A 57,671-nucleotide genomic window follows, 5' to 3' on the forward strand; every position below is an offset into this window, starting at 1 on the left:
CGCGGAAGTGTCGGAACTGGCAGACGAGCAAGACTAAGGATCTTGTGCTCATTGCGAGCGTGCGGGTTCAAGTCCCGCCTTCCGCATCCTTTAAAAGAGAGTAACCAAGTAATTGGTTGCTCTTTTTTGTTATACTATCTCTTTAAATAATCATAACCAATTACTGGTTACTATCTTTTAAATGTGCCGAAGAGTCCCTTGAATCCGGGATTCAAGGTCTCCTCGGCACAAGTGCCTTCGTCGGTCGGTTCGGTGGGAAAAAGATTCACTGGATCTTTTTCTATTTCCACCTCACCCCGCCATCCGCGGGATTTTCCCATTGTATAAATAAATTAAAGTCACAATTGGATTTTTGGGTATAATGATGTATGCTTAAATGGACCAGGGGGACGGGGTTAGTGGTCCATTAAACAAATCGGAATTTTTAGAGGCAAATTATATTTCAGTTAAATGCACGATGACAAACGAATCATATCAGCGAGGAATAATAGCTATGAATAAAGAGTGGTCTGAACAGAATAAAAGAATGCAGTCGCTGATTAAAAAGGCAGATACTTTTAATGAGGGTAAGGATGTCCTTTTTGAATTGCGAAACGACCTGATGAATACGATGCTTTCATTTAAGGTTGATCTTGACAGAGAAGACTATGATGCTATGCCTTTTATGAATGCTGACGGTTATCACAGTAAAAATATTGCTTATTCTTTATGGCATATTTTTAGGATAGAGGATATCGTTGCCAACACTCTTGTATGTGGAGATGAAGAAATATTGTTTTCAGGAAAGTATCAGAGCCGGATCAATTCTCCTATAATAACAACCGGAAATGAGCTTGTTAAAGGTCAGATTTCAGATTTTACAAAGCAGTTGGATATCGATGAATTGTATTCGTATATAGCAGATGTAAAAAAGAGTACGGAGAATATTATTCGCAATCTTACATTTAACGATCTTAAAATCAAGGTAATGAATGAACGAAGGGAAGAACTGAAAGCGTTGAGTGTAGTCAGTTCGGATGAGAATGCTGTTTGGTTGATTGATTACTGGTGCAATAAAGATTTACGAGGACTTATACAGATGCCGTTTTCCAGACATTGGATCATGCATACTGAAGCATGTCTGAGAATAAAGAATAAATTGAAATAAATGTATAAAGTATAAGTTTTGAATTTCAGTTTTATAGACGATGACAAATCGGCAGCTTGTAGGGCTCTTTTACTAAAGAAAGAGCTCGATAACTTCCAGTTTGTAGGGGTAATAAAAATGAACTATAAGATAATTGATAAAGAAAAATACTATAGAAAAGGAGTGTTTCGCCATTTCTCGGAAGACTGTAAATGTTCGACTTCAATGACTGCAAGAATTGACGTTACGTATCTCGTTGAGTATTCCAAAAGAAATGGGACAAAGTTTTATATAAATTTCCTTTATATTCTATCAAAAGTTTTGAACTCACGTGAAGATTACAGAATGGGGTATCTTTGGCAGACAGATGAGCTGATTTGCTATGACGTAATAAATCCTACGCAGTATGTTTTTCATGAAGATACGGAAACCTGTACGCCGGTATATACAGAGTATTTTGAGGAATATAAAAAGTTTTACACTGGTGCTTTAAATGATGTTGAGGAAGCGAAGAAGACTCGTGAATATGGTTTAGACATGGCAAATCATCCAAACTGGTTTGATGCATCTTATATATCATGGCTTTCATATGACTCGCTTAATATTGAATTGCCTGATGGACATTTATTCTTTGCTCCTATTATCAATTGGGGGAAATACAGAGAGGAAAACGGTAGACTTGTTATGCCTGTAACTGTTCGACTTAATCACGCAATTGCAGATGGATATTTGGTTGCTAATGTATTTCGTCTTTTGGAGAAGGAAATCAATTCTTTTGTTGAGTCATAATCGCACAAATTTGAATTTGTAGAGCAATTAAATTTCAGCATAATTGACGAGGTGTATCTAAAATGATAATACGAAAATATGAGGGAAAAGACCTCCAGCAGATGATAGACATCTGGAATGAGGTTGTTGAAGCTGGAATAGCTTTCCACAGGAAGACTTTCTTGATCCTGTGTCAGGGAAAGAATTCTTTGAATCACAGAGCTATACCGGTGTAGCAGATGATGATGGTCAGATAGTAGGCTTATATATATTGCATCCTAATAATGTTGGTAGATGTGGGCATATATGTAATGCGAGCTATGCGGTTAATTCTAAGTGTAGAGGACGGCATATCGGAGAAAAACTTGTAAGTGATTGTTTGCTTAAAGCGAAAGATATCGGGTATAGAGTATTACAATTCAATGCTGTGGTAGAAAGCAACATCCATGCAAGGCATCTACATGAGAGACTTGGCTTTGTACAACTTGGAACTATCCCTTGCGGATTTAGGATGAAGGATGGACATTATGAGAATATTTGCCCATACTATCGCACACTTTAACTTCCAGTTTTATGGACGATGACAAATCGCAGTTTATAGGGGGCGGAATATGTTGAAATTAATTAGACCAACCAAAGAACATGAAAAACAAGCTTTAGCTTTTAAAGAAGAGTTCTTTAGTAATGATGAAAAAGTAATAAATGGTAGCGAGTTGCTAGATCAAATGAGTGACTATAGTGAATGGTTAAAATCAGTCACAAATAACATATGTGAAGAAACAGTAAATCCTGATTGGGTTATAACTGATACATTTTTTGCTGTGAATGAATCTAATAAAATAGTTGGTATTATAGATTTGAGACATACACTAAACGACTTCTTAAAAGACTTTGGAAATTGTGGATATAGTGTCAGACCTTCAGAAAGGAAAAAAGGCTACGCCACAGATATGCTAAGGCAGATATTGAAAGTTGCAAAAGAAAGTGGAATGGATGAACTACACTTGTCTGTGGAACGCGATAATGAACCTTCAATTAGGACAATCAAATCAAATGGCGGAATCTATGAAAGAAGCTTTGAATTCGAAAGTCAGATGGCAGACATTTATCGAATAGTTCTATGAATTTTAGGTGGCCCTAGGGGACGGGGTTAGTGGTCCATTATAGGATATAAGGATAAGTAAAATGAAAATTAGATTGTTTAATATTGATGATGATTTTGATGTGATCAAGACATGGATCACAGATGAAAGAACATATATGATGTGGTGCGCTAATCTAGTTCCATATCCCCTTGAAAAAGAAAAACTTAGGAATTTTCTGTCAGAAATAGCAGTAAAATTCGGGGATACTCCTTTCGTTGCAGTAGATGATGAAGGACATGTTGTTGGATTCTATTGCTATTCGCTTAATCACGAGACCCATGAAGGAATGCTTAAGTTTGTTATGGTGGATGCTTCTGTTCGTGGTAAAGGAATCGGAAAAGAGATGATTAAGCTAGCCGTACGCAATGCCTTTTCTAATCCGGAGGTTATTGCGGTACAGCTTAATGTGTTTCCTGAGAATTCAAGAGCCAAGAGATGTTATGAGGGCGTCGGATTTACAGAAAGACAAAATACTCTTGATGCATTCAAGTATAAAGATGAGTCTTGGGGCAGATGTAATATGATTATAAAACGGTAATGGACCAGGGGGGACGGGGTTAGTGGTTCATTAAACAAAGCGGGATTTGGAGGAGGTTTGAAGTGGGTTATACAGACAACAAGGTAAGGGTTACAGTAGTAGAAAGTCATTGTCCAAAGTACAAAGTTGGAGATGTTATTCGTTTTATAGGTAGTGACCTTGATAAAGATAATAGTGATAATGTTTGCATGGTTGCAATGCAGGCAATATATCCGTTCATTTATGCTTTTAGAAGAGGAGGCAATTTAAAAAATGGACCTTATCAATGTACTGATTGCGGTGAGACTGTAGTATTTAATATTGAAATTGAATCATAAAAATCGGTATTTATAGAGGTAAATTGTATTTCAGTTTTAGCGAGGACGGGGAATATGATAAAGTTTTTACATTTGTTCAAGAACTATTACTTGGGAATATCGTTTATAGGTATAGCAGCATTTGTGATACAAGAGATTCCATATATCGTTATGCCATTGATAAAATCTGCATCAAATCCAATCATGAATATGTCGAATGAGATTAAATGGATTGGTACAGTACAGGGTATATTTGGTATTTTGTCTATGATTCTGCTGATGTTGATCGTAAGGGATGATGTTAAACTTATTCCGAAAGAAACAACAAAAGAAAAGATATTCCTTTTTATTATGATGCTGATGATCCTGATCAACTTTATTGGATGGATACTGTACTATATGGGTTACCAGTATGTATGGCTGATCATAATCACTCAGTTTGCCGTTGTTCCGTTGTACTATTTGTTTTTAGGACTTTGGCAGAGAAATTACCTGTTGGCAGGGACGACGGTTCCATTTTTTGTGATTCATACCATCAACGGGATTATGAATTTTGCCGTTAAGAGATAATATCTTACAACATGATTGACCAAGTACAGTGAGGGACACGTAATGGATAAGACCTTTATCGAGATGAAACTCTTTCAGGTAAAACCTGATAAGCTAGAGCAATTTGAAACTAAGATTGAGGAAATGACCACAAAACAGCTTAAATGTGATGGTTGCATATCACTTAAGTATTTCAAGAGATTTTTCACAATAGATGGAATCGAACTTGGCGAGCCTCCGAGGGAGTTAACCAAGATAGTAAAGTGTGTTAAGTATTATTCATACTGGGGATTTGACACTAAAGAAAACTATGGCAAGGCCATAAAAATCTTTTTCGACAATTACAATAAAGAGTTACAAAAATTGCTGATCGCACCATTTGATATCAACTTGGGATATTCGGTGTGATGGTAAGTAATGGACCTAGGGGACGGGGTTAGTGGTCCATTTAACAAAGCGGGATTTGTAAGGGAATTATTATATGGATATTAAATTGTTTTGGAATGACATAATAACTCAAAATAGAGGTTCTTTATCTTCCTATTTCTGTAAAGATGCAGTTATTCGTTGGCATTGTACGAATGAGCAATTTACAGTTGAAGAATATGTTCAAGCTAACTGCGACTATCCTGGTAGATGGCAAGGCGAGATTGAAAGAATTGAAGAGTTCGATTCTCAGGTAATCTTTGTTGGAAGAGTCCAATCTGAAGATGCGAAAATATCATGTCATGTAACAAGCTTTATTAAAATGAAAAACGATAAAATTGTGGAAATGGATGAGTATTGGTCCGATGATGGTGAAGCGCCAGTCTGGAGAAGAGAACTAGGTATAGGAAAAGCTATTCGATAAATCGCAGTTTTTAGGGCAGATAACACGAATGGGAGGATACTATGGATGCTAGAGAGTATTTGGAAATATTGCATGTTGCTGAAAGGTTAAAAGATACGCCAAGGCACTGTACAACTACAAAACGTAGGACAGAAAGTGTGGCTGAACATAGCTGGCGAATTTCGCTGATGGCATTTCTATTAAGGCATGAGTTTACTGATGTAGATATAAATAAGGTGGTTGATATGTGTCTTATTCATGATTTGGGCGAATGTTTTACTGGTGATATTCCTACTTTTATAAAGACAGATTCAGACAGAGCTGTTGAGGATTCACTGTTGCATCAATGGGTTAAGTCTATGCCAGAGGAAATAGCTAGGGATTTTACTGATTTGTATAAAGAAATGGAAGCTCAGGAAACTAAGGAAGCTAAAATATATAAGTCTTTGGATAAGCTTGAGGCGCTGATCCAGCACAATGAATCCCCTCTTGATACCTGGTCTGAAAATGAGTTTGAGCTTAATAAGACCTATGCTTTTGATACGGTAGCGTTTTCCTCTTGGCTTACAGAATTACGAGAAGCTATTTTAGAAGACACTATGAAAAAGATAGAATCGGGGAGTTAAACAAATTCAAATTTGTAGGGAGGATGAAATGATTATTGAAACAGAACGATTGGAAATAACTGAAATGACCTTGGATATGGCCATGGATGTTCATAAGAATTCTTTGGACGAGGATATTCGGAGATTTGTGCCGGATGAAGTTTTTGAAACGGTTGATGATGCCAGGGAGACGATTGAGTTTATCATATCACAGTATGGTTCTACAGATGGTCCATTGATTTATGCTGTTATAGCTAAAGCAGAAAATCGGAATATCGGCTATGTGCAGTTGGTGCCAATCAGCGATGGAAAGTGGGAAATTGGCTATCATATTGCAAAAGCCTATACTAGAAACGGATATGCGACGGAAGCGGTAAAGGCATTTCTTCCGGTGATAACAGAGTATGTTGGCGTGACAGAAGTATATGGTATTTGTCTTCAGGAGAATATTGCATCTGGGCGTGTGCTGGAAAAATGTGGATTTGAAATCTTTTTTACAGGTGAGGGACCTTATCATGACGGTGTATTTGCAATTACTAAAAGTATTTGGAAGAAATTTTGAAGCAAGAACTTCCAAAACTAAATCATTGGAAAAGATAAGCCGGTGTTTGCATTAGGCAATGATTTACAAGACAGTTATTTCGAAAGAGATAGCTGTCCTTTTTTTGTTATTGTTTTGAATTGTATATTTCTTGTTGGATGAGGATTCTGTATAATTGAAGACAGTGAAATTAACAAATCGGAATTTTTAGAGGCAAATTATATTACAGTATAATCGAGGAGAATTATGAGTAATCCGTGGGAAGAAATCAGTTTGAATGATTATGAGAATCATATGAGCCTTGATTTTGTTAAACAACTCCAAATCATGAATTCAATAATGAAGGAGCAGTTTGAAGATTATCCGGTTTCAACGGCTATGGTCCTTGGAGTAGCTGGTGGAAATGGCTTGGAGCATGTAAGCCGGGATAAGTACCGGACTGTTTATGGAGTGGATATCAATGAAGATTATCTTCGAATAGTTTCGGAACGATATGCACATTTGTCTGATGTACTGAAATGCTTGAAGATAAATCTGATCAACGATGCTGATCAGCTTCCTGGAGCGCAGTTGCTGATAGCAAACCTTCTTATAGAGTATATTGGGTATGATGCATTTCAGAGAGTGGTTTGTAAAGTGAATCCTGAATATGTTTCTTGTTTGATTCAGATCAATGTGGATGATAAGCAGTGGGTATCAGATTCTCCCTATTTGCATGCGTTTGACGGACTGGATGAGGTACATCATCAGATGGACGAGGATTCACTTTTAACAAAAATGCAGGAGATAGGATATAAGGACATACTCCAGGCAAGGATCCCACTTCCTAACGGAAAGGCATTTATCAGAATGGATTTTCAAAATGGAAAAATGGGATAGAAAGATAAATTTGAAGTTAATCGCACAACTTCAAATTTGTAGAGGGTAGACAACATGGAGAGACAGACAACAGAAGTAAAGTTTTATGATTCCGTAGAGGATTCACTATTAAAGTTTGCAGTGATTATCGCAAAGAAGGATGGAAAGTGGGTGCTCTGCAAGCATAGAGACCGCAATACATATGAAGTGCCTGGTGGACATAGAGAGCCAGGAGAAACAATTATGGATACAGCTAAGAGAGAATTGTACGAGGAAACAGGTGCTATCAAGTATTCGATAAAGCCGATATGCGTTTATTCTGTAACTGCACCGGACAATTTTGATGGAGTAGAGACTTTTGGCGGGCTTTTCTATGCAGACATTCAGGAACTAGAAACAGAACTGCACAGTGAAATAGAGAAAGTATTTTTGTTCGACGACCTGCCAGATCAGTGGACGTATCCGCTGATTCAACCGAAGCTGTTGGAGGAATTCTATCGAAGAGGAATATAGGTGAAACAAAAGCCGGAATATACATGCGAGTAAAGAGGTAAATATGGATATTTGGGAAAAGTTATATGAAAAAGCAAAGGTGGAATATCATCCAGAGGAGGTATCACCTTTTGTATATGCACATCATGTTGTGTGTGCGATTGAAGCCGAGAATGGCGAGATTTACACAGGTTTCTGCATCGAGAGTTGTAGTGGTGTGATGAATCTATGTGCGGAGCGAGTGGCTGCTCTGAATATGTATTTGAGTAGCGGTCAGACTAGAGTGAAACGACTGATTGCATTTCGCGATAGGGCCCCAAGTGGAGGTGGCAGCGGTATGCCTTGTGGCGCTTGCAGAGAGTTTCTGTATCAGCTGAATGAGGCCAACGAGGATATGGAAATCATGGTTGATTATGAAACAAGAGAGACCATCACCTTGATGGAATTGATGCCGAACTGGTGGGGCAAGGAACGTTACGCAGAAGCAAAGGAATTATAGATTTGGTTTATTAGGGGGAAGAATGAACGCACTTGTTATCAATTGCAGCCCTGTTCGGACAGGCGCAACTGCGGAAATAGTTAAGCTGGTATCGGACCAGTTATCAGTAAAGTACAGTGTAAAAAGTATTTGTATCGATGACTATGCGTTTGCTTTTTGCAGAGGCTGTCGTTCGTGTCACGACACGGCAAAGTGTGTCATGAATGATGCGGCAGTCGTCGAAGAAATCATGCATGAGTATGATGAGGCGGATGTGATTGTCTCTGTGTCACCGTCTTATTGGGCGGATGTACCGGGACAGTTCAAGGCATTCATTGATCGATGTACGCCGTGGTGTAATACCCATGAACCGCATGCAACAATTAAGCCTGGAAAGAAGGGCTATGCGATTGCTTTAAGAACCGGACCGAATATGCCGGAATGTGAGCGAATCATTAGTAGTATCGAGCATTTTTACGGGCATCTAGAAATAGAGCGCGTTGGTCATTTAGGTCTTACATCCATCGAATACAAAGAGAATGTAGAACCGAGGAAGCAGGAGATTATTGATTTTTGTAGCAAGATATAGGTGATAAAACTTGATTAACAAATCGCGGTTTATAAGGGGGATTATTGTTTGACTTTTTGGATAATTGCCACGCTATGTGCTTTTTTTATAAAGGGACTTTGTGGTTTTGCAAATACACTAGTCTTTACATCTATTTTAGGATTTGGAGTGGCAAACGTTAATATATCTCCAGTGGAATTATTACTTGGATACCCGACAAATCTAATATTGACTTGGAATAATCGTAAAAAACTTGATAAAAAAGTCTATATTCCTTTAGCATTGTTGGTTCTAGGTGGTAGTATCCCTGGGGCAATACTTTTAAAGAGTGTTGATGTTAGATATTTAAAAGTGTTCTTTGGAATCGTTGTTATTTTTATTGCTGTTGAAATATTTTTTAGAGAATATCAATGTACAAATGCAAAGGATTCAAATATTATATTGTGCATCATTGGCGTACTATCTGGCATCTTATGTGGATTGTTTGGGATAGGAGCGTTGCTTGCTGCCTATGTTGGGCGAGTGACTACTACAACGGATGAATTTAAAGCCAATATAAGCGCGGTTTTTATTGTTGAAAATACAGTAAGAATTTTTACATATTATTTGCTTGGAGTATTTACGCTTGATTCATTGAAACAAGCAGCAACCCTTATTCCGTTCATGATTATTGGATTGTTTGCTGGAATGGAGAGTTCAAAAGTCTTGGATGAAAGAATTGTAAAAAAGATTGTTATAGTTTTTTTGGTAATATCAGGTTTATTTTTAGTTGGAATGAATTTGTAGTGTTAAAAGATATCGACAACTTCGGATTAGAAGGGTTAATAAGTAATGAATCCATGGAAAAAACTAGTGATGCTTGATTATGAGTGTTTTTTGGAGGAAGAATAGTTATGAATTGTCCTAAGTGCGGAAAAGAAATGAGAACAGGATTTGTCGAGGCAAAGAGTGCAGGAAGTCTTACGCAAGCTTTTACACAGGTTACCTGGTATCCTGAGGAATATAAAGGCAAATTTATTAAGAGGGAACCAGTAACACTTTCATTGCAAGCGGAAGGTCAATATTGTGATGAGTGCATGACTGTGTTTGCAAGTTTTAATCAGAGATGATGACTCCGTCCCGGGGGTTCATTATCTGAACAAATAGAGTGAAATATATTTGAGGAAATTTGCTAAGACTATTTGTCGAGATGAAGCGATAGTGCATTATATTGGAAGTTAATCGCACAACTTCAAATTTGTAGGGAGAATGAAATGATTATTGAAACAGAACGCTTAACAATTCATACAATGTCAGAAAGTGAGATGCGTTGTTTAATTGAAATGCAGACGGATAAAGAGTTAATAAAAGCATATAGTGAAATGTTGCAAGAATCTCTTGATCACCGTGATGCCTGGGAGTGGTATGCAACATGGGCGATAGAGCAAAAAGATGGAACGCATATTGGTGATTTGTGCTTTAAAGGTTTGAATGACGACGGTTCTGTTGAAATCGGTTATGGAATCACAGAAGAAAATCAGGGAAAAGGATATGCGACAGAAGCTGTTGAGGCAGTTATAACTTGGGCATTGAACCAATCAGGAGTTCGCCAAGTGGAAGCCGAAACAGAGAGGGATAATAAGAAGTCACAGAGAGTGCTTGAAAAGTGTGGGTTTTCGCCTTTAGGAATTAATGGTGAAGAAGGACCACGTTTCTACAGAGCAGTTTAATGGTCCTAGGGGACGGGGTTAGTGGTTCATTAGAGAATAAAAAAGGGGGATTTATTTATGGGAAATGTTTATTCGGTTTGTCCGACATTTGAAGATGCTTCATATTTTTTGAGGTTCGTGACAGAAGAGGATGCAAAAGACCTGCTGGAGGTCTATAGCGATAAGCGTGCTTTGCCATTCTTTAACAGCGACAATTGTCACGGTGATAATTTCTATTATCCAACAAAGGAAGCAATGGAAAAGGCTATAGATTTTTGGCTTTATTCCTATAACGAGAAATTTTTTGTTCGCTGGGCGATAATTGACAAGAAGCTTTCTAAAGCTATTGGTACCATTGAACTGTTTCATAGAGAGGCTGAGGATGATTTTAATCACGTGGGCGTTCTTCGCTTAGATTTAAGAAGTGACTATGAGAACGTGGGGGCCATCAAGGAAATACTATCTTTAATAATTCCACCGGCCTTTGATTTATTTGAATGTGATGAAATAATCTCTAAGGTTCCACTGTATGCTATAGACCGTGCACAGGCTTTTTTAGAATATGGTTTTAAAAAATCAGATAGTTTGATGGTAGGAACAATGGACCATTATGCCTATAAAGATTATTGGACTATTCATAGGGGACGGAGTTAGCGGTTCGTTAAAAGCGAGTAACCAAGTAATAGGTTACTCTTTTTTTATATTTATTATTTGACTAAAAATTTTTAAAATAGTTGTAACGAATTATAAGAAAAACGGACTAATCTATTAGAACAAAAGAAAGGAGGATGCCCTAGGTTGAACTTGAAAAAAATATGCGAGGAATTTTACCCGCTAGTACTGGGGTATCTACTCACCTTGACTAATGGAAATAGGGATTTGGCAGAAGACCTTACCCAGGAAACATTTCTTAGGGCTATAAAAAATAGCAAGAACTTTAAGGGAGAATCCAAGGTTTCTACTTGGCTTTGTCAGATTGCTAAATACACTTTTTGGCAACACATTGAAAAGGCTAATAAATACAAACAGGTTCCTATTGATGAGATAATGAATATATCTACAGGTGAGCTGATTGAGGAAATCTACATCAGAGAAGAAACCAATAGAACTTTATACAAGAGTATTGAAAATCTGGATAGCTCCACAAAAGAAGTTATGTTGTTAAGGCTGACTGGTGAGTTGTCATTCAAGGAAATAGGAGAGCTGATGAATAAGACTGAAAATTGGGCTCGAGTGACTTTTTATAGAGGAAAGGCAAAATTAGGAAAGGAGATACGTGATTATGACTAAATTTGAATGTGATTTGGTGACTGATCTTCTACCTAGGTATATAGATAAAAAGACATCGGAGGAATCAAATCGATTTATCGAAGAACATATAAATGAATGTCAAGACTGTAAAGAACTCTACGAGGCGATGGTAGCAGATGTTGCGGTAGATGCCAAACAGTCACCTATTAAAAGGCGCTTTAGATTAAATGGAATAATGAAGATGGCATTGATAGTTCTTGGATATTTTGTGGTGATAATTATCGCATTATTTATTTTTTCATACATTTTATTAAACGGGGTGATTTGATGGAAAAAAACAATATTTCTTGCAAAATCATTGAAGATTTACTTCCGTCATATAAAGATGGAATTTTGACAGATAGTGTTAATGATGCTGTAGAAATCCATTTGAATAATTGTGAAGACTGCAGAAAAAAATTAAATGAACTGGAAACTATGATGGATGATGCTAAGAGTGATTTAGCAAAAAGGGATGCTGCATTTATAAGTGGTATCAGAAGATATAAGCATTATTTGATAGGACTAGCAATAGGAGCAGGCATTCCGATAGGACTATTTTTGATATTTGTATTGTGGATAGTTGGACTTGTGATTATAAACAACTGAGGAGATGAGGATTATGTTGCAGAAAAAAGGGGCCAAAATTACAATAGGAATAGTTGGTGGTGTGATAATAGGTATTATCACAGTGTTAGCGATTTTGTATATTCTGTTGATGTTGTTTTTCTTTGGTGGACCGCCTAAAGTCACCAAAAACGTCAACAAATATGAGAAAACTATGTACAAATACACCGCCGAAGCTGGTAGTAAAAATCCAGTAAGAACAGGATTTTTTATTTTCCCAGAAACTATCCCTGAAAGTGCATTTGAGCAAAAGGAAAAGCCTGATTTTTATTATTCCTATCAGGATACCATTGATGATCCTACCTGTGAAGTATACTTAAAATGCACGTATTCGGAGGATGATTATAATGCCGAATTAGACAGAATTAAGAATGAGTTTAAGAATGACAAGAAGGTTATTTTTGATAATTCCGATAGATTTAATTATCCAACATATATAGCTATAGATCATCATTCCTTTTCCTACGAATATGCCATGGATCTTGGTGATAATAGCATTGTCTATATCTATACTGCATTTAAAAACACATTGGGAAGTCTTAAAAAGATTCCAGATGAATATCTGCCTGATGATTTTGAAGAAAGCTTAAGTCTTGAAAATGGTTCATATTGGGCAGATGGTAACTATGATATCTATCAGATACATAATGGTGGTGAAACAGATTTCACAAGAAACAAATAGGAAAATGGTCCAGGAGGACGGGGTTAGTGGTTCATTTTTGGACTATAAATAAATTCGAGGAAAGACAATGATAGACTATAAGGTATTGATAAACGGTTTGGCAGTGGATGCTTTTTACTCCGAGGAATGTGTCGAGAATATTTTTATTCCATTGCTGAAGAGATTGACTGAGTTACAGCGACAGAAAAATAGAAGAATACTTGTTATGCTAGCTGCACCTCCAGGAGCAGGCAAAAGCACTCTTTGCTCCTTTCTAGAGAAGCTTTCAAAAGAGACGGATGGAGTTACTCCCCTTCAGGCTATTGGCATGGATGGGTTCCATCGCAGACAGGAGTATTTGACCTGCCACACTACCATTAGAGATGGTAAAGAGATTAAGATGGTTGAGATAAAGGGGGCGCCAGAAACCTTTGACCTAGATTTAATGAAAAGCCGCATCCAATCAATTACCAGGGAAGATTCTTTGGGCTGGCCTATATACGATAGGACTCTCCATAATCCAGTGGACAACGCTATTGAGGTAGAATCGGATATTGTACTTCTAGAGGGAAACTATCTATTGCTAAATCAGCCGGGCTGGGATGAGATTTCAAAATATGCTGATTACACTATTTCTATTGTGGCAGATGAAAATCAGCTGAGAAATCGTCTTATTGAAAGAAAGGCTCTCAGCGGTAATTCTATAGAAAAAGCCACAGCCTTTGTAGACTATAGCGACATGGTCAATGTCAAGACATGCCTGAAATATAGCAAAGAAGCTGACCTCACACTACAGGTAAAATCAGACAACACAATAGAGTGTATAGGCAGTAAATAGGGTGCATTTTCGTACAAACCTAGTGCTTAGGGGCTTCCTAAATTTACAATTGTAAATGTTTACAAAACAAATAATCGAACATTGAGCTATCTGACAAATATGATATAAATTGTGAAATTATCTTGCAATTTAATAAAACAAAGCTATAATATACTTAACAGCAGAAAAAATGGTTTCAGAAAGGGAGGTATTGTTCAAGAGAGAGTAGATTATTATTTTTTATTTTAAGTTGGTATTAAAATTCAGAGAATGGAGGTACGGTCCACCAGAGGATTAAATTTTAAAACCAAGTTACAATGTTAAAATCTAGTGATTGGAGGTACAGTCCACCAGAGAATTAACATTAAAAAACACGCGACAATTTCATGATGAGGTCCATCACTGATAAAAAAGCTTTCAAATGGACAGTGACATGAAAAAATAAAACAGAATGTGAGGTATTAGTCCATTGGGATCGATTTTCAGGGGCGGCATCAGCTAGGAATCAAGTGGTTTCGAGTTGGTGTCGCCCGTTTGTTGTGTATATATGGTAGAAAATACAGGAGAAATTATAGGTCGAAACACCTTGACTAAAGGCGCTAAATTCCTTAGAATACTAAATGTTTGCAGGAATGGCGGAATTGGCAGACGCGCAGGCTTCAGGTGCCTGTGGTAGCAATATCGTGTGGGTTCAAGTCCCATTTCCTGCATTTAGCCTAGACACATTTGTGTCTGGGCTTTTTTTGTTTAAACATAAAGTTCCGTCATTTGTAATTGTTAAGGAGAATCTTTACTTTTTGTGGACACATACTGGTGGTATAATTTTTAATATACAAATAGTATTGGCGGTATCTGTTCTTAAATAGATGACTAATTTATAATCGCATTTGTCACAAGGAGCACGAATATGAAAATAACACTTTCTGAGAATATACGAAGATTTAGAAAAGACAGAAAAATGACGCAGGAAAAACTTGCGGAAGCCCTTGGTGTAACAGTAGGTGCTGTATACAAATGGGAATCAGGACTGTCGACACCCGAATTGAGTTTTATTGTTGAAATGGCGGATTTATTTGACACATCGATTGATGTGCTTTTGGGATATAGAGTCAAGGATAAGCGCATTGAAACAATCCTGAATAATATAAGAAATCTGGCAACAACTTTCGATCCAAAGGCTATAAACGAGGCAGAAAAAGCCCTTGTAAAATACCCTAATTCCTTCATGATGGTATATGAATGCGCAGAAATATATAGTGTTTATGGAATGAGTTCTAATAATCGTTCATTAATGAACAAATCTTTAGAGCTCTTTGAAAAAGCCAACATGCTGATTTCGCAAAACACAAATCCTCGTATAAGTACAGTGACCATACAAGGAAATATTGCGTATTTGTATTTTTCACTGGGAGAATTTGAAAAGGGACTGGAAAAACTGAAAGAAAACAATGCGGATTCGATGTATAGCACTGAGATTGGTGCATATTTGTCTATTCAAATGAATAGAACAGATGAAGCTGCACCTTTTTTGTCAGAAGGGATGGTAAAAGCTTTTTCAGAATTAGTGACAGCAATTACCGGATACATTTTTGTTTATTGCTCGAATAAAAACTGGAATAAGGCACTGGAGATAACAAATTATGGAATCGATGTTCTTTCCGGGATGAAATCGGGACCCCAAGGGGATTCTATAGACAGAGCTTACTCAGAGTTACTTGCCGCAATGTCTTTTATAGAAAGAAAAAAAGGAAGGATTAAGGAATCTGACCTCTCGCTTGAAAAAGCTGTTAAGATTGCCAAGAAATTTGATTCCAATCCAAACTACAGCACAAATATACTTCGATATACAGAGGATACTTATTTTTTAATATACGATATGTTCGGAGCCTCTGCTTGTGACAGTATAATAAAAATCCTTGAAAAACTTGGAGACAGAGAGCTTTCCAAAAAATGTAGGGAATTGATAGAACATGAATAACTTAGTTTTGAGATGGTTTCAATAAAGAAAAATGACTATCTTAGATTATGTAAGATATATAAATTTGAGTGGAAAATGCAACAAATATGCAGCCTTTTGGTATGGGCAGGTAGGCTCATTCCGATGGGCTGCTTTTATATTATCCCTGACCCTCTTGGTGATGCGGGAATAGGCCGCTTTATTGTATAAATATTTAAGAAGTGCAGGTTTGAAAATATAAATTTATCTTTAAAGATTTTTTAAGAATTATTTTGTTAACATGTCATCACAATGATAATTTGGAGGATTATTTCGGATGTTTTTCAGGATGTTGAAAAAAGATTTAGCAGATAAAAAGCGGTTGAATATTATCCTTTTAATATTTATGTGCCTTGCATCGGTTTTAACAGTATGTAGCGCAATAATGTTATACACCAATATATTCGGAATAAAGGCTGACAGAGAAAAAGTAAATGCTGCAGATGTAGTGATAATTAATAGCAGGGATTTAGGGGGTATTGAGGAAAAGCAAAAAAAGCTATCTGAGTGGTTTTTAAATAGAGATGGTGTAACTGAGTTAGAGTTAGGCGAAACAATTTCATTTAGACAAAACGCAGTAGATTTCGAGGGATTTGAAGAAGACTCACAGGCTCTTTTGAAAGATGCCAAGTATTTTGCATATGACCTGAATATGAAACACAATCGAGTTACTGATATGAACAGCCAATTCTTTGATTTGGATTATGGCACAATTGCTGTGCCTCAGATTATTCACAAATATGCTGGCGTAAATATTGGTGATACGGTGAGAATTACAACTCAGCTAGGAAATATATATGAGTTTAAGGTCACAGTTATAACTAAAGATCCGGGCATGAATGGACATCTTAGACTTTTTTTTAATGAAGAGGATTATGAAGTACTAAAGAAAGATAGCCCAATAATAGAAGATGTATATATGGTGAAGCTTTTCGAAGGGAATACATATCTAGACCAAAGTAGTTTGGTTAACGATTTTTCTGAGATGAAGGAATCAGAGGCTGAATATATCAGAGGATACAAACTAGATGATTCATATACGGACCAGGAAGTTTCATCAACGCTTACAGCTTTGATGATTGTATTTTCAGTGTTATTAATTCTTATGGTTTTTATGACCATTAGTTTCACTATAAAATCTGCAATAAAAAATGAAGAAAAAGAATTGGGAATGCTAAAAGCTCTGGGAATAGAATCAATGTCCTTTAATTGGCTTTTTGCAGCAAAATATATAGCTATTTCATTATTTTCAAGCATAGTAGGCTTCTTTGGAGGAATTTATTTTTCAAGATATGAAATAAAGTATCTTACATTTGGATACCTAGAACCTGAGCTTGGAACTATGATACCTGTAGCATTAATAACATCGCTAATGTCATTTATTATCATAGTTTTTTTTGTTGCTATTGGTTTAAGGCGAATGAAGCGAATCAGCATAATTGATGTAATTGCAGGTGAGAATAGAGGAGAGCGGTTTGGTAAGCATCCGGGATTGTTTCTCCATAAGATGAAGAAAATTAATGTTCCTTTTTATTTGGCGCTTACTGACTTAACGAATCGAATAAAGCGATATAAATTCCTTATATTTGCATATACCTTTGGAATAGCAATAATTATCACTCTTCTCGAAATATATAATACAGTCTATTCTTCATATTGGATTGAAAGAATGTGGGGACGACCAGAGTTTGATTTTGTGTTAGATATGTCAAGGGAAATGTCTGATGAGTATATTCAACGGGGTGGAAGTCTAGGTGGTGCCATAGATATTGTAAATGAAGAACTAAGAGAGGCCACTATTCCAGCAACAGTTGGCTATTGCAGTTATGTTACTGATATAGAGCTTAAACATAATAATGAAATCCATATGGCCGGCATGTACTTCGACTGCGATTATATATCTGACTTTGAGCTGTATGAGGGAGTGCATCCAAAGTTAAGGAATGAGGTTTTAATGGACGCTATTGATGCAAAAAAAAGTGCCATAGAGGTTGGCGATTCCATAAGTGTAAAGTACTACAAATACAATGATGATGGACTTACTTACAAAGAGGTAGAGGAAGAGTTTATAGTTGTAGGTCTGGTAGATGTTGCGGAGGGACAGCTAAGTATTTACACCAGTGATATGTTTGAAGGAGCTGCCGAGGCAGGACGAATGATTGTTGGATCTAAAATAGATGCCCCTGATAGTATGAAAGATGAATATATAGAACAAATGAGAGAAATGTATGGTCAAAGTAGTATCAGAAATAAGATTGAAGAAATTGACTATTCTCTCAGTGGATATGGTGCTGTGTACTCAACGATTCTTATGTTGTTTATACCAATGATATTGATTTTGATGATTATGGTCACAGTGTTGTATCAATCAGTAAATATGGTAGATGAGACGCCAGATATTGCTTTATTAAAATGTGGTGGTTTTACAAATGGTAACGTTAAAGCTTGGCAGCTGATTAGAAGTACTATGATATCTATTGGTTCATCCATACTAGCCATCTTATTGGTAAACACAGCGATTGCTTTTGGATTAAAAAAATTGTTCTTTAATTTGGGATATATATTGAACTACCATTCAAATCAGGATGTCTTTAGGTTTTATATAGTACTTCCTATTTTGATTACAGTCATTATCGACTTTATCACATATCTAACCCTAAAGAGAGTTGATGATATGGAGATATCAAAAATTCGTGACATTTAATGAAATATAGTTGGAGGAAAAGATGGGTAAAACAGTTTTAGAAGCAAAGGAATTGTGCAAGACATATATTGTTGATAAATACAGTAATAATGTCCTGAGAAATGTGGATTTCAAGCTTAATGAAGGCGAGTTTACAGCTATTATGGGGCCTTCTGGTTCAGGCAAATCAACACTTTTGTACACCTTAAGCGGTATGGATGAAGTTACCTCAGGAAGCGTTTTGTTTGATGGAAAAGACATTTCTATAATGAATCATAAGCAGCTTAGCAACCTACGACTGAATGAAATGGGATTTGTTTTTCAGCAGATGTATATGCTTAAAAAGCTATGCATTTTGGATAATATCATTTTGCCGGGATATCAGACATCTAAAGCAAGTAAAACTGAGGTTAACGACAGAGCAAGAAAGCTTATGCACAATTTGGGTATAGAAAGCATTGCTCAGAATGAAATATTTGAAGTGTCAGGTGGCCAGCTTCAACGGGCTTGTCTGTGCAGAGCTCTAATTAACTCCCCGAAAATTCTGTTTGCAGATGAGCCTACTGGAGCGTTAAATTCAAAAGCGGCTACAGAGGTTATGAAAGAGCTGAGAAAAGCTAACAGTGAAGGTATGACCATTCTAATGGTAACTCACAGTGAAAAGGCGGCAGCTAGTTCAGAAAGAGTGGTTTTTCTGTTAGATGGAAATATAAAAGGGGAGCTATATCTTGGAAAACAAGAGGATGAGAGTGATGGTATGGCAAGAGAAAGAAAGCTCAAAAACTGGCTTGATGAGATGGGATGGTAATATTTATGAAAAGGATAATAGCTATAGCCATAGTAGGCGGTTTGCTTTTGCTGGGTTCGAGAACACCTAAGAGTGACGCTATGGAAGGGCTTGATGGACCGGTAAAGCCGGTGGCAAATTATGATACAAAAGAAACTGCGGTATACACTGAAGACGGCATAGAAGCAGATGTATTATTTGAATACACTACACCAGATGGGATATGTACCATAAAAGTGACAGAGGCATATTTTGATGTTACCTTAGATGAAGAAAATGCTACACCATATCAAGCAGGACTTGCTTATGGGAGGGCTATAAAAGAGGTGTATCCCAGTTATTGCGCTGATTTGGAACCCTATATTCACGAAAATATTAGATATGCTTTTCCGAATGTTAAGGATGATTTTTCTCCTGTAACAAAGCGACTAGAAAGACTTTTTAATTCTATAAATGGTGACTATCAACAGGAAATAAAGGGACTTGCCGATGGACTAGGTCTTAAAAATCAAGGTATCAAAAAGGATGGAATATTGAGTAGGCAGGAGCTTTTGGCAGGTCAGATGCTTCCGGATGCATTGAGGCAGACGGCTTGTTCAGGGCTATCTCTGTGGGGAGAGAAGACCACCACTGGTGATATGTTAGCTGTTAGATGCATAGAGTGGCAATTGGGAAGTGATAATACTATGTGTAAAATTCACTCTGTCCTTCACTTGAAAAATGGAGAAAAAAGTATCGCTTCAATAGGGTTTTTAGGATTGCTTGAGGTGATTTCAGGTATAAATAATGATGGTGTATTTGGAGCTATTTTAGATGTAGATACTGGTCAAGAATATGATTTTGAAGGAAAGACCTGTTATACCTATTCGTTAAGAAAGGCATTGGAGGAATACAATACTGCCAAGGATGTTGGGGAATACATGGTATCTAACAGCGATAGATTCACCTATAGCCACAACATTATGATTACAGATGGAAATGAATCCTACTGTGCAGAAGATGCTGTTTTAAAAATAAAAGAAAAGGGAAAGGGATATTCTGTTTTAAGAGACAACAAAACCCCTATGATGAAGGATGTAAAATGGGAAAGCCCTGATAGTTTCTGCATTATTAATTCCTTTGTGACTGAGAATAACTATGACATTATGTCGGGCTTTTTACCTAATGTGGCTAGATTTGTAAAATACAATGAGTGGGTAAAAAACACCGATAAGTTTGATGTGGTAGAACTTAAGAATACAATGACTCAGGAGCAGGTAGAGACGGATCTTTATGGTTCTCCAGTTATCTATAATGTCCACAAGGATGATTTGACACAGATGATTCTCATAGACTATCATCAGGGTAGCGTACAGGTTGTATTTACTGGGCTTGACGGTGTGGAGGATAAGCCTGTTTTTTATCAGGTGGAGAAGTTTAAATAATGGTGAGGCGCTATGGATATTTTACTTATAGAGGATAATAAAGAGCTGGGACAGCTAATATTCGATTTTATTAGTACTACCGAATACACAGTCTCATGGGTACAATCGGCAGAGGAGGCTTTACAGGAGATTGAAAATACTAATTACAGACTACTTTTATTAGATGTAATGCTTCCAGGCCAGGATGGTTTTAGCGCTCTTGCCTGTATTCGGAAAAATTATAATATGCCGGTGCTTATGATGAGCGCCAGGACTGATGATGAAAGTAAAATTCTTGGAATGGAAACAGGGGCCGATGATTACATCGAAAAGCCCTTTTCCATTCCTGTTCTTTTATCTAAAATTAGGGCTCTCCTTAGACGGTCATACCCTAATCAGGAATCGAATATAATGATTTATAAAAATATCAAAGTTGATATCGGAGCACGAACTGTTATGAAAAGCGGCCAGAGTGTAGATGTTTCAGGAAAAGAATTTGACATTCTTGTGTGCCTTATGAAAAAGCCAGGACAAGTTGTGGATAAAAATGAATTATTTGATGAAGTGTGGGGATATTATAGCGATACTGAAATGAGTTCATTAAATGTATATATCAGATGGCTTAGGGAGAAAATTGAAGATGACCCTAAAGAACCCATTTTTATAAAAACAGTCTGGGGAAAGGGATATAAGTTTGGAGAATAATTTATGAGAAGATATTATAAATATTGGATTTTTCTATTTTTATATTATATCTGCTGGGGACTGATTATTTTTTCTTTATGGAAAAAGTTATCTGTCAGTGAGACTGGAAATCGCATGGCGTTTATGAATAGGATGACCAACCAGATTAGTATAACATCTAACACAGATGTAACTCCTTTGCTGCGGGATTTTTCTGACAAGGACATACCTGAGGAAATAGAAGTCTTTTATGAAAAAGATGGTAATATGAAAAATGTTGGTGGGGAGGATAATACTTATTTGTTTCCACTTAAGGATAAAGATGGAGCGGTTGAAGGCTTTGTAGTTTATAAATACAAATCTACAGTAGCAAAAAATATGCTGTTTTTGGCGGAGATATCAGCTTTTGTTTTCTTTATTCCAATATTTTTAGCAGTGCTTTTGATTAACAAAAAGATTTTGAGGCCATTTAAAGAGTTTTGTGATTATCCAGAAAAGCTTTCAAAGGGGCTGGTGTCCGATGGCTTACCTGAGACAAAAAGCCGATTGTTTGGCAGATATGTTTGGGGCATGAATATGCTTGGCGACAAAATCGATGAGGACAAACGGGAGATTGATAGGCTCCTCTTCGATAGAAAACAGTTCATTTCAACTTTGGCCCATGGAATAAAGACTCCTGTATCTAATATAAAACTATATTCTGAGGCAATAGAAACAGGCTTGTATCGGGATGGTAATCCGGATCCAAAAGACAGCGAGATAGCTGCTAAAATTAAAAAGAATGCTGATGATATAGCAGAACTTGCAGGGAAAATATTAGATGATCCTGGTTCCCTTCAGAGTAAGTATTCTCCTGAAATTGAGAATTTTTATTTAGATGAAATAAGAAACCGTGTTGTAGAAGATTTTCAAAATAGGTGCAATGTGAACAACATTCCATTTGCAATAGAGCTAAGTGGGAATCCTCTTGTAAATAGTGACATTAATTTAGTCATAAAGTGCCTGACTCAGTTTATTGAAAATGCCATTAAGTATGGGGATGGAACAGGCATAAAATTAAAATGCTTTAGACAAGATGATATGATGTTTTACAGTGTGATTAATAACGGAGTAACTATTGATAGTAGGGAGATTCCATACGTTTTCAACTGTTATTATCGAGGTTCCAATTCATATAATCATGAGGGCAGCGGCATTGGTTTATATGAGGCAAAATCAATTGCTAAGGCTCTAGGTGGAGATATAATTATGAAAATAAGGGAAAACACCACAGAAGTTTTGATGTATATTCCTGATAATTAAATAAATTATAAAAAAATTTACGCAGAAAAAAGGATATCCTTTTTTTCTGCGTAATTTGTATTATAGAGGTTCGTGTTAAGCAAAATTTGGAGGCTAAAATGGGCACAATAAGAGAAATGATTGAGCAGATGGAGAGGGAGACTCTTAGTTGTTATGCTACGCTCAATGAGAATTCAAAAGGGCGAGCTAAAGACGAGCCACAGTGTGATATCAGACCTCTTTTTCAGAGAGATAGGGATAGAATCTTACACAGTAAGGCGTTTCGTAGACTTAAAAATAAAACGCAAGTATTTCTTACTCCTCAGGGTGATCACTACAGGACGAGATTATCTCACACATTAGAAGTTTCACAGAATGCAAGGACTATTGCTAAGGCCCTCAGACTTAATGAGGATTTGGTTGAGGCAATTGCTCTTGGTCATGACTTGGGACATACACCTTTTGGTCATGCAGGTGAGGCACAGCTTAATGCCATGTGCTCTACTGGATTTATCCATTCAGAGCAGAGTGTGCGCATTGTTGAGAAATTGGAAAAGGGCGGCCAGGGTCTTAATCTCACATGGGAGGTTATAGATGGTATCAGAAATCATCAGACCAGTGGACATCCAGCTACACCTGAGGGACAGATTGTCAGACTATCTGACAAGATAGCATATGTTAATAGTGATATAGATGATGCCATCAGAGCGCAGATTCTTACAGAGGAGGATATTCCTCTTGAAATCAGAAAGACTCTTGGTATGTCATCAGCAGTTAGACTTGATACACTTATTCATGATGTAATCATTAGCAGCCAGGATAGCCCTGTTATCAAGATGTCGCCTGAGATAGAGGAGGCCATGGCAGAGCTTCGCCGCTTTATGTTTGCCAATGTCTACAAGGATTCAGTGGCAAAGGTAGAAGAGGTCAAGGCTAAGCGTATGATTCGAGAATTATACGAGTATTACACAGTTCATTTTGATGAGCTCCCAGACCGCTATCGCGCTATGGAAGATGAGGGCGAGAGTGAAGAGCGCATCATTTGCGATTATATTTCTGGTATGACAGACCAGTATTGCATTACTAAATTTAACGAATACTTCATGCCGAAGGCATGGGTAGTAGATGGATTTTAATAAATATACGGGAGAATAAATGCCTTATTATTCAGAGGACGTCGTTGAGGAGGTCCGTTCCAGGACTGACATTGTAGACGTCATTTCAAAGTATGTTAACTTACAAAAAAAGGGCAGCCAGTATTTTGGACTATGTCCCTTTCATAATGAGAAGACAGGCTCTTTTTCCGTTAGCCCACAAAAGCAGATGTACTATTGCTTTGGTTGTGGTGCTGGAGGCAATGTTTTTAGTTTCCTTATGAACTACGAGAACATGACCTTCAAGGAAGCAGTTGAGGAGCTTGCAGGTCAATGTGGAGTTACTTTGCCTCAGAGGGAGATGACCTATCAGGAGAGACAGCATGCCGACAAGCGCAGTCGTCTCTTTGAGATTAATAAAGAGGCAGCGGCTTATTATTACAAGCTACTTCGTTCTCCAGCAGGAGAGCAGGCTATGGCCTATTTCACTAAGAGAGGTTTATCTCAGGAGACTCTTCATAAATTTGGCTTAGGCTGTACCAGCAAGTATTCTGATTCCCTTTATAAATATCTGAGGGAAAAGGGATATGATGACAATATCCTTAAGGATTGCGGTCTTATCACCATCGATGAGAAGCGTGGCGGCCATGACAAGTTCTGGAACAGAGCTATGTTTCCTATATTTGATGCCAATGGTAAGGTAGTTGCCTTCGGTGGTCGAGTAATGGGTGATGGTGAGCCTAAATATCTGAACTCTCCAGAGACTGAGATTTTCAACAAATCTCGTACATTGTTTGGATTGTATTTTGCTAGAAAGACTCGCCGTGAGCAGTTTATTTTATGCGAGGGATATATGGATGTTATATCCTTGCACCAGGCTGGATTTGATAATGCAGTAGCATCTCTTGGAACTGCCCTTACAGAGGGCCACGCAGGTATGCTGAAACGCTATGTCAAGGATGTATACTTGAGCTATGACTCCGATGGAGCCGGTCAAAAGGCAGCCCTTAGAGCTATTCCGATTTTGAAGCGAGCAGGTATTTCTTGCCGCATCATAAATATGACTCCTTACAAAGACCCTGATGAGTTTATCAAGGCCCTTGGAGCAGAGGAATATGAAAAGCGTATTTTGAATGCAGAGAACAGCTTTATGTATCAGATACGCATGCTTCAAAACAATTACGATATGACAGACCCTGAGAAGAAATCAGACTTCCAGAAAAAGGCAGCGGAGATGATAGTGCTAGAGTTTCCTACTCAGTTAGAGAGGGAGAATTATACAGATGCTGTAGCTGCTACATTTAACATTCCAAAGGATGCCTTGGCTAAATATATTATTGAGCTGGGAGCATCGGGGATTACAGCCAAGCCTGAAAATCAGGGATTTGAAGGCAGGGCCAAGGCACACAAGGCAAAGGATGATGGGATGAAATTCTCACAGCGTCTGCTTATTACATGGCTGGTTGAGGACCCATCCATTTTCCCTAAGATTCAGCCTTTTGTAGGACCTGATGATTTCGAGGATGGTGTATATAAAAAAGTTGCCGAAGAGGTTTTCAAAAACTGCGAGGACAAGAAATCCGTAGACACTGCTAGAGTGGTGGATATGTTTATGGACGAAGAGGAGCGTAAGACAGTTGCGGCACTTTTTAATACCACTGTAGGGGAACTTACGGACAATGCTGATTTGAGCAAGGCCTTAAAAGAGACGTTGCTTAGAATAAAGAAAAATTCGCTCGCGCTGTTAAAGGCAAACAATGCCGATTTTGCTAGATTCAAACAGACTAATGACAGCTTAAAGAAACTTGAGCGTACCAATATTTCACTATAAGAAAGGAATAACAATGGCAAAGAAGAAAGTTGATGAGTTAATCGAAAACGGAGATTTAAAGGCTGCTGCTGATGAGTTTTTAGCTCAGGCAGAAGCAGAAGAAGTCGATGAGGTAGATGAAGACACAGATGACAAAGATGTAGATTTTGGCGATATCGAGGAGATTTCGGCAGAAGATCTTGAGTTTAATGAGCATGATTTTGACAACATCGATGAGAAGGAAGATGACGATGATGTTGATGAATTCTTAGCTTCAGTAGGAGCAAAGACATCAATGCTCATGGATGACGATGATGACGATGATGATGATGGCGATTCATTCGGTAGTGATGAGCTTGATTCAAAGGTAGCTGAGCTTATCAAGATTGCTAAGGCTCAGAAGAGCATTATCGAGGACTATGAGATTTCAGAGTTCTTAAAGGATTATAAAATAGATGCAAAGCAGATGGAGCGTATCCTTACATACTTAGATAAAAAGGGTATCGATGTTAACTTCTCATCAGGCCCATCTGATGCACTTTTACTTGCAAGCGATGATGAGGATCTTGAAGACATTGATATGTCAGTGCCTGATTCAGTCAGCATTGAAGATCCAGTTCGTATGTACCTTAAGGAGATTGGTAAGGTACCACTTCTTTCAGCTGAGGAAGAGGTCGAGCTTGCTCAGAGAATGGAAGATGGAGATCAGGAGGCTAAGAACAAGCTTGCAGAGGCTAACCTTCGTCTTGTTGTTTCCATTGCTAAGCGTTACGTAGGACGTGGTATGCTTTTCCTTGACCTTATTCAGGAAGGTAACCTTGGTCTTATGAAGGCTGTTGAAAAGTTCGATTATCACAAGGGATACAAGTTCTCTACATATGCTACATGGTGGATTCGTCAGGCTATCACACGTGCTATCGCAGACCAGGCCCGTACAATTCGTATTCCAGTACATATGGTTGAGACTATCAACAAGCTCATCAGAGTTTCTAGACAGTTACTTCAGGAGTACGGCCGTGAGCCTTCTCCAGAAGAAATCGCTACAGCTATGGGCATCACAGTTGACCGTGTACACGAGATTCTTAAGATTTCTCAGGAGCCAGTTTCACTTGAGACTCCAATCGGTGAGGAGGAAGATAGCCACCTTGGAGATTTCCTTCCAGACGAAAATGTTCCTGTACCAGCTGAGGCAGCTACATTTACACTTCTTAAGGAACAGCTCCACGAGGTACTTGATACACTTACAGAGCGTGAGCAGAGAGTACTTATCCTTAGATTTGGTCTTGAGGATGGCAAGGCTCGCACACTTGAGGAAGTAGGTAAGGAATTCAACGTTACTCGTGAGCGTATTCGTCAGATTGAGGCTAAGGCACTTAGAAAGCTTCGTCACCCTAGCCGCAGTAGAAAGTTAAAGGATTATTTAGACCAGTAAATGCATAATATAATCCGAACAATAGTGAAGGATTATGTTATGCTCAAGAACTGCCCATTGCCGAAGGCAATCTTAAATGCAGTTCGTCCTTGGATATTATTACAACAGAGTTAACATATTATAATGATAAAATTGTCACCAAGATTACAAATTGTATACGATATGGTTCCTCGCTGCGGCACTGTGGCTGATGTGGGATGTGATCATGGCTATTTGACTATTTCTCTTTTGGAAAATGGCGTAGCAGATTCTGCCATAGCTATGGATATTAATGCAGGCCCACTTAAAAAGGCTCAGGAGAATATCACTGCAGCAGGACTTTCATCTAGGGCTTCCCTTAGGATTTCTAACGGATTACAGAAGCTTGAAGAAAATGAAGCAGATGTTATATGTATTTGTGGCATGGGTGGCACACTTATTGGTAAAATAATAGTAGCAGAGGAAAGGGTGGCCAAATCGGCCGAGACCCTTATCATCGAGCCTCAGTCCGATTACTATTCCTTAAGAAAGACTCTTATGGAAATGGGGTTTGTAATCATTGATGAGGATTTGACCTGCGAAGAGAACAAGATATATCCTATAATAAAGTTATATTACGAGCCGGATGAGGGCAAGCGTACTCATTTGAGTGAGGAGGAGCTTGAATACGGCCCTGTGATTATAAAAAAGGTGCCTAAGCTTTTGATTAAGCTTTTAGATAAAAATGAGAAGGAATATTCTTCTATCCTTGAGTCTTTGGAAGCTAAAAAGACCGGCAAAAGCGATGCAATTTTATCTAGAATGCAGCAACTAAGACATGAGCTTGATTTGATTGCTCAGGTGCGAAATACAATCTAGGAGGAGTGGGGCTATGGCAAAAGTAATCATTAACGACAGAGAAGAGACTTATGAGGATGGCATTCGTTTAGTTGATATTGCAGCCATTCATCAGGATGAGTACAAAGACGATATTGTGCTTGCAAAGTACAAAGGCAGTCTTACAGAGCTACACAAAGTGATTAATGGAGTAGGGACTCTAGAGTTTCTTACTACTGCAGACAAGGATGGGCGTAGAGCCTACAGGCGAAGTGTGGTTTTCTTGCTTCAGCGTGCTCTTATGGATGTTTACCCATTGCCAGACAATCCATACCTTAGAGTAGAGCATTCTCTTGGACAGGGAGATTTCTGTACAATCGAAGGTGTTGGAGATATTACAGAAGACAAATTACAGGAATTAAAATCTGTTATGCTTGATTTGGTTGAGCAGGATATTCCATTGAAGAAATATTCCATCAAGACCACTCAGGCTAAGGAGATGTTCCACAGCTTCAACATGAAGGACAAGGAACAGCTTCTGAAATATAGAACAAGTTCTAACATTAACGTTTACGATTTGGATGGATGTATCGACTATTTTTATGGATACATGGTACCATCCACCAAATATCTTAGATATTTTGACTTGCTAAAATTCGAAAATGGATTTATGCTTATGTTCCCGAATGGGGACAAGTTAGTTGGTGACACTAGAAAGGTGGCTGAGTTTACTAACCCAATCAAGCTATTTAGTGTTCAGCAGGCATCATCTGAGTTCGGTCGCACAATGGGTGTGCCTACAGTTGGTGCTTTAAATGAAGCGATTGCCACTGGCAGAATCAAGGACATCGTATTATCCCAAGAGGCGATAATGGAGCGCAATATAGGCGATTTAGCTCGCACAATTGCATCCAACCACGATGTTAAGTTTGTTATGATGGCAGGTCCTTCCTCATCTGGTAAGACCACATTCTCGCACAAGCTTTCAGCTCATTTGAGAGCTTTAGGTTGTGTGCCTCATCCAGTGCCTCTAGATGATTTCTACTTGAACAGAGATCAGATGCCAATAGATGAGTACGGCGAAAAGGATTTTGAGTCCATCGAAGGACTTGATATTTCATATTTCAACGAATGCATGGTAAAGCTTTTAAATGGTGAGCGTGTTCTTTTGCCAAACTTCAATTTTAAAACTGGCAAGAGAGAGTACAATGACCACTATATGCAGCTTGGTCCAAATGATATTCTTGTTATTGAGGGTATCCACGGTCTTAACGACAGAATGAGTGCATCTCTTCCAGCAGAGAGCAAATATAAAATTTACTTATCAGCTTTAACTCAGCTTTCAATAGATGAGCACAACCCGCTTTCTACAGCAGATGGACGTCTTATCCGTAGAATCGTCAGAGATTCTCGTACACGTGCCACATCAGCTGCAGAGACAATAGCAATGTGGGATTCAGTTAGACGTGGTGAGGAAAAATACATTTTCCCATTCCAGGAACATGCTGACTATTTATTTAATACAGCTTTAATTTATGAGATGGCTGTGCTAAAATTATACGTCGATCCACAGCTTTATGCTATTGAACCAGATCATCCGATGTATGCAGAGGCCAAGAGACTCATTAAGCTCTTGGATTACTTCTTACCTATGTCACCGGATGTTATTCCAAACAATTCTCTTGTTAGAGAGTTCATTGGAGGCAGCTGTATCCTATAGCCGCCTCACTTAAAAAGTTAATAAAGGTCCGATGAGTAGTCGCTGCTTTACTGTAATGGTAGAGGAGAGGAAAGTCCGGGCTTCACAGGGCAAGGATGCCAGCTAACGGCTGGTGGAGGTGACTCCAAGGATAGTGCAACAGAGAGATACCGCCTATAGCAATATAGGTAAGGGTGGAAAGGCGGTGTAAGAGACCACCGTATCGCTGGTAACAGCGATAGCCATGTAAACCCCATCCGAAGCAAGTTCTAAAAAGCGCGTACGCGGCCCGCCAGCGCTAGGTTGAACGCTTGAGACCACTGGCGACAGTGGCCCTAGATAGATGACTACTTTAAAAGACATAACCCGGCTCACAGTCGGGCCTTTCTTATTTTACGAGACATGTTACACTCTCAAGCCTAAGATATTATCTCCGGTGACTAACACGTCACCTGCGATAACACTTAGAGCTTGATAGTTACATGTCTCTTAATTTTTTCTAGCCAGACTGTAAGCGCGATTTTGCGAATGGGTGACTGAATAGATACAACAGTACTGGTGGCTGAATAGATACTATTCACTGCCAGTATTTTCTGAATATATTGTGATAATTACTAAAGGATGACGAAAAATTGGCTCGACAGTGGGAATTATTTACAAATGTGAAATTTTTGTGTCTTAAATCCTTGAATCGTGCTATAATTATTGTAGTTTATGCGGGAGAATGTAGTTGTGGAGGTACTTTGTTGTTGTGTTTTAAAAGGATGGTGTAATAATGGAATATCACGTAGGCGATTATTTAGTTCATGAGGGAAGTGGAGTATGTCAGATTGAGGATATTGATGACATGGAGCTTATGGGCAAAGGTTCTCGCAAAACTTATTATTGTATGGCCCCTGTATTTAAGGCAGGAGCAAAGGTATTCACACCTACAGTTGGGTCTACTGTTAGACTTCGTCCGGTAGCAGAGGCTGAGACTTTTACTAGAATTCTTGAGAACATCGACGACATTCAGTGTCTGGAGGAGCCAAACGACAGAGCTCTTCAGGAGCGTTTCAAAGAGGTTATGGCGGAGTTTACACCAGAGGCTATGGCATCTGTAGTTAAGACAGTTCTTCTTAGAAAATGGCAGCGTATTCAGTCTGGCAAGAAAGTTATGGCATTAGATGAGAAGACTCTTAATGTTGCAGGAAGAAAGCTTTACGAGGAAATGGCATTTTCTATGGGCAAGGATATTACTTATGCTCAGGATTTGTTTGAGAGTACTCTTAAGGCTCATACAGCTGATTCAGTTTTGATAGGGGCATAATTAATGAATTTTCCTTATACTAGAGTAACTAATAGCATAAAAAATAATAATGGTCTTGTTACAGCTTTAAAAGTGATGGACAAGGCCATTACTTATATTACGATTATATTTTATCTTTATTTCTTATATTTCTGCTACAAGTGGATTCCAGGGGATGGCGGAGTGCTTCTTTATAGGAGTATTTTGGTGCCGGGAGTTTCTTTTGTAGCTGTTTCTCTTTTTAGAAAGGCTATCAGTGCACCTAGACCTTATGAGGTCTTTGGTTTTGTTCCAGCTTTAGATAAAGATACTGTTGGCAAGAGCTTTCCTAGCCGACATGTGTTTTCTATATTTATGATTTCTATGACATTTCTTCAGTCATCAGTTCTTATGGCTGTTGTAATTTCTGTGCTTGGAATCTGTCTTGCTATCATTAGGGTAGTGGGCGGCGTTCATTTTATTAAGGATGTTGTGGCAGGTGCAAGTATCGCAATTATTATTTCCATCATTTGTTATGGTATTTTGGGTGGCGTTTTTGGACTTCTTATGCTACCATTTTAATTAAGTATAAGTAAATATTGGAGATAGTTCTTCTAAATAAGAGGGAACAGGAGAATTACTAATGAAAAAGAACGTAAAAAGGGCGCTAGCTGTTTTCTTCAGCGTTCTTGGTACAGTACTTGGCATATACATTGGTGGATACTGGTTATTTGTTCGTCCGGTATACTGGCTGGTTACCAGTTTTACTGGCGGTACTCTTACAGCGGGGATTCTACTTATCAATGTCATCAAGATTTTTGTCGCATCCACAGTTGGAGGAGCAATATGGATTATTTGCGACATTATTGCAAGCTACTTTAGGGACTTGCCTACCGATGACTAGATAGAGAATTAATAAACAAAAGTATTTATTGGGAGGTAAGATGTAATGACAGGGAACGTAATTGTGGGACAATCAGGCGGACCGACCGCCGCAATTAACTCTTCATTAGCGGGAGTTATCAGAACAGCTAAGGACCGTGGTGCTAAAAAAGTATTCGGTATGCTCCACGGCATCAAAGGATTAATGGATGAACAATACATTGATCTTTCCGATTACATCAAAAATGATTTGGATGTTGAGCTTCTAAAGCGTACACCAGCGGCATATTTGGGGTCATGCCGTTTCAAGTTACCAGAGATTCACGAGGATATGAAAACTTACGAGAAGATTTTTGAAATCCTCAATAAGCTAGAAATCGAAGCGCTTATATACATTGGTGGAAATGATTCCATGGACACCATTAAAAAGCTTTCTGATTATGCTATTCTTACAGGATCAGATATCAGATTCGTGGGATGTCCTAAGACAATCGATAACGATCTGGCTCTTACTGATCACACACCTGGATATGGTAGTGCAGCTAAATACATCGGTACTTCTGTAAAAGAAATCATCAGAGATAGCTATTGCCTTGAGTATGGCAAGGGTCTTGTTACTATTGTTGAGATAATGGGACGTAATGCAGGCTGGCTTACAGGCGCATCTATCCTTGCAAAAGGAGAGGATTGCGAGGGCCCTGATTTGATTTATTTACCAGAGGTAGCTTTTGATATTGAGAAATTTAAGCAGAGAGTTGAAAAGCTATTGAAGACTCAGTCTTCTGTAGTTATCTGTATTTCAGAGGGTATCCACACCAAGGATGGCAAGTACGTCTGTGAGCTTGGCAACAATGTTGAGTTCGTAGATGCATTTAACCACAAGCAGCTTACTGGTACAGCAGCATATCTTTGCAATTACATAGGCGCAGAGCTTGGCTGCAAGACTAGAGCTATTGAGCTTTCTACTTTACAGAGAGCTGGTTCACATCTTGCATCTCGAGTTGATATCTTAGAGGCATATCAGGTAGGTGGTGCAGCTGTCCTTGCCGCTGATGAGGGCGATACTGGCAAGATGGTTACACTTACCCGTCATTCTGATGACCCATATCAGTGTGGTACTGAGGTCAAGGATGTACATAAGATAGCAAACGATGAAAAGCTTGTTCCACGTAATTGGATTACACATGATGGAACTTATGTTACAGAGGCTTTCATCACATATGTAAGACCATTGATTCAAGGCGATGTATCACCAATCATGGTTGATGGTATACCAAGACATATATATAGACCAACTAAGAAATCTAATTAATAGTTTTATTTTGGGAGGGGTTATAAATGCAGGTATTTCATGGAACAATTCTCACTTGTGACGAGAAAAATACTGTAGCGAACTATCTGGTAGAACGAGAAGGCAGAATTGCCTATATCGGAGAGACGCTACCTACACAGTACGAGGTTGTACCACCAATTGAATTGGGAAATAATGTTATGATACCAGCTTTTGTTGATACTCATTTGCATTATTCAGGTTTTTCCGTTTTGCATAGGATGTTTCCAATCAGTGATACAGATTCCAATGCAAATATTTTGGAACAGTTAAAAGAATACTCTGCAAATACCCGAGAAAATATAGTAGTTGGATTTGGCGCTACTGAGTATGCGGTTACCGAGGGACATCTTATCCTTAAGGAGCAGCTTGATTTGGCTTGCAACGACAAGCCTGCATTTATTATCAAGCACGATGCCCACTCAGGTGTTGCTAACACTTTGTTTTTAAATGCCATTCAATCTAAAATAGCTAATTTAAGAGGATATAATCCAGATACTGGTGAATTGAGGCAGGAGGCCTTTATGGCAGCTTGTGAGTTCATTACTCACGGCCTTTCTACCAAAAAGGTCATAGACTCTATGGTGGAGACAGCTGACTTCCTTGCTAGCAAGGGTATAGGACTTATTTGCTCAGCCAGTGGACTTGGCTTTATCAGGGACTACGATTTTGATATGGAGCGCTCTGTTGCCAAGGGACTTGATAATGGCATGCAGATACGTGCAGCATACCAGACAGCCAACATGGATAAGATTGCCAAAAAGGACATGACTCGAGTTGTGTTTGCCAATTTGGACGGCACTTTCTCAAATATGGATGCAGCGCTAATCGACAATTATGAGACTATTAATAATAAGGGATTATCTTATTTCCAAGATGTAGATGTTCAGAAATTTTGTATAAATGCTAACAGAGCTGGCTACCAGATTGCACTGCATGCTGTTGGTGATGCTGCCTTCGAGCAGGCTGTCAATGCCATCGCAATGGCTTTGGAGGATTATCCTAGATATGATCATCGCCATGTGATACTTCATGGTAGTTTACCTACTGAGCAGGCACTAAAGATCTGTGCAAAATACAAGATAATGATATCTATGAAGCCTTCCATGTTATCTCATACTGACGGAGCGGAGGAGTTCCTTGAGAGCATGATAGGCAAGGAGCGACTTTCTAGAATTAATCCTCTTAGAACTATTGAGGATTTAGGCATAAAAGTGTGCTTTAATTCAGATGCACCAGCATCAGATCCAGACCCAATTCTTTGGATACATGATGCATGCAACAACAAAAATAAATCTCAGTCAGTTACTGTATATGAGGCACTTAGAATGGCCACATATAACGGAGCATTTTCTCTTTTCGACGAAAAAGAGAGGGGTTCGCTAGAAATGGGTAAGAGCTGTGATTTAACTATTCTTGATGCTAATCCATTTGATGTACCAGTGGATGAGATTAAGAATATCAACGTGGTAGATATGTATCTTAAGGGCAAGCCATATCAGCGTTCGAGAATGGGCTCTATGGCCACTATGTTAAGAGGTATGTTCCCACAATAATATGATTTGTATTTATGAGGCGCCCCTTTTATATTGAAGGAGCGCCTTTATTTCTTAATTAGGAAATAACAGGAGTTTTGCAAAGCAAAACTCCATTTTATAGGAGAATAATATGTCACTTTCCCTTATTATTGGAAATTCCGGCAGTGGAAAATCTACAAGCATCTATACTCGAATCATCAAAGAGTCTATGGAACATAAGGACAAAAATTTCCTGGTGATTGTACCAGAACAATACACCATGTCTACCCAGAGACTTCTAGTTTCAATGCATCCTAATAAATGTATTATGAATATTGATGTGCTTTCATTTAACCGACTGGCATATCGTGTTTTTGAGGAGCTTGGGGCGGCTGTTCATGCGGTTTTGGATGATACAGGCAAATCACTTGTAATTAGAAAGCTTGTTGAAAATCATTTAAATGACCTTAGTGTTTTGAAAAATAACATTACCAGAGTCAGTTATATCACTCAGGTTAAATCATTGATTTCGGAGATGACTCAATACAACATTACGCCAGAAAAGCTAAAGGCAATGATTGATTCTCCTACAATGTCAGAAAGCTTTAAAAGAAAGGCTACGGATTTATCTGTATTATATAGCGCTTTTCTTGATTTTATAGATGGTAAATACGTCACCACAGAGTCAATTCTATCCACTTTAAATTCTATGATAGATGACTCTGATATAGTCTGCAATTCCACTGTGGTGTTAGATGGATTTACTGGATTTACTCCAATTCAGTATCAGCTGGTGGAGCATATGCTTAAGATCTGCTCAGAGGTGGCAGTTACTATTACAGCAGATGAGAGCACACCTCTCTTTGAAGATTTGGCTGATGATGAATTGTTTTCTATGTCATCAGAATTTGTTCGTAAGCTAAGTATCATTTCAAAAAGAGCTGGCGTAGAAATTAATGAACCATGTTACATTTCAGAGGATAATGGCTGGCTTAGCACCAATCCTGTCCTTAGTCACCTGGAGAATAATATTTTTAGAAACAAGACGAAGGTCTATGAGGGGGATGTAAATGACACTATTAATCTTGTTAGTCTAAAAAACGCCAGAGAAGAATTAGAATTTGTTGCGATTAATATCAGCAGACTTGTAAGATCAGGGATGCATTACAAGGATATAGCTGTTGTGGCTCCTGATTTGGAGCAGTATAGATATCTTGTTTCAGGGATTTGGTCAGATTACAATATCCCTTACTTTATTGATGCCAAAACTGAGATTTTGTTCCATCCAATGTCAGAGATGGTAGATTCTCTTTTTGACATAATCAGCAGAAATTTCAGATGCGAAGATGTATTTAGATTTTTAAGAACTGGCCTTACAGATTTATCTTTCCAGGAGATTGATTATCTGGAAAACTACATTATTGCAACTGGCATTCGTGGAAAAAATAAATATTTTCACCCATTTGCAATTAGATCCAATTCATATAAAGAAGATGAGGATTTACTAAAAGTAAATGAAATTCGAGAAAAGTTTATAAAACCTTTTGTAGATTTTGAAGGGGCTGTGGGAAAAGAGGCAACTGTCCAGGATATAGCAAAGGCCCTATATAGATTTTTCCTTGCCTATGATGTGGAAAAAAAGATAAATGCCAGAGGCAAACTATACGAGGAAACTGATGCAGTCAAATCAAAAGAGTACAGCCAGATTTATCCTGTAATCATTGATATATTAGACAAAATGGTCTCTATATTAGGTGATGATGTAATGGACATGGAAGAGTTCCATGACATCTATGAGGCTGGCCTTTCAGCAGCATCTATAGGCGTTATACCTCCAGCTGCCGACAGTGTTATTTTGGGTGATATAGAAAGAACCAGATTATCAAATATCAAGGTGCTATTTTGCCTAGGAGCATCAGATGATTCCATTCCTAAAAAGGTGGAGAATGGCGGTATCCTTTCTCAGCTAGAGAGAGAGCAGCTACTTGATTTAGGATTTGAACTTGCGCCTTCCGATAGGCAGAAGTCATTTAGACAGCGATTCTATCTTTATTTGATGCTTACAAAGCCAAATGAAAAGCTTTTCCTTACTATGCCTCGAGTAGATGGTGCAGGCAAGGGTGTTAATCCATCATATCTTGTGGACGTGATTACCAAACTTTTCCCTGCAGTAAGCCTTAGGGAAGTAGAGGACTTTGATATTGCAGATAGGACTCTTGCGAAAAAAAGTAGCCTTAAGCTTTTGATAGAGCTTATCAATCGTATCAGCACATACGGAATTGAGAGTCTAGACGATAGAGAAAAAGAAGTATTTGTTTACTTAATTGACTGGGCGAAAAATGAGGAGTCTGTTGATTTTGATACATGCCTAAAGGCTGCCTTTTATGAGCATTCACCTGAAAAGGTAGATGAGGATATAATGCTGGCAGTCAACGAGGCATTTAATGAGGACGAGACAGTTTCTGGTTCTGTATCAAAATTTGAAGAATACAATGAATGCGGCTACAAATATTTTCTCACCCATGTTTTGAACCTTAAGGAAAGAGAAGAATTTGAGCTATCTAGTATCGACATGGGTAACTTTTACCATGAGGCTATTGAGCGCTATTCTGATAGCCTAAAGGCGGATGGCAAGAGCTTTAAGTCTGTTTCAAAAGAAGAGAGAGAAGCTTATATTGACATGGCTATAAATCAGACGTTTGAAGCTATGGCAAAGGTAAACACTCTTGAGGATTCTACCCAGCGATACATAGTAGAATCTATGAAGGATACCTTAAGATATACGGTGGAGGTCATCACTACACAGATAAAAAGAGGAGAGTTTGAACCAGCATTTTTTGAGGAGCCAATTCAAACATCTATTACAGACGATGTAAGTGGAGAGACTATCGCCAATTTAAAAGGCAAGGTAGACAGAATTGATATAGCAGGTGATGAGGATAAGGCGGTTAGAATTATTGACTATAAGTCTAGCGGCCACAAGCTGGATTTGAACGAATGCTACTATGGACTTTCTATGCAGCTGCCTATCTATATGGGAGTTGTTCTTGAAAAGTTAAAGGAACGTTATCCAGATTCCAAGCTGCACTCATCAGCCATGCTTTACTATGAGATGGCCAACAAATATTTAGAGTCATCTAAAAATGCTTCCACTAGAGAAGAGGATAGACTTAAGCTTAGTAAGATGGAAGGACTTTTATCCTCTGATAAGGATGATTTGTATGCCAATGATTCTACTGTTGGTACGTTAGAGGGACAGACAGATAAGTCATCTATTGTTCCTTATGCAATTAAAAAGGATGGTGACCTTGCTAAGACCACTAATGCCGTCAGTCGAGAGGATATGGAGACTGTTATTAAATACGGAGCATTTACAGCCCAGCAGGCGGCTAAAGATATAATCGCCGGTAAATTTGATTGCACACCTGCTAGACTAGGGTCAATCGATGCATGTCGTTTCTGTAGATATAGGAGCGTTTGTCATTTCAATGAAAATGAGCAGGGATATGAAGCTAGAACTTTTGCAAAGCTAGAGGATAGAGACGAAGTCATTAGACTTATGAAGGAAAAGATGGAAGAAGGAGAGTAAAAGTGGCGTTAACTGAAGAACAGATTAAAGTTCGTGATACAAGAAAAAAGAATATGTTAGTAAGCGCTGCTGCTGGAAGTGGAAAGACATTTGTGCTGGTAGAGCGCATTATTTCAGAGATACTTGATGAGAAAAATGGCATTGATGTAGACCGTATTCTTGTGGTGACATTTACTACAGCCGCCGCTGCTGAAATGAAGGACAGGATTCGGGTGGCCATTGACAAGGCTGTGGCTGAAAAGGCAGACAATGGCAGGATTCGCTCTCAGGCAACACTTATTCACAATGCCCAGATTCGTACTATAGATAGCTTCTGTAACTGGGTGGTTAAGAATTATTTCTACGAGATAAATATGGATCCATCTTTCAGAGTTGGGACTGCGGGAGAGCTTAAGATGCTTTCTGATGAGGTGTTTTCTGATTTGCTTTCAAAGCGACTTCAGGAAAATGAAGCTGACTTTAGACTGTTAGCTGATGCCTATATAGTAGGGCGCAATGTAGACACTCTAAAAAATATGATTTTTGAGCTTCATGCAAAGGCTACTAGTTTTGCATGGGTGGATGAATGGTACGATAACGCACTTCGCATATACGATATTGATTCTATAGAAGCTCTTCAGGAATCTGATTTTATGAAGGCTTTACTTGAATACACTAACATGAGCTTGGATTCTATCATCGGAAGAATCAAAAGATTTTTAAGCTTATATACAGTGGACTGTGACTCAAAGGACAAGACCATTTTTTCAAATGAACTATCATACTTTAGTGCTATTTATGACGCAGCTACCTATGAAGAAAAGAGAATTTTATTTGATGGATTTGATCCAGAAAGATGGTCTAGCAAAAACACATCACTTAATGAATATGAGGCACAGCAGGCAAAGGATTTTAGATATGACTATAAAAAGATGATTGATAGCTTGAAGGCTGACTTTTTCAATCTTTCTATTGAAGAGCTGTTTGACAGCTTGATATATGTGAAAAGACAGGCGGTAGCTCTCATTGATTTTGCCAGAGATTACTCAGATGCTTTGATGGCGGAAAAAAGAAAAAAGAATATCTTTGATTTCAATGACGTGGAGCATATGGCTCTTGAGATTCTTAGAAACAAAGAATCAAAAGAACATGAAAAGCGTCCAGTGGCATTAGAGCTTTGCAATCATTTCAAGGAAGTAATGGTAGATGAGTATCAGGACTCCAATGAATTACAGGAGCAGATTCTTACTGCTGTTTCTTCTGACAACAATTATTTTACTGTTGGTGATGTCAAGCAGTCTATCTATGCATTTAGACAGGCTAGTCCACAGCTTTTTATAGATAAATTAAGAACCTATCCTCAGGATGATTCATCTGATTCAGTTCGAATTGATTTGGACAGCAATTTCAGAAGTAGAGGTGAGGTTTTACATTTTTGTAATCAGGTGTTTAGACCTCTTATGCAACCTGATATGGGTGGGGTTATTTATGATGAAAAAGCCGCCCTTAAAGTTGGTGATGATACTTTCAAAGGGGACTCAAAAACATATGAGCCGGAGATTATTATAGCTACACAGAATTCAGAAGACATGGCTAACATGGATATCGATAATGCAGATGAGCTGGAAGCCAGAGTGGTTGCCTCTCGAATTAAAAGACTTATAGCTGAAGGATTTCAGGTAAGTGACAAGGGGGCAGATGGCCGTACATTGCGTCCAATGAAACTATCGGATGTGGTTATTTTGATGCGTGCTACAACAGGCCATGCAGACAAATATATTAGTGTTTTAAAGGACAGTGGAATTCCAGCATATGTTGCCGAAGAAAAAGGATTCTTTGAGCGAGAGGAGATAGAGACAGTTTTATCTATGCTTAAAATCATTGATAATCCATTTGATGATATTCCTCTTGCAGCAGTTTTGCATTCTCCTATGTTTGGATTTTCATCAAACAGATTGGCGCAGATTAGAGCTACAGATGGCAAGTCTCCACTATATACATGCCTAAAAGAATTTTGCGAGAAACACTCTGCAGATGATGTGAGGTATTTCCTTGATTCTCTTGAAAAGCATAGGAATGCAGCTGTGGATACACCTATTCATAAGATGATAGAAAGAGTCCTTGAGGATACAGGATATGGCTTGTATGTCAGTGCTCTTCCTCTTGGCAAGATGGCTAGAGCAAATCTTGATAAGCTTATAGACGAGGCGGTAGCATTCGAGAGTACCAGCTTTAAGGGACTATCTAGATTTGTTAGCTATATAGAAGGGCTCAAGAGCTATGATGAGGATTTGGGGGTAGCCAAAACTGTAGGCGAAAATGACAATGCAGTCCGTATTATGACTATTCATAAGAGTAAGGGCCTTGAGTTCCCAGTTTGCTTTGTTTCTGGAATGGGAAGAGGATTCAAGGATGAGTCTGGCACATTTGCTTACGATAATTCCTTGGGACTTGCTCTTAATTATAGAGACCCAAAGGAACGCATTACTTTTAAAACCAGCTTTTACAATTTGATAAAGAAAAAAGTTAGTGCAAGCAGCAAGGGTGAGCTTTTGAGAATATTATATGTAGCCCTTACTCGTCCGGTGGACAAGCTTATAATTACTGCATCCATCAAGCCTACTTCAAAAAAGAGTGTGCCTGATATTATAGCTGACTATACAGCAAATGATACAATCCTTGATTACTATACAAAGGAAAAGGCTCAGTCTTCAATTGAGCTTATTATTAGAGCGCTGAATGCCTCGGCAGCAGACTACAATAGAACAATCGTAGATTGCAGTCAGCTGTTTGTGCAGGAGGTTGAAAAATCTCTTGTGAAGGAACAGGCTCGCAGATTAATTGAAGAAATAAAATCCAAAAATTTAGAAGAGGATAATCCTATCGTAAATACGGTTTCGTTTGATTACGAGGGGAGCGCCGATAGCAAATACAAGAACAAATACTCCGTTTCAGAGATTAAACATCAGGCTATGGAGCTGGCTTTTGAATTTAATGCAGATGCAGCTCCTGCATTTATACATACTGAGGAAGAAGCGTACGTGCCACAGTTTATGATGAAAGAGCTTAATGATACTTCTGTTGATGCAGGGGACAAGGTTCCGGCTGGTGCCCTTTATGGTACAGCTATGCACAGATTTATGGAGTGCTTTGATTTTGCTAGAGAAGATTTTGCATCCTCATTTAATGAACAGTTATCTTACATGACAAATGTTCATAGTCTGTCTGAGGATGAGCAAAAAAGAATTAATTATAAAAAGCTACAGGGATTTTTAAATGATGACATCGCAAATAGAATGAGTAAAGCTGCATTAAGAGGCAAGCTCTATAAGGAAAAGCCTTTTGTGTACGGGAGCAACGGCAAGGAGCTATTTGGAGATGAATCATCAACAGATGAAATGCTTTTAGTGCAGGGTATCATCGATGTATTTTTCGAAGAAGATGACGGAATAGTACTTCTTGATTATAAGACTGATAGAGTGGACGAGGATAGTCAATTAGTGCTAAGATATGAAAAGCAATTGCAGCTATATAAGGCTGCCATTGAAAAAGCATATAATATACCAGTGAAGGAAGTGTTGCTATATTCCTTTGCATTGGAGAAAACGATAGGAGTTTAGTTATGTACGATAAGAAGACAGTAGAAGCATTTCTCAAAAATCAGCTTCAGCTTTTTCCTGAGACAGTAGTTGATACAGAAGAGGAGGCTGCAGAGTTTTTAGAGGATGTATGTGCAGTTGTTTGCAAAAATAAAAAAGAGGTTATTGAGTATCTTGAAGATGAGATGGATGTTACAGGGATGACAGAGGATGAAATTCTTTCATCTGAAGAAGTTTTTGCCATCGGCGATGGTAGATATCTCATCGTAGAGGGTTAGTTATGAAATTTATAAAAAGAATTACCGCATTCGTATTTACGATATGTCTTGCTGTTAGTTTTTCCGGATGCGCATATAAGGACACTACAATTTATTTTGATACATCAAGTGGACGCAGTACTGTGTTTAAAATTGGAGATATGAAGTGCTCTAAAAAGGAGGCTCTTGTATATCTTTTAAATGAAAAAAATATCTATGGTTCAGTTGATGGAGTCAATCTTTGGACTGAGGATTTTGATACTGAGACAATGACAGACTCTATCAAGGATTTGACGTTGGAGCATCTCACAAAGGTTTACGTTCTTAATCTTTATGCCCAGGAACATGAGATAGTACTTACTGATGATGAGAACAAGGCTTGTGAGGATGCAGCAGCTGAGTATTATGACTCACTTTCTCGTGCAGAAAAATCATTTACTGGAGCCAAGAAAAAAGATATCAAAAATATGTATATACGATATGCTCTGGCAACAAAAGTTTACAACGAATTGATGGATTCTGTTGATGAGGAAGTATCGGAAGATGAAGCTCGTGTTATGGAAGCATTTGTACTTTTTGTTTCTGATGAGTCAAAGGCAAAAGAAATCCAGGGCATGATAGATTACGGATATACCTTTGAACGTCTAGCATCAACTTACACTGAGCTTGATACATATCAGGTTACATTTGCAAGAGGCGAGTATCCTGAAGAAGTAGACAAGGTAGTTTTTAATCTTGACACAGAAGAAGTATCAGGCGCAATTGCAGCTGATAATGGCTTCTATTTCTTCCAGTGTTTGGATAAATACAATGAAGAATTATCAGAAGAAAATAAAGAAGTAATCATCGAAAAAAGAAGACAAAAAGTATTGGATGATATTGTTTCTGATCTAGAAGAAAAATATTTTTCTGACATGAATACAAAATTATGGGATGGTATTTCTTTCCCAGAAGATGCATCTGAATTAACCAGCGGAGCCTTCTTTGAAACACTAAATAAATATCTGAAAAATTAACCTAATTTAATATTATTTTTACAATAAACCATTAATATATCCTACAAATATTAGTTAATTGGTAGAAAATTACCACAATAGACTAGAAATAGTCGAACTAAATGACTATAATAAGTTTTGTACAAAATTATTTATTTTGTTTCAAAAAATAGGAGGGTATTAGAAATGGTTACTAGTGCAAAAATTACAGTTGACGACGTTAAGAAGTCAGCTGCTTCTGCAGCATCAGCAGTTAAGTCTGCAGCAGCAGAGGTTAAGAAGGAAGCTGCAACAGCTAAAAAGGCTGCTACAAAGACAGCAGCAAAAGCTAAGGCTACAGCTACAAAGAAAGCTACAGCAGCTAAGAAAACTGTTAAGAAAGCTACAGCTAAAAAAACTACAGCTAAGAAGAAAGTAGCTACTACAGCAGTTGTTCAGTATCAGGGACTTGAGTTCTCTGAGGCAGAGTGCTTAAAGAAAGCACAGTCAGCCTTCAAGAAGGATTATAAGGGAAAGACTCTTGAAGAGCTTAACATTTACATCAAGCCAGAGGAGCGCAAGATTTATTATGTTGCTAACAAAGATTGCGTTGGATCTGCAGATCTTTAAAATTTATTTAGGGTATTAATTTTAAATGTCGTAGCGCAGAGCTATACCGTATATACGGTATAGCTCTTTTTTTACTTAACTTGTAGAATCGTTTATAATAAAAAGAGATTTTTATTTGGAAGGATTTTTTATGAGTAAGGAATTATTAGAAAAGCTTCGCCGTTCTTATGAGGCGAATGAGTTTGTTAAGTACAATCACATCGTGATTGATGATATAGAAGTATCAGGAGCTACAGCTCATATAGATATTGTGCCTGAGACATTAAATGTTTTGGGAATAGCTCACGGAGGTGCACATTTTTCTCTGGCAGATACCTGTGCTGGTTATTCATCAAGGGCAGATGGAAGAGAGTATGTTACTCAGCAATCAAACTTTTATTTTCTTAAAGGTGCAAAATCAGGTAGAATTACTGCAAAGGGAAATGTCATAAAAAGAACTAGAAAGTTTTGCGTCGTAGATGTGGATGTGACTGATGATAGTGGTGAGCTAGTTAGTCGCGGTACATTTAATTATTACTGTGTTTCTGAGTAAAATATTATATAGAAAAGGAGAGTAAGATGAGTAGAAAAATTTTAGGTATTCTTTTAGCATGTGCTTTAGTTCTTGCAGGATGTGGTAATACAAATCCTACTGGGGATTCATCTCAGCCTAGTGAGAGCCAATCTGGTGAGTCTCAGTCCGATGGGGCAAAGCCAGAGGATGCGACAGGTGATGTAGTAGAGTATTCAAATGACCTGTTTAAAATCACGTTGCCAACTGAACTAGCAGACCTTGCAGAGGTAGAGACAGATTCTGACAAGATGTACATCTATTATAAAGAGGCAAAAGATGCTGGATTTTCCGGATTAGCATTTATGGTATGGGCTGCTGGTAGTCCTAGCGATTATGCAGGTGGGCCATATGAAAAAGTGGGCGAACTGTCTAGCGAAAATGGCGATATATACAATGTTGTAAAGGGCTATGCCACAGAGGTTCAGTGGGATTATAATGAGCCTGATATGCCAGAGGGCTTTGCTAAGCTCTACGATGCTGCAGATTCAGTAGTAGAATCCTTAGAAGGAATCAATGGATATACATATACCTATGAAGCTGGTACAAAAGGTGAGGATTTATACAACACAGTTTTATCTGAGTATGTAAAGGCTGTTAACGAAAAATGGGATGCTACAAAGCTTGAAGAAAAAAACATGAGTCCTGAATTCGCATATGCGATACATGAAATGGACAATCCACTTGAGCATATCGGATATGCGTATAAAGACATTAATATAGATGGTGTGGATGAGCTTTTTGTAGGCATAATCTATGACGATGATGAATTGCCGGGAGCAATCTATGATATCTATACAATTGTAGACAATAAACCTGCTCTTGTAGTTAGCGGCACAGCTAGAAATAGATATTACAATTTTGATAATCATTTTATTTCTAATGTATGGTCAGGTGGTGCTGGTTTATATGGTATAGGCATATATAATCTAGAGTCCAATTCAACTGAAATGATTTATCAATTTGGATATAAGTGTGATTACTATGAAAATGAGGATGGCGTATGGTATAAAACATACGACGGTGAGGAGTATGAGGCTGCGACAGATGAAGAGATAGAAACAGCAGAAAAATTGGAAGAGAAAAATGTAATGTTTGATTACACCCCTCTTGCAGATAATGAGGATGCCATACAGGCAGCAAATTTATAATAAAAATAATCGTTGTTAGCACTCTTGTTAAAAGAGTGCTAATTTTTTATTGACTTCTTATTTTTGCAGTATTATCATATATTTCAGTGAGAATAAAAGCTGTAGATAACAAGTTCTAATAATTTATAAGCCAATCATTTTAGATGAGCGGAGAAATATTAGGATTGTTAGCGTAACAGCTAATATCAAAGGAGTGATATATAATGGGAAACAAAAAAGGTAGTTTATCTATTACAAGCGAAAATATTTTTCCAGTGATTAAGAAATGGTTATACTCTGATCACGACATTTTCTATAGAGAGCTTATCTCCAATGGTTGCGATGCTATTACAAAGCTTAAGAAGCTTGATATGATGGGAGAGTATTCACTTCCACTTGACTATAAGGCAAAGATTCAGGTAGTTGTTAGCCCTGAGGATAAGACACTTACATTCATTGATAATGGTCTTGGTATGACTGCTGACGAGGTAGATGAGTATATTAACCAGATTGCATTCTCTGGTGCAACAGACTTCCTTGAGAAGTACAAGGACAAGGCAGACAGCGACCAGATTATTGGTCACTTTGGTCTTGGATTCTACTCAGCATTTATGGTAGCTGACGAGGTTCACATTGATACACTTTCTTACAAGGATGGAGCTACAGCAGTTCACTGGGAGTGTGATGGCGGTACAGAGTTCGAGATGAGCGATGGCGAGTGGGACCAGGTTGGTACCAAGATCACATTATTCTTAAATGAGGATTGCCTTGAGTTTGCTAACGAGTACAGAGCTCGTGAGGTTATCACAAAGTACTGTTCATTTATGCCTACTGAGATTTTCCTTTCTAAGAAGGATGCTCCAGAAGAGTACGAGACAATCGACGCAGCTGACAAGAGAGACACTGACAAGGTAATCGAGGAGATTCACGAGGAAGCTAAGTTCGAGGAGAAGGAAAATGAAAATGGTGAGAAGGAGCAGGTAGAGGTTTCTCCTGCCAAGGACAAGCTCAAGATTGTTAAGCGTCCAGTTCCTCTCAATGAGACACATCCACTTTGGACTAAGAATCCATCTGAGTGTACAGATGATGATTACAAGGCATTTTACAGAGATGTATTCCATGACTACAAGGAGCCACTTTTCTGGATTCACCTTAACATGGATTATCCATTCAATCTCAAGGGTATTTTATACTTCCCTAAGATTAATACAGAGTACGATTCTATCGAAGGTACAATCAAGCTCTACAACAATCAGGTATTCATCGCTGACAATATCAAGGAAGTTATCCCTGAGTTCTTGATGCTTCTCAAGGGTGTTATCGATTGTCCTGACCTTCCTCTTAATGTATCACGTTCTGCACTTCAGAATGATGGATTCGTTACAAAGATTTCTGAGTACATCACCAAGAAGGTAGCTGACAAGCTTACTGGTATGTGCAAGACTGAGAAAGAGTCATATGAGAAATATTGGGATGACATTGCTCCATTCATCAAGTTTGGTTGCTTAAAGGATACAAAGTTCTGCGATAAGATGAACGATTACATCTTATTCAAGGATATTAATGATAAGTACACTACACTTCCAGAGCTTCTTGTTAAGGAAGAGGAGAAAGCTACTGATGAGAATGGCGATGCTGTTGATGCAGAGGTTGTGGATGACAACAAGGATGCAGACGCGGCTAATAATGAGCCAGAGGACAAGAGAAAGACAGTTTACTATGTAACTGATGTTGCTCAGCAGGGCCAGTATATTAATATGTTCAAGGAGCAGGGCATGAACGCCGTTATCCTTGACCATGCTATTGATACTTCATTCATCACACAGCTTGAGCAGCGCAATGAGAACTACAAGTTCTGCCGTATCGATGCTGATGTAACAGATTCTATGGTTGAAGAGACTGCAGAGGATGAACTTAAGTCAGAGACAGAGACTCTTACTGAGGTATTTAGAAAGGCACTTAATAACCAGGGACTTGAGGTCAAGGTAGAAAAGTTCAAAAATAAGGACCTTTCATCTATGATTACTGTTTCAGAAGAGAGCCGCCGTATGCAGGATATGATGAAGATGTATGCTATGGGTGGCATGGATATGAGCATGTTTGGCTCAGCTTCAGAGACACTTGTTTTAAATGCTAACAATGATTTAGTCCAGTACATCATTAACAATAAGGATGGTGAGAATGTAGATGTATTTGCAGCTCAGCTTTATGATTTAGCAAAGATTGCCAATGCGCCACTTTCTCCAGAGGCAATGACAGAATTTGTTGCTCGTTCTAATAAAATAATGATGTTATTAGCTAAATAATGCATGAAAGCAAACTTGCAACTTTACACAGCGGCAGACGTAATTGTCTGCCGTTGTTTTATTATTTTGTGGATAACTTGATATTGTGCAGAATATTTCCCTTATATGTGTATAAATTGTGAAATAATTGTTGTAAAAGTATGTTTAATGCTATATATTAGAAGTGGTGGTAGTTTCTCAGTGGGGAATTATTGCTAATACGGGGAGACGAAAGTGGGGAAATTTATGGCTGCATCTAGTGCAAAGAAGTGGTGGAAGAACGCTATAATTTACCAAATCTATCCCAGAACCTTCTGCGATAGCAATGGTGATAATATTGGTGATATTCCAGGTATAATTTCAAAATTACATTATCTAAAAGAATTAGGAGTCGATGTAATTGCATTGGGTCCGATTTTTCCAAGCCCACGTCATGACAGTGGTTATGATACATCAGATTTCAGGGCGATTGATCCAGATTTAGGCACAATGGAAGATTTAGAGAGACTGCTTAGCCGTGCTAAGAGAGTCGGAATAAAAGTAATGATGGATATGTGCATTGCCAGCACTTCTGACGAACATTGGTGGTTCAAGAAGGCTTTAGAGGGCGATGAAAAATATATAAATTATTACTATTTAAGCGCATATAAGAGAAATAATTGGCGAGGTCTCAGGAGTCGCAGTGCATGGAATAAAGCTGAAAATGGTCAGTGGTATCTTAGCATAATGGGAAAGAATCAGCCTGATTTGAATTGGAGCAATCCTGATGTGTATGAAGAAATTGCTGATGCTATGCGATTTTGGCTAGATAAGGGTATTGCAGGCTTTAGGCTTGATACTATGAATATTATCTACAAGAATTCAATGGCTGATGGCGGATTTAATATCTTTGTTAAGGGTGGAGAGCACTATCTCTATACCAAGGGATGTCGAGATATAATTAAGAGATTAAATAAGGACGTTTGGTCAAAATATAAATGCTTTGTAATTGGCGAGGGAACATCTATATTCCCAGATGATTCGAAACATTTCTGTGAGGATGGTCTTGATGCAATATTCTTCTGCGGTCGAATAGACTCAGAAAGCAAAAAGGTTCAAAAGCTTCAGGCTCGTCGAAATAATAGAAAGCTTATTAAGTTAGTAGATAAAGGCCAACATACTCTTGAGACTCCTATTAATTATGTTGAAACAGGAGATTCTACCAGCTTTGCCAAGTACTTTGGCAATGACAAGGTAAACTGTTTGAATTTCGCTAAGGTATATACAGGAATGCATCTTTCGCTAGTGGGGATTCCATTTATTAATGATGGCGAATATTGTAGGGACCCAAAGGTGGAAGAAGACCCTACTAGTTTATACACTTTCACATCCAAGATGATTGAATTTAGAAAGAATTCAAAAGCTTTATCCGAAGGAGTATACCATAGAGTTGCAGCACCTTATGATGTTTTGATTTTTACCCGTGAGGCAAAAGAAGAGAGACTCTATATCTATTGCAATCTTACTCCATCAAGGCGACAGGTAGAATTCTACGGTGATAGAATAGTTTTCAGTACTTATGATTTAGACAGTGCGGAGCCATTCTTCCTAAAGCCTTATGAATTCCGCATAATAGCATCAAATATTTAAACAAAATAAATGCTCTGTTAAGCAACACGCCTAACAGAGCTTATTTTTTACTATGAATTTGATATTGGCTTATGCTTCTTTAAGGTTTTTGTTTGCTGTAGAAAGCATAAGTTTGATACGGTTAAGCTGATTTACCTCTGATGCACCTGGATCATAGTCGATTGCTACGATATTAGCATCTGGATGCTCATGGCGGATACGCTTGATTACACCCTTACCAACAACATGGTTAGGTAAGCATCCAAATGGCTGGATACATACGATGTTGCTAGCACCATTTTCGATAAGCTCTAGCATCTCGCCTGTAAGGAACCAACCCTCACCAGTCTGGTTACCAATAGATACGATTTCCTTTGCGGCATCTGCAGTATTGGTAATGTAAGCTGGAGCAGTAAATCTCTTTGATTTGTTGAACTCATCTCTTGCAGCGCTTCTAAGCCACTCAAAGAATTTGATTCCCATGTTGCATAAGAACTTAGTTTTCTTGCTTGAACCAAGATTCTCTTCCTTGAAGTTAGCGTTGTAGAAACTGTAAAGAAGGAAGTCTGTTAAATCTGGAACAACAGCCTCAGCACCTTCCTGCTCAAGAAGCTCAGCTAAGTTGTTGTTGGCAGCTGGAAGGAACTTAACAAGAATCTCTCCAACAATACCTACTCTTGGCTTAACAAGGCCCTCGATGATTGGAAGATTATCAAAATCTCTAATCATTTCACGGCAAAGCTTCTTAAACTTTCTATGAGAAAGCATCTTTTTATTAGAAACAAATTCGGTAGCTTTCTTTCTCCACTTATCATGTAGCTCATTTGTAGAGCCTGGAACTGCCTCGTATGGACGGATTCTGTATACACATCTAAGGAGGATATCTCCAAAGATTAGAGCATAGAAACCATGCTGTAAAAGGCTAAATGAAAGCTTAAATCCTGGGTTCTTCTCTAAACCGCTAAGGTTGAGAGAGATAACAGGTACATCTGGATATCCTGCCTTGGCAAGTGCACGACGGATGAATCCAATGTAGTTGGAAGCACGACATCCACCACCTGTCTGAGAAATCATAAGAGCAGTGTGCTTCATATCGAACTTGCCTGTATTAATAGCAGCCATAAGCTGACCAATTACCATAAGTGAAGGATAGCAAGCATCGTTGTTAACGTACTTAAGTCCCTCGTCTACACATGTACGTGTAGGAATATCTGGCACCACAAGATTGTATCCGGCAGCGTTAAATGCTGGCTCAATCAAATCAAAGTGGATAGGAGACATCTGTGGACAGAGAATTGTGTATTTCTCCTTCATCTCCTCTGTAAATATAACGCGGTCATAGCTTGCAGGTACGATTTCGCGAGTATCCTTTTTCTTTTTCTTGACGCGAAGTGCAGCAAGAAGAGAACGGATACGGATACGAGCAGCACCTAAGTTGTTAACCTCGTCGATTTTAAGGCAGGTATAAATCTTGCCTGAGTTTGTAAGAATATCAGCAACCTGATCAGTTGTAACAGCATCAAGTCCGCAACCAAATGAATTGAGCTGGATTAAATCAAGGTTGTCATGCTTTTTAACGTAGTTAGCAGCAGCATACATACGTGAATGGAACATCCACTGATCCATTACGATAAGAGGTCTTTCTACTTCTCCAAGATTTGAGATAGAATCCTCAGTTAAAACTGCAATACCATAGCTATTTATAAGCTCAGGAATACCATGATTGATCTCAGGGTCTACGTGGTATGGACGGCCTGCAAGTACAATACCGTGCTTTCCAGTCTCCTCCAGATATTTGAGAACTGCCTGACCCTTAGCATACATATCATTTCTGAAATTCTCCTGCTCTAACCAAGCGGCGTGAGCAGCATTTCTAACCTCAATAGCACCGATATTAAACTCATCAGCAAATACCTTTACAAGCTGATTTGTAAGAATATCTTCGCTTGAAAATGCCATAAATGGATTAAGGAAACGAACCTTTCCTGATGTAATCTCATCCACATTGTTTTTAATATTTTCAGCGTATGAAGTAACGATAGGGCAGTTGTAGTGGTTGTTTGAATCAGGGAATTCATTTCTCTCGTATGGAACACATGGGTAGAAAATGAAATCTACATTCCCTTCATTAATAAGCCACTGTACATGACCGTGAGCCATCTTAGCTGGGTAACACTCTGACTCAGATGGGATAGATTCGATTCCAAGCTCATATACCTTGCGGTTAGAACGAGGAGAGAGAACAACTCTGAATCCAAGTTTCTTAAAGAATGTAGCCCAATAAGGATAATTCTCATAGAGATTCAATACTCTAGGGATACCTACAGTACCACGAGTGCATTCCTCTTCTGAAAGTGGCTCGTACTCAAATAATCTATTGTATTTGTAATCGTATAGATTAGGAATATTTTCTTTGTTTTTAACTCCACCTGCACCCTTTTCACAACGGTTTCCAGTGATGAATGAACGTCCGCCTGAGAATCTGTTGATTGTAAGGAGACAGTGGTTAACACATCCCTGGCAACGAGTGAGCTTAGTATCAAATGTAAGATTGTTAATCTCATCGATTCCAAGTGTTGTAGTTGTAGGATTCTCCTCGTAGCGCTCCTTAGCAATAAGAGCACAACCGAAGGCACCCATGATACCTGCAATATCAGGACGAACTACGTCGACACCTGCTACCTTTTCAAGGGAGCGAAGTACCGCATCGTTGTAGAATGTACCACCCTGAACAACGATATTTTTACCAAGCTCTGAAGCATCAGAAAGCTTGATTACCTTAAATAATGCATTTTTAATAACAGAGTAAGCAAGACCAGATGAGATATCAGCAACTGATGCGCCTTCCTTTTGAGCCTGCTTAACTTTTGAATTCATAAATACAGTACAGCGTGTACCAAGATCGATTGGATTAAGTGCAAAAAGCGCCTCTTCTGCAAAATCCTGAACACTAAAATCAAGAGATTTTGCAAATGTCTCGATGAAGGAACCACAACCTGAAGAACATGCTTCGTTAAGCTGTACACTGTCAACTACGCCATTTTTGATGCGGATACACTTCATATCCTGACCACCGATATCAAGAATACAGTCAACATCTGGATTGAAGAATGCAGCTGCATAGTAGTGAGCGATAGTCTCTACCTCACCGTCATCAAGCTGAAGAGCAGCCTTTAAAAGTGCCTCGCCGTAGCCTGTTGAGCATGAGTGAACGATGTGAGTATCCTCTGGCATAATAGAGTAGATTTCCTTAAGTGCCTTAAGAGATGTGGCAAGTGGACTACCATTATTGCTAGAGTAGAATGAATATAATAGCTTGCCATCGTCACCTACAACTGCAAGTTTTGTAGTTGTAGAACCGGCGTCGATACCAAGATATACATTACCGTGATAATTAGCTAAGTCACCCTTTTCTACCTGAGCCTTAGCATGTCTATCCTTGAACTGTCTGAAGTCTTCCTCAGACTCGAAAAGTGGCTCAAGTCTGGCAACCTCAAAGTCCATCTTAATACCCTCAGAGAGCTTGTCGATAAGCTGATCCATAGGCATTGTTGATTCTTCTTTTGAATTAAGAGCAGAACCGATTGCAGCGAAAAGATGAGAGTTGTCAAGCAAGATTGCGTGCTCATCATCTAATTTAAGAGTGCGAATGAATGCCTCTCTAAGCTGGTCAAGGAAATGAAGTGGACCACCTAAGAAAGCTACGTGACCTCTGATAGGCTTACCACAGGCAAGACCAGAAATAGTCTGGTTAACAACAGCCTGGAAAATAGAAGCTGAAAGGTCTTCCTTAGAAGCTCCCTCGTTGATAAGTGGCTGAATATCAGTCTTGGCAAATACACCGCAACGAGCAGCGATAGGATAAATAGCCTTGTAGTCCTTGGCATATGTATTAAGACCAGGTGCATCTGTCTGAAGCAAAGAGGCCATCTGATCGATAAATGAACCTGTACCGCCTGCGCAGATACCATTCATTCTCTGCTCTACATTACCATTTTCAAAATATATAATCTTTGCATCCTCACCACCTAGCTCAATAGCTACATCTGTCTGTGGTGCGTAGAAAGTAAGTGATGTGGAAACTGCTATAACTTCCTGAACAAACTCTACTCCAAGATGCTTAGCAAGTGTAAGACCACCTGAACCGGTAATCATAGGCTTGACATCTATTGTGCCAAGTTTTGATTTTGCCTGTGTCAACAGGTCTGTAAGAGTCTGCTGGATGTTGGCAAAGTGTCTCTGATAATCTGAGAATAAAATTTTGTTGTCATCATCTAAAACAGCTATTTTAACAGTTGTTGATCCGATGTCGATTCCGAGTTTGAATAAATTGTTTTTCATAATTGTGATTATTCTTTCCTTATTAAATACATTTTTCCAACTTTACGTATTATAAATGTACTGTAGGAAAATAACAATAAACAAAATATTAAATTTGTTAAGATTGGGCTTGCATAATTATGTAAATAGTTGTATAGTTTTTCACAAGACAAAGGCGTCTAAAGAAATTCCCGAAGTGGGAGTTTCTTTAGACGCCTTTTTTCGTGCATATAAATATGCCGTTTAGAGATACATTTAAGTGGAAGGAGTAGCAAACATGGATAATCAACAGATGGGATTGTATAGTCCCGAGTTTGAGCACGACAACTGTGGTATCGGAGCCGTGGTTTCCATCAAAGGAATCAAGACTCACCAGACAGTGTCAGATGCTCTGAAAATTGTAGAGAACCTTGAGCATAGAGCTGGTAAAGATGCTCTTGGTGAGACTGGAGATGGAGTAGGTATTTTACTTCAGATTTCCCATAAATTCTTTTCTAAGGTAACTAAGGAAATTGGAATTTCCATTGGTGGTGAGAGAGATTACGGCGTTGGTATGTTTTTCTTCCCTGGTGAGGAGTTGAAGAGAAAACAGGCCATGAAGATGTTTGAAATCATCGTGGAAAAGGAGAATCTTCAGTTCTTAGGTTGGAGACAGGTTCCTACAAAGCCAGAGATTTTAGGTAAGGCGGCTGTTGATTGCATGCCAACAATATATCAGGCTTTTATTAAAAGACCTGCAAATTGTAGTAAGGGACTTGATTTCGATAGAAAGCTTTATGTGGCTCGTCGTGTATTTGAGCAAACAGCAGAGGATACCTATGTAGCTTCTCTTTCAAGCAGAACTATCGTATATAAAGGAATGTTCCTTGTAAATCAGCTTAGACTTTTCTTTGCAGACTTACATGATGAGGATTACGAGTCAGCTATTGCTACAGTACATTCTCGTTTTTCTACTAATACAAATCCATCATGGGAGAGAGCCCATCCAAACCGCTTTATTGTACATAACGGTGAGATTAATACAATTAAGGGTAATGCTGATAAGATGCTCTCTCGTGAGGAGACAATGGTTTCTCAGGTTCTTGAGCCAGAGATGTCAAAAATTACACCAGTATGCAATCAGGCTGGTTCCGATTCAGCCATGCTTGATAATGCCCTGGAGTTCTTAGTAATGAATGGCATGCCACTTCCTCTTGCAGTTATGATTACTATTCCTGAACCATGGGTAAAAAATAAGGCAATGGATCAAGCTAGACGTGACTTCTATCAGTACTACTCAACAATGATGGAGCCATGGGATGGACCAGCATCTATTCTTTTCTCTGACGGCGATATTATGGGTGCAGTCCTTGATAGAAACGGACTTCGTCCATCTAGATATTACATTACAAATGACGATTATCTTATCCTTTCTTCAGAGGTTGGTGTGCTTCCAATTCCTGAGAGCAGAATTAAATTAAAGGATAGATTAAAGCCAGGCAAGATGCTTCTTGTTGATACAGTTGAGGGTAGACTTATTGATGATAATGAGTTAAAGGCTACATATGCAGCTAGACAGCCTTACGGTCAGTGGCTTGATGCTAATCTTGCTCATTTGGCAGATATTAAGATTCCTAATGAGTCTGTTCCAAAATATTCTCCAGAGGAGAGAGACAGACTTCAAAAGGCCTTTGGATATTCTTATGAGGAAATCAAAGATTCAATCCTTCCAATGGCATTAAATGGTGGTGAAAATACTGGCGCAATGGGTATCGATGTACCTCTTGCTGTTCTTTCAGAGAATCACCAGCCACTATTTAACTACTTTAAGCAGCTTTTTGCCCAGGTAACAAATCCACCAATCGACTCAATCCGTGAGGAGATTGTTACCGCTACAACTATATATTTAGGTACTGCTGGAAATGTGCTTGAGGAAAAGGAAGAGAACTGTAATATGTTACAGATTAATAATCCTATCCTTACAGTAACTGATTTGATGAAAATCAAGTCAATGAATGTGCCAGGTATCCATGCAGAGACTGTGCCTATCACATACTACAAGAACACTTCTCTTGAGAAGGCTATTGATCACCTTTTCGTAGAGGTAGATAGAGTTAACCGTGAGGGTGCTAACATCATCATTCTTTCTGATAGAGGTGTGGATGAAAATCACGTTGCAATCCCTTCACTACTTGCTGTTGCAGCAGTTCAGCACCATTTGGTACAGACCAAAAAGAGAACTAGCCTTTCAGTGATTTTGGAGTCAGGTGAGCCACGTGAAGTTCATCACTTTGCAACTCTTTTAGGCTATGGTGCTTCTGCTATCAATCCATATTTAGCTCAGGAGACAATTGGCGAGCTCATTGAAAAGGGGCAGCTTAAAAAGGATGTTCACGCAGCTATTGATGCGTACAATGAGGCAGTTATTTCTGGTATCATCAAGATTGCATCTAAGATGGGTATTTCAACAGTACAGTCTTATCAGGGAGCCAAGATTTTTGAGGCTATCGGTATTAGCTCAGATGTTATTGATAAATATTTTACTGGCACAATCAGCCGTATCGGTGGAATCACAATAGAGGATATTCAGGCTGATGTGGAGATGCAGCATTCAAAGGCATTTGATCCACTTGGATTATCTGTGGATGAGACACTTGATTCTAGAGGTCAGCACAAGATGCGCTCAGGTGCAGAGGAGCATCTATACAATCCAGCTACAATTCACCTGCTTCAGCTTTCTACTAGAACAGGCGACTACAATACATTTAAGGAATACACAGCCCTTGTGAATAAAGAGGATGCTGTGAGAAATCTTCGTGGATTAATCGACTTTAAATATCCAAAGAAGGGTATAAATATTGATGAAGTTGAGTCTGTTGACTCAATTGTAAAGAGATTTAAAACAGGTGCCATGAGTTATGGTTCTATCTCAAAAGAGGCTCATGAGACTATGGCAATTGCCATGAACATGCTTCAGGGTAAATCAAACTCTGGTGAAGGTGGCGAGGAAGAAAGCCGCTATACAGTTGGCCCAGATGGACTTAATCGTTGTTCTGCAATCAAGCAGGTAGCATCAGGTCGATTTGGTGTTACTAGTAGATATTTGGTTAGCGCAAAGGAAATCCAGATTAAGATGGCACAGGGTGCTAAGCCTGGTGAGGGTGGTCATCTTCCAGGAAAGAAGGTATATCCATGGATTGCAAAGACTAGACTTTCAACTCCAGGTGTAGCTTTAATTTCTCCACCACCTCATCACGATATATACTCTATTGAGGATTTGGCAGAGCTTATTTATGACCTTAAAAATGCCAATAAGGATGCCCGTATTTCAGTAAAGCTTGTATCAGAAGCAGGCGTTGGAACTATTGCCTCTGGTGTTGCAAAAGCAGGTGCTCAGGTAATTCTTATTTCAGGTTACGATGGAGGAACTGGTGCAGCTCCTAAATCATCTATTCACAATGCAGGTCTTCCATGGGAGTTAGGACTTGCTGAGGCTCATCAGACACTTGCCATGAATGGACTTAGAAATAAGGTTGTTATCGAAACAGACGGTAAGCTTATGAGCGGACGAGACGTGGCTATTGCCTGTGCACTTGGTGCAGAGGAATTTGGATTTGCTACAGCTCCACTTGTAACTATGGGATGTGTAATGATGCGTGTATGTAATCTTGATACATGTCCTGTAGGCGTAGCTACTCAGAATCCAGAGCTTAGAAAGCGTTTTGCTGGTAAGCCAGAGTATGTAGTTAACTTTATGAGATTTATCGCTCAGGAGCTTAGAGAATACATGGCAGAGCTTGGCTGCAAGACTGTAGATGAGCTTTGCGGTAGATATGACCTTCTGAAGCTTAAGGATGTTGATGAAAGCAAGCGCATGGGCAAGGTTGATTTGTCTGCAGTTGTATCTAATCCACATCCATATGAGAAGATTGAGTACAACAAGAAAAATGTATTCAACTTTGAATTAGAGAAGACAGTAGATGAGAAGGTTCTTTTAAAAGAGCTTAAAAAGGCTATTTCATCTGGTGCTAAGGGTGAGGTTGACGTTCAGGTTTCAAATGTGGACAGATCCCTTGGAACGCTTTTAGGTGCACAGCTTACCCGTCAGTATGGTGAGACTCTTGAGGAGGATAGCTATGTAGTAAATTGCCATGGTGCAGGTGGTCAGTCATTTGGTGCTTTTGTACCTAAGGGACTTACACTTAAGCTTGAGGGTGATTCTAATGACTACTTCG

General features: G+C 38.6%; 50 protein-coding genes, 2 tRNA genes, 1 other RNA gene and 1 pseudogene (1 of these 54 running past the window's edge). 53 read left to right on the forward strand and 1 reads right to left on the reverse strand.

Annotation, left to right across the window (positions count from 1 at the left end):
* Position 1 precedes the first annotated feature (1 nt).
* The 52 genes and pseudogenes from BLP50_RS11575 (at position 2) to BLP50_RS11830 (ending at position 49,158) form a co-directional block, all read left to right on the forward strand.
* Positions 2-86, forward strand: a tRNA-Leu gene (locus tag BLP50_RS11575).
* A gap of 371 nt (positions 87-457) precedes the next feature.
* Positions 458-1,147, forward strand: a complete 690-nt coding sequence (locus tag BLP50_RS11580; RefSeq protein WP_330386088.1) for a phage head-tail adapter protein — start codon at positions 458-460, stop codon at positions 1,145-1,147.
* A gap of 117 nt (positions 1,148-1,264) precedes the next feature.
* Positions 1,265-1,915: a CatA-like O-acetyltransferase, family 3 gene (locus tag BLP50_RS11585; RefSeq protein ID WP_028247323.1), complete on the forward strand. Its 651-nt coding sequence runs from the start codon at positions 1,265-1,267 to the stop codon at positions 1,913-1,915.
* 62 nt (positions 1,916-1,977) lie between these two features.
* A pseudogene (locus BLP50_RS11590) lies at positions 1,978-2,456 on the forward strand (GNAT family N-acetyltransferase).
* Between the two features lie 49 nt (positions 2,457-2,505).
* Positions 2,506-3,018: a GNAT family N-acetyltransferase gene (locus tag BLP50_RS11595; RefSeq protein WP_090154913.1), complete on the forward strand. Its 513-nt coding sequence runs from the start codon at positions 2,506-2,508 to the stop codon at positions 3,016-3,018.
* Between the two features lie 61 nt (positions 3,019-3,079).
* Positions 3,080-3,577 carry a GNAT family N-acetyltransferase gene (locus tag BLP50_RS11600; protein WP_090154915.1) on the forward strand — a complete coding sequence of 166 codons (498 nt, stop codon included), beginning with the start codon at positions 3,080-3,082 and terminating at the stop codon, positions 3,575-3,577.
* Positions 3,578-3,639: 62 nt separating this feature from the next.
* Positions 3,640-3,894, forward strand: coding sequence for a TIGR04076 family protein (locus BLP50_RS11605; protein ID WP_099392682.1), 255 nt, complete (start codon positions 3,640-3,642; stop codon positions 3,892-3,894).
* Positions 3,895-3,948: 54 nt separating this feature from the next.
* Positions 3,949-4,443, forward strand: a complete 495-nt coding sequence (locus BLP50_RS11610; RefSeq protein ID WP_090154919.1) for a hypothetical protein — start codon at positions 3,949-3,951, stop codon at positions 4,441-4,443.
* Positions 4,444-4,485: 42 nt separating this feature from the next.
* Positions 4,486-4,830, forward strand: a complete 345-nt coding sequence (locus tag BLP50_RS11615; protein ID WP_090154921.1) for a hypothetical protein — start codon at positions 4,486-4,488, stop codon at positions 4,828-4,830.
* 73 nt (positions 4,831-4,903) lie between these two features.
* Complete coding sequence (locus tag BLP50_RS11620; RefSeq protein ID WP_090154923.1) at positions 4,904-5,272, forward strand: hypothetical protein; 369 nt, start codon at positions 4,904-4,906, stop codon at positions 5,270-5,272.
* A gap of 41 nt (positions 5,273-5,313) precedes the next feature.
* Positions 5,314-5,877, forward strand: coding sequence for an HD domain-containing protein (locus BLP50_RS11625; RefSeq protein ID WP_090154925.1), 564 nt, complete (start codon positions 5,314-5,316; stop codon positions 5,875-5,877).
* Positions 5,878-5,905: 28 nt separating this feature from the next.
* Positions 5,906-6,418: a GNAT family N-acetyltransferase gene (locus BLP50_RS11630; RefSeq protein WP_090154927.1), complete on the forward strand. Its 513-nt coding sequence runs from the start codon at positions 5,906-5,908 to the stop codon at positions 6,416-6,418.
* 225 nt (positions 6,419-6,643) lie between these two features.
* Positions 6,644-7,276, forward strand: coding sequence for a class I SAM-dependent methyltransferase (locus tag BLP50_RS11635; RefSeq protein ID WP_090154929.1), 633 nt, complete (start codon positions 6,644-6,646; stop codon positions 7,274-7,276).
* Between the two features lie 54 nt (positions 7,277-7,330).
* Positions 7,331-7,768: an NUDIX hydrolase gene (locus BLP50_RS11640; RefSeq protein WP_090154931.1), complete on the forward strand. Its 438-nt coding sequence runs from the start codon at positions 7,331-7,333 to the stop codon at positions 7,766-7,768.
* A 43-nt stretch (positions 7,769-7,811) separates the two neighbouring features.
* Complete coding sequence (locus BLP50_RS11645; RefSeq protein WP_090154933.1) at positions 7,812-8,246, forward strand: cytidine deaminase family protein; 435 nt, start codon at positions 7,812-7,814, stop codon at positions 8,244-8,246.
* Positions 8,247-8,268: 22 nt separating this feature from the next.
* Positions 8,269-8,814 carry a flavodoxin family protein gene (locus tag BLP50_RS11650; RefSeq protein WP_090154935.1) on the forward strand — a complete coding sequence of 182 codons (546 nt, stop codon included), beginning with the start codon at positions 8,269-8,271 and terminating at the stop codon, positions 8,812-8,814.
* Between the two features lie 48 nt (positions 8,815-8,862).
* Positions 8,863-9,579: a sulfite exporter TauE/SafE family protein gene (locus BLP50_RS11655; protein ID WP_090154937.1), complete on the forward strand. Its 717-nt coding sequence runs from the start codon at positions 8,863-8,865 to the stop codon at positions 9,577-9,579.
* Between the two features lie 107 nt (positions 9,580-9,686).
* Positions 9,687-9,902: a PF20097 family protein gene (locus tag BLP50_RS11660; protein WP_029324271.1), complete on the forward strand. Its 216-nt coding sequence runs from the start codon at positions 9,687-9,689 to the stop codon at positions 9,900-9,902.
* A gap of 144 nt (positions 9,903-10,046) precedes the next feature.
* On the forward strand, positions 10,047-10,502 hold the full coding sequence (locus BLP50_RS11665; protein ID WP_090154939.1) for a GNAT family N-acetyltransferase: 456 nt from the start codon (positions 10,047-10,049) through the stop codon (positions 10,500-10,502).
* A 57-nt stretch (positions 10,503-10,559) separates the two neighbouring features.
* Complete coding sequence (locus tag BLP50_RS11670; protein ID WP_090154941.1) at positions 10,560-11,135, forward strand: GNAT family N-acetyltransferase; 576 nt, start codon at positions 10,560-10,562, stop codon at positions 11,133-11,135.
* A 150-nt stretch (positions 11,136-11,285) separates the two neighbouring features.
* Positions 11,286-11,771 (forward strand): RNA polymerase sigma factor, encoded by a 486-nt coding sequence (locus BLP50_RS11675; RefSeq protein ID WP_278335212.1) that lies wholly within the window; start codon positions 11,286-11,288, stop codon positions 11,769-11,771.
* Positions 11,764-12,060: a zf-HC2 domain-containing protein gene (locus tag BLP50_RS11680; protein ID WP_090154945.1), complete on the forward strand. Its 297-nt coding sequence runs from the start codon at positions 11,764-11,766 to the stop codon at positions 12,058-12,060. The genes BLP50_RS11675 and BLP50_RS11680 overlap by 8 nt, the downstream gene beginning before the upstream one ends.
* Positions 12,060-12,380: a zf-HC2 domain-containing protein gene (locus tag BLP50_RS11685; RefSeq protein ID WP_090154947.1), complete on the forward strand. Its 321-nt coding sequence runs from the start codon at positions 12,060-12,062 to the stop codon at positions 12,378-12,380. Before BLP50_RS11680 ends, BLP50_RS11685 begins: the two co-directional genes overlap by 1 nt.
* Before the next feature lie 13 nt (positions 12,381-12,393).
* Positions 12,394-13,080: a hypothetical protein gene (locus tag BLP50_RS11690; protein WP_090154949.1), complete on the forward strand. Its 687-nt coding sequence runs from the start codon at positions 12,394-12,396 to the stop codon at positions 13,078-13,080.
* Between the two features lie 67 nt (positions 13,081-13,147).
* A complete protein-coding gene (locus BLP50_RS11695; protein WP_242869266.1) occupies positions 13,148-13,897 on the forward strand; it encodes a nucleoside/nucleotide kinase family protein in 750 nt (249 codons plus the stop codon).
* 605 nt (positions 13,898-14,502) lie between these two features.
* A tRNA-Leu gene (locus BLP50_RS11700) sits at positions 14,503-14,586 on the forward strand.
* A gap of 197 nt (positions 14,587-14,783) precedes the next feature.
* A complete protein-coding gene (locus tag BLP50_RS11705) occupies positions 14,784-15,854 on the forward strand; it encodes a helix-turn-helix domain-containing protein (protein WP_090154951.1) in 1,071 nt (356 codons plus the stop codon).
* A gap of 307 nt (positions 15,855-16,161) precedes the next feature.
* Positions 16,162-18,576 carry an ABC transporter permease gene (locus BLP50_RS11710; RefSeq protein WP_176753770.1) on the forward strand — a complete coding sequence of 805 codons (2,415 nt, stop codon included), beginning with the start codon at positions 16,162-16,164 and terminating at the stop codon, positions 18,574-18,576.
* 22 nt (positions 18,577-18,598) lie between these two features.
* Complete coding sequence (locus tag BLP50_RS11715; RefSeq protein WP_090154955.1) at positions 18,599-19,363, forward strand: ABC transporter ATP-binding protein; 765 nt, start codon at positions 18,599-18,601, stop codon at positions 19,361-19,363.
* A 5-nt stretch (positions 19,364-19,368) separates the two neighbouring features.
* The gene (locus tag BLP50_RS11720) at positions 19,369-20,766 is read left to right on the forward strand and encodes a C45 family autoproteolytic acyltransferase/hydrolase (RefSeq protein ID WP_143001146.1); all 1,398 of its coding nucleotides are present in this window, start codon (positions 19,369-19,371) and stop codon (positions 20,764-20,766) included.
* A 12-nt stretch (positions 20,767-20,778) separates the two neighbouring features.
* Entirely contained in the window at positions 20,779-21,450 is a 672-nt protein-coding gene (locus BLP50_RS11725; protein ID WP_090154959.1) for a response regulator transcription factor, read from the forward strand.
* A 3-nt stretch (positions 21,451-21,453) separates the two neighbouring features.
* Positions 21,454-22,731 carry a sensor histidine kinase gene (locus tag BLP50_RS11730; protein WP_090154961.1) on the forward strand — a complete coding sequence of 426 codons (1,278 nt, stop codon included), beginning with the start codon at positions 21,454-21,456 and terminating at the stop codon, positions 22,729-22,731.
* Between the two features lie 98 nt (positions 22,732-22,829).
* The gene (locus BLP50_RS11735) at positions 22,830-23,846 is read left to right on the forward strand and encodes a deoxyguanosinetriphosphate triphosphohydrolase (protein ID WP_090154963.1); all 1,017 of its coding nucleotides are present in this window, start codon (positions 22,830-22,832) and stop codon (positions 23,844-23,846) included.
* 19 nt (positions 23,847-23,865) lie between these two features.
* Positions 23,866-25,635 carry a DNA primase gene (dnaG, locus tag BLP50_RS11740; RefSeq protein ID WP_090154965.1) on the forward strand — a complete coding sequence of 590 codons (1,770 nt, stop codon included), beginning with the start codon at positions 23,866-23,868 and terminating at the stop codon, positions 25,633-25,635.
* Positions 25,636-25,915: 280 nt separating this feature from the next.
* On the forward strand, positions 25,916-27,046 hold the full coding sequence (gene rpoD / locus BLP50_RS11745) for an RNA polymerase sigma factor RpoD (RefSeq protein WP_090155034.1): 1,131 nt from the start codon (positions 25,916-25,918) through the stop codon (positions 27,044-27,046).
* A 123-nt stretch (positions 27,047-27,169) separates the two neighbouring features.
* The gene (locus tag BLP50_RS11750) at positions 27,170-27,883 is read left to right on the forward strand and encodes a tRNA (adenine(22)-N(1))-methyltransferase (RefSeq protein ID WP_090154967.1); all 714 of its coding nucleotides are present in this window, start codon (positions 27,170-27,172) and stop codon (positions 27,881-27,883) included.
* Positions 27,884-27,896: 13 nt separating this feature from the next.
* Complete coding sequence (locus BLP50_RS11755) at positions 27,897-29,561, forward strand: nucleoside kinase (RefSeq protein ID WP_090154969.1); 1,665 nt, start codon at positions 27,897-27,899, stop codon at positions 29,559-29,561.
* A 23-nt stretch (positions 29,562-29,584) separates the two neighbouring features.
* An RNA gene (rnpB, locus tag BLP50_RS11760) (RNase P RNA component class A) lies at positions 29,585-29,930 on the forward strand.
* A gap of 385 nt (positions 29,931-30,315) precedes the next feature.
* Complete coding sequence (locus BLP50_RS11765; protein ID WP_090154971.1) at positions 30,316-30,849, forward strand: CarD family transcriptional regulator; 534 nt, start codon at positions 30,316-30,318, stop codon at positions 30,847-30,849.
* A 3-nt stretch (positions 30,850-30,852) separates the two neighbouring features.
* On the forward strand, positions 30,853-31,389 hold the full coding sequence (locus BLP50_RS11770) for a phosphatase PAP2 family protein (protein ID WP_090154973.1): 537 nt from the start codon (positions 30,853-30,855) through the stop codon (positions 31,387-31,389).
* A gap of 61 nt (positions 31,390-31,450) precedes the next feature.
* On the forward strand, positions 31,451-31,711 hold the full coding sequence (locus tag BLP50_RS11775; RefSeq protein WP_090154975.1) for a hypothetical protein: 261 nt from the start codon (positions 31,451-31,453) through the stop codon (positions 31,709-31,711).
* A 45-nt stretch (positions 31,712-31,756) separates the two neighbouring features.
* Positions 31,757-33,001 carry a 6-phosphofructokinase gene (locus BLP50_RS11780; protein WP_090154977.1) on the forward strand — a complete coding sequence of 415 codons (1,245 nt, stop codon included), beginning with the start codon at positions 31,757-31,759 and terminating at the stop codon, positions 32,999-33,001.
* Between the two features lie 26 nt (positions 33,002-33,027).
* The gene (locus BLP50_RS11785; RefSeq protein ID WP_090154979.1) at positions 33,028-34,575 is read left to right on the forward strand and encodes an amidohydrolase; all 1,548 of its coding nucleotides are present in this window, start codon (positions 33,028-33,030) and stop codon (positions 34,573-34,575) included.
* A 112-nt stretch (positions 34,576-34,687) separates the two neighbouring features.
* Positions 34,688-38,125: a PD-(D/E)XK nuclease family protein gene (locus BLP50_RS11790; RefSeq protein WP_090154981.1), complete on the forward strand. Its 3,438-nt coding sequence runs from the start codon at positions 34,688-34,690 to the stop codon at positions 38,123-38,125.
* Between the two features lie 2 nt (positions 38,126-38,127).
* Positions 38,128-41,724: a helicase-exonuclease AddAB subunit AddA gene (addA, locus tag BLP50_RS11795; RefSeq protein WP_090154983.1), complete on the forward strand. Its 3,597-nt coding sequence runs from the start codon at positions 38,128-38,130 to the stop codon at positions 41,722-41,724.
* 2 nt (positions 41,725-41,726) lie between these two features.
* Complete coding sequence (locus tag BLP50_RS11800) at positions 41,727-41,981, forward strand: glyoxalase (RefSeq protein ID WP_090154985.1); 255 nt, start codon at positions 41,727-41,729, stop codon at positions 41,979-41,981.
* A 2-nt stretch (positions 41,982-41,983) separates the two neighbouring features.
* Positions 41,984-42,976, forward strand: coding sequence for a peptidylprolyl isomerase (locus BLP50_RS11805; RefSeq protein ID WP_090154987.1), 993 nt, complete (start codon positions 41,984-41,986; stop codon positions 42,974-42,976).
* A 165-nt stretch (positions 42,977-43,141) separates the two neighbouring features.
* Positions 43,142-43,564 (forward strand): DUF6465 family protein, encoded by a 423-nt coding sequence (locus tag BLP50_RS11810; RefSeq protein WP_090154989.1) that lies wholly within the window; start codon positions 43,142-43,144, stop codon positions 43,562-43,564.
* Between the two features lie 130 nt (positions 43,565-43,694).
* Positions 43,695-44,096, forward strand: coding sequence for a PaaI family thioesterase (locus tag BLP50_RS11815; protein ID WP_090489242.1), 402 nt, complete (start codon positions 43,695-43,697; stop codon positions 44,094-44,096).
* Between the two features lie 26 nt (positions 44,097-44,122).
* Positions 44,123-45,265: a hypothetical protein gene (locus BLP50_RS11820; RefSeq protein ID WP_090154993.1), complete on the forward strand. Its 1,143-nt coding sequence runs from the start codon at positions 44,123-44,125 to the stop codon at positions 45,263-45,265.
* 203 nt (positions 45,266-45,468) lie between these two features.
* Positions 45,469-47,550 (forward strand): molecular chaperone HtpG, encoded by a 2,082-nt coding sequence (htpG, locus tag BLP50_RS11825; protein ID WP_090154995.1) that lies wholly within the window; start codon positions 45,469-45,471, stop codon positions 47,548-47,550.
* A 213-nt stretch (positions 47,551-47,763) separates the two neighbouring features.
* The gene (locus BLP50_RS11830; protein ID WP_143001147.1) at positions 47,764-49,158 is read left to right on the forward strand and encodes an alpha-amylase family glycosyl hydrolase; all 1,395 of its coding nucleotides are present in this window, start codon (positions 47,764-47,766) and stop codon (positions 49,156-49,158) included.
* A gap of 69 nt (positions 49,159-49,227) precedes the next feature.
* Here the strand turns inward: BLP50_RS11830 and BLP50_RS11835 are convergent, their stop codons facing one another.
* Positions 49,228-53,478 carry a 2-hydroxyacyl-CoA dehydratase gene (locus tag BLP50_RS11835; RefSeq protein ID WP_090154999.1) on the reverse strand — a complete coding sequence of 1,417 codons (4,251 nt, stop codon included), beginning with the start codon at positions 53,476-53,478 and terminating at the stop codon, positions 49,228-49,230.
* 256 nt (positions 53,479-53,734) lie between these two features.
* On the opposite strand from BLP50_RS11835, the gene gltB reads away from it, so the two are divergent.
* Positions 53,735-57,671, forward strand: partial view of a glutamate synthase large subunit gene (gltB, locus tag BLP50_RS11840; RefSeq protein WP_090155001.1) — the 5' portion only. The gene runs 596 nt beyond the window's last position; the window shows 3,937 of its 4,533 coding nt (coding positions 1-3,937); it begins with the start codon at positions 53,735-53,737; the stop codon falls past the right edge of the window.

Source organism: Pseudobutyrivibrio sp. AR14 (genome assembly GCF_900101325.1).
GTDB lineage: Bacteria > Bacillota > Clostridia > Lachnospirales > Lachnospiraceae > Pseudobutyrivibrio.

Coding starts and splice junctions, on each gene's coding strand:
- BLP50_RS11580 (WP_330386088.1), top strand. CDS start 458: ATGACAAACGAATCATATCAGCGAGGAATAATAGCTATGAATAAAGAG.
- BLP50_RS11585 (WP_028247323.1), top strand. CDS start 1,265: ATGAACTATAAGATAATTGATAAAGAAAAATACTATAGAAAAGGAGTG.
- BLP50_RS11595 (WP_090154913.1), top strand. CDS start 2,506: ATGTTGAAATTAATTAGACCAACCAAAGAACATGAAAAACAAGCTTTA.
- BLP50_RS11600 (WP_090154915.1), top strand. CDS start 3,080: ATGAAAATTAGATTGTTTAATATTGATGATGATTTTGATGTGATCAAG.
- BLP50_RS11610 (WP_090154919.1), top strand. CDS start 3,949: ATGATAAAGTTTTTACATTTGTTCAAGAACTATTACTTGGGAATATCG.
- BLP50_RS11615 (WP_090154921.1), top strand. CDS start 4,486: ATGGATAAGACCTTTATCGAGATGAAACTCTTTCAGGTAAAACCTGAT.
- BLP50_RS11620 (WP_090154923.1), top strand. CDS start 4,904: ATGGATATTAAATTGTTTTGGAATGACATAATAACTCAAAATAGAGGT.
- BLP50_RS11625 (WP_090154925.1), top strand. CDS start 5,314: ATGGATGCTAGAGAGTATTTGGAAATATTGCATGTTGCTGAAAGGTTA.
- BLP50_RS11630 (WP_090154927.1), top strand. CDS start 5,906: ATGATTATTGAAACAGAACGATTGGAAATAACTGAAATGACCTTGGAT.
- BLP50_RS11635 (WP_090154929.1), top strand. CDS start 6,644: ATGAGTAATCCGTGGGAAGAAATCAGTTTGAATGATTATGAGAATCAT.
- BLP50_RS11640 (WP_090154931.1), top strand. CDS start 7,331: ATGGAGAGACAGACAACAGAAGTAAAGTTTTATGATTCCGTAGAGGAT.
- BLP50_RS11645 (WP_090154933.1), top strand. CDS start 7,812: ATGGATATTTGGGAAAAGTTATATGAAAAAGCAAAGGTGGAATATCAT.
- BLP50_RS11650 (WP_090154935.1), top strand. CDS start 8,269: ATGAACGCACTTGTTATCAATTGCAGCCCTGTTCGGACAGGCGCAACT.
- BLP50_RS11660 (WP_029324271.1), top strand. CDS start 9,687: ATGAATTGTCCTAAGTGCGGAAAAGAAATGAGAACAGGATTTGTCGAG.
- BLP50_RS11665 (WP_090154939.1), top strand. CDS start 10,047: ATGATTATTGAAACAGAACGCTTAACAATTCATACAATGTCAGAAAGT.
- BLP50_RS11670 (WP_090154941.1), top strand. CDS start 10,560: ATGGGAAATGTTTATTCGGTTTGTCCGACATTTGAAGATGCTTCATAT.
- BLP50_RS11680 (WP_090154945.1), top strand. CDS start 11,764: ATGACTAAATTTGAATGTGATTTGGTGACTGATCTTCTACCTAGGTAT.
- BLP50_RS11685 (WP_090154947.1), top strand. CDS start 12,060: ATGGAAAAAAACAATATTTCTTGCAAAATCATTGAAGATTTACTTCCG.
- BLP50_RS11690 (WP_090154949.1), top strand. CDS start 12,394: ATGTTGCAGAAAAAAGGGGCCAAAATTACAATAGGAATAGTTGGTGGT.
- BLP50_RS11695 (WP_242869266.1), top strand. CDS start 13,148: ATGATAGACTATAAGGTATTGATAAACGGTTTGGCAGTGGATGCTTTT.
- BLP50_RS11705 (WP_090154951.1), top strand. CDS start 14,784: ATGAAAATAACACTTTCTGAGAATATACGAAGATTTAGAAAAGACAGA.
- BLP50_RS11710 (WP_176753770.1), top strand. CDS start 16,162: ATGTTGAAAAAAGATTTAGCAGATAAAAAGCGGTTGAATATTATCCTT.
- BLP50_RS11715 (WP_090154955.1), top strand. CDS start 18,599: ATGGGTAAAACAGTTTTAGAAGCAAAGGAATTGTGCAAGACATATATT.
- BLP50_RS11720 (WP_143001146.1), top strand. CDS start 19,369: ATGAAAAGGATAATAGCTATAGCCATAGTAGGCGGTTTGCTTTTGCTG.
- BLP50_RS11725 (WP_090154959.1), top strand. CDS start 20,779: ATGGATATTTTACTTATAGAGGATAATAAAGAGCTGGGACAGCTAATA.
- BLP50_RS11730 (WP_090154961.1), top strand. CDS start 21,454: ATGAGAAGATATTATAAATATTGGATTTTTCTATTTTTATATTATATC.
- BLP50_RS11735 (WP_090154963.1), top strand. CDS start 22,830: ATGGGCACAATAAGAGAAATGATTGAGCAGATGGAGAGGGAGACTCTT.
- dnaG (WP_090154965.1), top strand. CDS start 23,866: ATGCCTTATTATTCAGAGGACGTCGTTGAGGAGGTCCGTTCCAGGACT.
- rpoD (WP_090155034.1), top strand. CDS start 25,916: ATGGATGACGATGATGACGATGATGATGATGGCGATTCATTCGGTAGT.
- BLP50_RS11750 (WP_090154967.1), top strand. CDS start 27,170: ATGATAAAATTGTCACCAAGATTACAAATTGTATACGATATGGTTCCT.
- BLP50_RS11755 (WP_090154969.1), top strand. CDS start 27,897: ATGGCAAAAGTAATCATTAACGACAGAGAAGAGACTTATGAGGATGGC.
- BLP50_RS11765 (WP_090154971.1), top strand. CDS start 30,316: ATGGAATATCACGTAGGCGATTATTTAGTTCATGAGGGAAGTGGAGTA.
- BLP50_RS11770 (WP_090154973.1), top strand. CDS start 30,853: ATGAATTTTCCTTATACTAGAGTAACTAATAGCATAAAAAATAATAAT.
- BLP50_RS11775 (WP_090154975.1), top strand. CDS start 31,451: ATGAAAAAGAACGTAAAAAGGGCGCTAGCTGTTTTCTTCAGCGTTCTT.
- BLP50_RS11780 (WP_090154977.1), top strand. CDS start 31,757: ATGACAGGGAACGTAATTGTGGGACAATCAGGCGGACCGACCGCCGCA.
- BLP50_RS11785 (WP_090154979.1), top strand. CDS start 33,028: ATGCAGGTATTTCATGGAACAATTCTCACTTGTGACGAGAAAAATACT.
- BLP50_RS11790 (WP_090154981.1), top strand. CDS start 34,688: ATGTCACTTTCCCTTATTATTGGAAATTCCGGCAGTGGAAAATCTACA.
- BLP50_RS11800 (WP_090154985.1), top strand. CDS start 41,727: ATGTACGATAAGAAGACAGTAGAAGCATTTCTCAAAAATCAGCTTCAG.
- BLP50_RS11805 (WP_090154987.1), top strand. CDS start 41,984: ATGAAATTTATAAAAAGAATTACCGCATTCGTATTTACGATATGTCTT.
- BLP50_RS11810 (WP_090154989.1), top strand. CDS start 43,142: ATGGTTACTAGTGCAAAAATTACAGTTGACGACGTTAAGAAGTCAGCT.
- BLP50_RS11815 (WP_090489242.1), top strand. CDS start 43,695: ATGAGTAAGGAATTATTAGAAAAGCTTCGCCGTTCTTATGAGGCGAAT.
- BLP50_RS11820 (WP_090154993.1), top strand. CDS start 44,123: ATGAGTAGAAAAATTTTAGGTATTCTTTTAGCATGTGCTTTAGTTCTT.
- htpG (WP_090154995.1), top strand. CDS start 45,469: ATGGGAAACAAAAAAGGTAGTTTATCTATTACAAGCGAAAATATTTTT.
- BLP50_RS11835 (WP_090154999.1), bottom strand. CDS start 53,478: ATGAAAAACAATTTATTCAAACTCGGAATCGACATCGGATCAACAACT.